The sequence below is a fragment of the Fusibacillus kribbianus genome (assembly GCF_030053595.1).
Lineage (GTDB): Bacteria > Bacillota > Clostridia > Lachnospirales > Lachnospiraceae > Lientehia > Lientehia kribbiana.
In genome coordinates this window covers 57,672-115,342 of record NZ_JASGBQ010000005.1, presented here as the reverse complement: position 1 = coordinate 115,342, position 57,671 = coordinate 57,672, and the positions used below count along the sequence as shown (strand labels likewise).

Below are 57,671 nucleotides of genomic sequence, written 5' to 3'. Positions count from 1 at the left end.
TAAAGGCTGGAGTGTGAAAAAGGGAGAGAAAGGGATCCGTCTGGAAAAGTGGATCTTTGAAGAGCGGAAGAAAGTACAGGATGAAAAAACAGGTGAGATCCATTATGAGATAAAAAAACTGGATTCTCCAAAGGTTAATTTATTTTATGTATTTAACGCAGAACAGATCTCTGGTATACCAGAATTGCAAAGAAAAACCTACGAACATACCAACGAAGAGCTTAAACAGTTGTCTTATGACTTTATGAAGTCAGCTGAGGTGGAAATCGAATATACGGATGGAGATGAAGCCTTTTATCGTCCCAGTGAAGACAAAATCTATCTGCCAAAGGAAAAATATTTTGAGACAACCGGAGAATTTCTGGCAACCGGCATCCATGAAATGGCACATTCCACCGGCCATCCATCGAGACTTAACCGCCTGTCAGATGATAGGAGCATAGAAAACTATGCCAGGGAAGAGCTGGTGGCAGAGTTTTCGGCTGTATTTGTCCAGGCAGATCTTGGAGTTACAGTACCGGAGGGCCTGCAGAATAACAGTGCTTATATCAAATCATGGATCCAGATGCTGACTGACGATCCCAACGCTTTATTCCGGGCCTGCAGGGAAGCGGACCGATCAAGCGAACGGCTGATGAAAAATTATGAAGCATACATGGACCGGATCCAGACGGCTGCTATTGAAAAGGATCTACGAAGCAATGGATATCAGCCGACCGATCAGCTTATCAAGGATATCAAGGATTATGCTGCCATGACGGGGGAAGCATGTATCGTGGAAGGAATGTTGAAGCAGCTGGAAGACCAATCTTATTCTGAAGAACAGGGAAAGTATTTGGCTGGGATCATTAACCAGCTGGCCGATCAGGAACTTACAGCATCGACACCAGAGGCTGATATAGAACGAGTTCAGGATCCGGTGCCAGAGGTTGACTGAAACAGTAGGGAGAGACAATCATGGTGACGTATTACATATGCAGCGAGGTATATCTGCAGACAATACAGTCTGTATTAAAAGAAGAAAATGCGGTCGTATCAGGGGTTGAGATCGGAGATGATATTTACCTACTCAAATTTGTCAAGACCAGTGCTATAACCAAATTAAACAATGTGGACAGCATTGTGATTGACCTGTCAGCCTGCAGGGATCCGGATGACGATATCATATCTGCCCTTGAAGCACTCAGGACTTTGAATGATAAGATACGGATCATCATTCTGGCAGCCAACCGGTATCCTGGAGATGAGCTTTTAACCAGATGCTTCCATCTGGGGATCTGGAATATCGTACAAAGTGATGATTTTGCAGTTATCAGAAATGAGTTGGCTGTTTGCATCACGACAGGAAAGAGCTTTAAGGCTGCATCCGTATTTAAGGATGCCAAAAAGGACAAACCGGTTCTCCGACAGGAGATCCGCCGGGTTGTGAATAAGGTCATGGTCGGGATGGCCGGATCCCAGGAGCGGATTGGAACAACTCATCACTGTATTACCCTTGCCAACACATTGCGTAAACGGGGGTTTTTGGTGGCGGTAGTGGAGTGCAATAACTCCGCAGCGTTTGAGGCAGTACGATCAAGCTTCGATGAACCTCTGATTGATGGACGGTATTTCAATCTGAATGGAGTGGACTATTACCCGGCTCCGGATCCGCAGCCGGACAGTGGACATGCCGCCCATCTGGCGGAGATTATTGCAAAAAGCTACAATTTTGTAATTGCAGATTTTGGCAAATATAATTCCTGCGATCTGGTGACCTATCACAAATCAGAAATAAAGCTCCTCATATGCGGATCAAGGCCCTGGGAGCTTGCAAAAGTAAATGATACGTTTCACATTCAGGGGACTTTGGATTCTTTGCATTTCTGCTTTAACTTTGTGTCACCGGAAAACGAAAAAGGGATCCGGGAGGGAATGGCCGGAATAGATCGGGTTCATTTCCTGCCTTATACACAGGATCCATTCTATGAAGGTTCTTTCCCAGATGTTGATGAGATTTTTAAAAATTATCTGCCGAAGGTGATTGAGCCAGAGAAGAAAAAGAAAGGCCTGTTTAAATGGAACAAAGGATGATGAAAAAAATGAGGAAAAAGCATAAGGCACCGGTTTTGTATATGAAATATCTGCAGGAACAGAAGGAAAAAGACGAAATCGAGCGGATATCAGAAGAGCTGGGAGCAGATGAAGAAAAAATAGTGGTAACAAAGATCCCGGCGGGTGCAAGGTTTTTGGAACTTTTCGGTGCAGCCTTACGGATCGGCGTCAAAGTTTTATTTATCGCAATCGTATTTGTGTTGGCCAGTATCGGACTGACTGTGCTTTGTAACAGTTATTTAAGAGATACATTTTTTCGGGCACTTACAGCGGCCTTTTAATGAAGATCCCCGGGTGACCCTGAGGTAGAGGAAATCTATGTTTGCGAATGATATGGATGAAGTAAAAAATGGAATGGAATTGAAAAACATAAAGAATCAGTATGCTGGAAGGAATTCTGCCATGTTATCTTAAACAAATAAAAAGGAGGAGATCGTGTATGAAACAGCAAGAGGAAACGGGAGCTGCAGGATCAGATTTAATAAAGGAGTATCGTGCAGAAACCAAAGACAGACTACCGGATTTTCCGGATCGGATAAGAACTGACGGGAAAATATATCAATATATTGATACCGAATATGAGGAAATATATGAGGACAAATCGGAAGAAGTCACCCTCACGGAAGAAACGGTATTGGAATCGGATGATATTTCTCAGGTTCCCCGAACGATAACCCGGGATGGCATAGAATACAAATTGGATGAGGCCAGTGTGACAGTGACGGTGAGCAGAAGCGAAACCATCACGGGAACGGATATCCTGGAAGAATATGTGACTTATACTCTGCCGGACAATGATATTGAACGACTGACGAAACAGATCACAAAAGATGGGAAGACCTTGGATCTTATATCTGTAGAATACAGTGTAACGAAAGCTACGGAGTCTGGGGTTCCTACAGAGTATGCAGCCAGATGCAGATATGCGACGAATATAGAGTATGAAGAAGAAAATCCTGTGGAATGGACAGCAACGGCCACATATGCCGGAACAAAGACAGAGAAAGTATTAAAAGAGGTTGTTGCAAGATGCACCTATGAATTGGTGGGAACTGAGGCATCAATCGTACAAGAACCGTCAGTTCTACCGGCGGTAATTGTAGGCGGTGCAACCGGGGCAGTATTGATTGGTGCTTTTTTCGTCTTTTTCTTCTTCCGACGCCGGAAGAATACGGTTGAACTATATGTGCGTGGAAACAAAAAGCCGATTCACATGGGCCATATCTATGCAAAGAAAAAGAATGGGGTCTGGGAATTTAAAATACCGACAGATTTCACAACGATACCGATAGTCAGTAAAGAATCCATTTTGTTAAAACCATCCAAAGGGATTCTGAAAAGCAAAATCCGTCAGGCAAGGATTGTCAGTCCCTATGGTGTATTTTTTACAGAAATCGAAGCAGAAATGGGAGTAAAAAATAAGAGTTGAAATGTAGGAAAGGAGGACGGATAATGGGATTATATAACTCTGGATAAAGAGTGAAAGCATGGAAGGAAAGAAGCGCATATGCAATTCTCATCCGTGCACCACTTGAAGCCTATAACAGAAAGGTCCCCGGGGGACCCTCGAATATACAGAAAGAAAGGGAGAACGATATGAGAAAGAATATTGCATGTGCAATGGGTATCTTATTAACAGCCATGAGTATATTAAGCGGCTGTGGAAATAAAAGTGGAAATATAAAGGAATCTGTTTCTGCGGCTGCAGAAGCAGAGACAACCCTGGAAGGGAAGACAGAACCGGAATCCATGATGGAAACCGGAGAAGATAGAATATCGACTGAAGACATTGAGTCTGTGAGAAGAAGCATGGCAGAGTCTGCGGTTGCAGAAGCCCTTAAGAACCGGGAGACAGAAGTCGCTTCTGTCTCCGGAGAGGACGCCGTTGCGGAAGAGGAAAGCGGAGAAAAGAAACCGGAAACAGAAGCCGGCACAGGTCCGCAGAGCGGAAGCAAAACAACGGCTGCAGCAAAGACAACAGCTGCAAAGAACGAAGGAGCCGGTGCGAAACCAGAAGGAACCAAAGCTACGACAGCAGCTCCGACACAGGCCCCGACGGCAGCTCCGACCACGGCAGCACCCACTCAGGCCCCTACAACAGTGGCCCCGACTCAAGCGCCTACGACAGCGGCCCCGACAGAGCCACCCAAATTGACCTATGGGAATAGCGGGATGGCTTTTGATACCCTAGCTGAAGCGGATGCATGGGCTGACAACTATGTTATTGAAAAAGCCTATGAAGGAGATTTTTCAATAAATGGATACAGGGCATGGACCATGGAAAATGGTCAATGGACGGTCGATTTCTATTAGATTGCGTTTTCCTTCCGGATAGGAGGAGAAAATGAAACAAAAAAGATTTACGGGATTCATTTTGGCCTGTCTAATCGCAGTAATGAGCATAATGACAGGAATGGTATCACAGGCATATGGGGAGACAGCCAATGTCACTTATACAGGACAGACCGGCTGGAAGATCCACCACACAGATGGACACATTCAGACAAATCCAGTGGGCGGGATCTATATGGATTCTCTTTCTGGAGGATATCTGTTTTGTGTAGAACCCCATGCAAATGCGGTATCTGGAGCCCATAATTCCAGAACGTCTCTATCATCTTATTTCGGTGATACAGATTTTGCAAACAAATTATCCTTGATTGCATATTTTAGCATGAATTCTGGCTGGGGTAATGATGGATGGGCTGTTGGCCAATCTATGATCTGGACTGAAATTGTAAGTCGGAATGGGGAAACTGGTGAAATGTATATGATAACACCAAACATTCCTGACCGGGCAACAATGCAGAATTATTACAATTCGGTTTATTCCAAAGTAAATACATATCTTACAAAACCGAGCTTTAATGGAACAACCAAAACAGTTAAGGCTGGTGAAAGTATCACTGTAACAGATACTAATGGTGTCTTAAAAGACATGACGGTGGCTGCAACCGGCGGCCCAATCCAGGTTTCACAAAACGGAAATCAGCTTATTATTACAGCTACGGGAACATCAGCTGGAACAGCATTTGTCCGATTAAAAAAACCGCTTCCGGCTGGGATTGAGGGAACAAATTTTGTTTTTACAGATGATACACTGCAAGATTTAATGACTTGTGGTTACTACGATCCAGTGTATGCAGCCCTTAATATTTCTGTCACTCCGGCAACAACTTCCGTTCAGTTTTCCAAGCAGGATCTTACGACCGGCGCGGAGCTGCCGGGAGCAACACTGAAAGTTACAGATTCTTCCGGGAAAATAATAGACGAATGGGTATCCGGGAGCACGCCGCATAGCATCAACGGTCTGATTGTGGATGAAAAATATACCCTTACAGAAACTATACCGGCACCTGGATATGTGACTGCACAGAGCATCACATTTACGGCTGCGAAAAATGCACAGCCGGTTGTAATGAAGGATGATATCACCCGAATCGAAATTTCCAAAAAGGATCTTGCAACTGGTGAGGAGCTGCCTGGAGCTACCCTGACGGTGACCGACGAAAACGGAAACAAGGTTGACGAATGGGTATCTGGAACTACTCCGCATCGGATTGAAAAACTTACTGTCGGCAAGACTTATACTTTGACGGAAACAATTCCTGCAGCCGGATATTCTAGTGCTTCTTCGATCAAGTTTACTGTGGCTAATACAGGAACGGTTCAGAAGATCGAAATGAAAGATGATATCACCCGGATCGAGATTTCCAAAACCGATCTTACGACTGGTGAGGAGTTGCCCGGAGCTACCCTGACGGTGACTGATGAAGATGGAAACAAGGTTGACGAATGGGTATCGGAAGAGACGCCGCATAGCATTACCAATCTGGTTGTTGGAAAAAAATACACTCTGACAGAAACAATTCCTGCAGATGGATATTCCACTGCAGAATCCATTGAGTTCACAATAGCCGACACCAGTGAGATTCAGAAGATCGAAATGAAAGATGATATCACCCGGATCGAGATTTCCAAAACCGATCTTACGACCGGTGAGAGGCTGCCCGGAGCTACCCTGACGGTGACTGATGAAGATGGAAACAAGGTTGACGAATGGGTATCGGAAGAGACACCGCATAGCATTACCAATCTGGTTGTTGGAAAAAAATACACTCTGACAGAAACAATTCCTGCAGATGGATATTCCACTGCAGAATCCATTGAGTTCACAATAGCCGACACCAGTGAGATTCAGAAGATCGAAATGAAAGATGATATCACCCGGATCGAGATTTCCAAAACCGATCTTACGACTGGTGAGGAGCTGCCCGGAGCTACCCTGACGGTGACTGATGAAGATGGAAACAAGGTTGACGAATGGGTATCGGAAGAAACGCCGCATAGTATTACCAATCTGGTTGTTGGAAAAAAATACACTCTGACAGAAACAATTCCTGCAGATGGATATTCCACTGCAGAATCCATTGAGTTCACAATAGACGACACCAGTGAGATCCAAAAGATCGAAATGAAAGATGATACTACAAAGGTCGAAGTATCGAAACTGGATGTGTCTGATAAAAAGCAGATTCCAGGAGCAACCCTGCAGATCATCGACAAGGACGGCGTTGTAGTACGGGAATGGATCAGCGAAAATGACCCGAAAATGATCGAAAAATTGATCGCTGGAGAAACTTATGTATTACACGAAAAAGAGGCTCCAGAGGGCTATTTGACGGCTTCTGACGTGGAATTTACAGTGGCTGATACAGGCGAGGTGCAAACGGTAGCTATCGAGGATGAATTGGCTGTGATTAAGTTGGAGGTTGGGAAAGAAACGATCCGTCGGACGCAGGCCGGAGATACTTATAAATATACCATTACCGATATTACCAATGCCTCTAATACGGAACTCGAGAACTTTACCTGTACAGATTTCTTGCCCAGCCAGGTGATTATGAAGGAATTGCATACGGGTACATTCAGCCATGATCTGACTTATACGGTTGCTTATAGGACAAATGCCTCTGAAGAATGGCATGTTCTGGCTGCCGATCTGGATTCCGGAAAGGATCAGGTATTGTCCTTTACAAATCTTTCCCTGGCATCCGGAGAACAGGTGACCGCATTCCGGTACGAATTTGGTACAGTTCCTGAAGGTTTTAAAATCGGAGAGGTTAAACCGGTATATTTTGTAACGGTTAAGGAGGGAACCAAAGCTAGTGAAGAGCTGGTTAATAATATCAAGCTTACCGGAGACTGGAGAGGGACCACGACTGAGGACAACGATAAAACCGTGACGCTGCTGTTCTCGAACTCCATATCATCCGTATTCACTGGAGATGCAGCACCGATCATTTACCTGGTCCTTTCTATGATCGTGTCAGCTGGAGTGGTAGCGTGGATGTTGATCCGGCGCCGCCGCCAGGTATGATGCAAGGTACTGCAAATCAGGAGGAAGGAGCAGGATTATGAATAAAGTGATTTTAATGGGTAGATTAACAAGAGATCCCGATGTCCGTTATTCTCAGGGTGAAAAAGCAACGGCTGTTGCCAGATATACGCTGGCTGTTGACCGGCGTTTTTCCAGAAGCGGCGGAAACGGAAACGACCAGACGGCAGATTTCATTGGATGTGTAGCCTTCGGAAGAAGCGCCGAGTTCGCTGAAAAGTATTTACGGCAGGGAATGAAAATTGCGATTTCCGGAAGAATCCAAACCGGAAGCTACACCAATAGAGAAGGTCAGAAGGTCTATACTACAGATGTGGTAGTGGAAGAACAGGAATTTGTTGAAAAGAAAAATGCTGAAATGGACAAGCCTGTTTCTAATCCGGACGATGATGGGTTTATGAATGTTCCGGATAATGTGGACGACGACGGTCTTCCATTTAATTAAGGCGGCATCAAGGATTATGCCATAATGCGGGCGGATCAGGCAATCCGGGAATATTGTAAAGAGTTCTATGGATATCTTAAGGGATATCATATCAGTTATCAGGATCGTGATTATGGAACCTACATTCAGAACGGCCTGGAACGGTGGATCATAGAATATCAGTATTTGCCGGATAAACAAAAGATACAGGTCATGCTTTTCCACTCGAATTTGTTTTATTCTTCAGCCTCCAGAAAAACGAAATATCCTGACTATCATTTGCAATTCAAGCAGCAGATGAATCCGGGGGAACTGGCCGGGTATATCTATACCCATTCAAATAAGTATCAAAAATGTAATAAAGTGGAGAGAATGATTAATGAGTTATGAAACTGTTCCCGGGAAGGAAACTGATCCTTCCCGGGATCAAAAATATGAATCGCCGCTTATGACTTTTGAGGAATTTCTGGCTTATCTTAAGATTGGTAGAACGAAGGGCCGGGAATTGACACGGAATCCAAATTATAGGTTTGTTGTACGGATCGGCCGGAAGGTCATGGTTCATAAAGAACTCTTGGATGATTATCTGAAAAAAGCGGCAAAATACGGCCTGGACATTTGACGGCTTAATTGATATTTGCAGAATCGGTTTTTTTTAGTATGATAGAGACAACTGAATACAGGAATACCTCAAAAGTGCCGGAAATGTCAGGCTGAGTAATTATTTTGAAAGGATACTGACAAATGGGAAAGGATCTTAAGGGAAAAGAACTTGGGAAAGGTTTTTCACAACGGCGTGATGGGCGTTATATGGCGCGTGCCATGGTAGACGGAGAAACCATAGCCATCTATGGATTTAATCTGAAGGAGTTAAAAAAGAAGCTGCCGGTGCTGGTGAATGAAGTGAAAGTCAGGCAGCTGCTCCCAGTCAGGCGGGGAAGTATTGTCACCGTGAATGAATGGTATGAGGAGTGGTTCAATACCTATAAGGCTCCGAATCTGAAGCATGGAAAGGATGGATCCTATAAGCGGACGTTTATCAATACGTTTGGCAAGTACATAGGAATGAAATACTTGTCTGATGTGATTCAGATGGATATTCAGGCTGCGATCGCTGATCTGTTTGATCAAGGGAGATCATCAAGGTATATTCGTACCGGTCTTGGAATAACCAGACAGTGTTTTGATGCAGCCGTGGGTAATGGTATGATCACCAATAATCCGACTATGGGAGTAACCGTTATGAAAGGCAAAACTGCAGAAAGAAGGGTATTGACTCAGAAAGAACAGAAATTGTTTTTGGACTATCTGGAAAGGACACAAAACTGGTATAAAGAAATGTACCAATTTATGCTTGTGACCGGAATGCGAATCGGCGAGATCGGTGCTTTACGGTGGGAAGATATCGATTTTAATTCCAAAATCATTCATGTACAGAGAAGCCTCAGTTATATGAGAAACCATGAAACGGGAAAATCTGAGTATAAGATTATGTCACCCAAAACAGAAAACTCGAAGAGAAGAATCCCGTTTTTTGGAGAAACAGAGGCGATTCTAAAAAGCCAGAGAAAAAAGGCAGAAAAACAAAAAAAAGAAAAGGGCTATCTGTGGAGAGAAAATGATGAATTTGGAAATCTCGTTTTTGTCACTAGACTGGGATCCCCAGTAGGAAGACATATAGCGGAGAAGGAATTGAGGCACATTTCAGATGATATCCGTCAGTATCTTCTTTACGAACGAGCTCTGGATGATCCGATAACTTTTGAAAATGTTCATCCACATGCGCTGCGGCATACCTTTGCTACCAGGTGCTTTGAAAAAAATATGCCCCCTAAATTGGTTCAGGATCTGATGGGGCATGAGAATTACAGCACAACAGTCACATACACCCATGTCACAGATGATACAATAAGAAAGGCGGTGGAGCAATATAAAGATTTTTTGAATGTTTAAAATTGTAAAAAAAGCTTGCACAAGATACAAAATATAAGTATAATTTAAAGAAAGGATGATTTGAGAAGGTTTACATACTACTCAAATTGTTTGGCACAACAAAAAAACATAATCTATGTATTAAAAAGGTAATTGCAAAAAGTTGCAAAGCAGATGATGTAATCTTCTGTTTTCAAATTTTATGAAATATAATTTATGAAGGCCCGAAAAGTCTTTTGGATGCTGTATTTATGGCTCCCACAAAGATTTTCGGGCCTTTTTTGGCTTATTCATGAAAAACAGGAAAATAAATATTGCAGAAGCTTATGGACACGAGATGACACTGTAGCCTGGTGAAATGAGATGAGATTTTTAGGAGGCCCGGAAAGCCTTACAGAAAAGTAAAGACGGCAAGGATGTTGCTATCAGCATCCGTTGCTGTCTTTTTTACGGACAGAATAATGTGCCCTCTGGCGAAGGTGATGAGAAGAGAACTGAAAAAACGTGGTGTGAAGCAATTGAAGGTTGTTTATTCTGAAGAGAAACCCACCAGACCGCTGGAAGATATGTCCATTAGCTGCAGAACTCACTGTATCTGCCCGCCGGGTGCGAAACATAAATGCACGGAACGCAGAGATATTCCGGGAAGCGATTCATTTGTCCCATCTGTGGCAGGTCTTATTATAGCCGGTGAGGTAGTGAAGGATCTGACTTATATGGATAGAGAATTGGAGAAACGATGAAAGCTATTACAATTGAAGAACTGGAAACGGTAGATCCGTCAACATGCTGTATAGTTGACATCAGACCGGAAGATCAGTATAAGAGAGGCACTTTCCCGGGCGCTTTCAATATTCCTATGGAACAGTTCGATGAAAGAAAAAGGGAGCTTTCGAAAGAAAAGTCTGTTTATCTCCTGTGCCATACCGGCGAACGCAGCCAGGCTTATACGGAAAAGCTGGAAGAGGAAGGATATGATGCTGTTAACGTAAGCGGCGGATATCGGGCATATCTGAAACTGTCACTTTCCAGATATATGAGGAAGGAATCGGAAGAAAAGTGCAGAGAAAAGACAATTGAGATTGAGAGAAGCATTATTAAAAAATTCCGAAAGAGTGTTTGGCGCCCTTTTACGAAAGCATTGAACGAGTACCGGCTGATACAGGAGGGTGACCGGATTGCAGTCTGTATTTCCGGGGGAAAGGATTCCATGCTCCTGGCAAAACTGATATATCGACAGAAGACAGTGAAACTGTGAGAAGAGACATGGAAGAGTCTGTAGCTGCAGAAGTCCATGAGAATCCGGATGCAGAAGCCGCTTCCGTCTCCGGAGAGAATGCCATTGCAGAGCAGGAAAGCGGAGGAAAGAGACCGGAAACAGAATCCGGAACAGGTCATCTGAGTGGAACTAAAGCAACGGTTGCAGCAGAGACAACAGTTGCAAATAGTGAAGGGGCCGGTACGAAACCGGAAGGAACCAATGCTGCGACAGCAGCTCCGGCACAGACACCGACGGCAGCTCCGACCACTGCGGCATCCACACAGGCCACGACTACAGAAGCAATAAAATATGGGAACAGCGGTATGGCCTTTGATACCTTAGAAGAAGCGGAGGAATGGGGATTCTCATATTTAGAATCACATCCCGAGTTGGATACTGTTTATTCAGGGTTTTATATGTGGCAAATGAGCAATGAAAAATATACTGTTGATTTCTATTAAATAATAATACTGGCTTTAAAACCGGATCAGATGGCTGGCTTTTTCGATTCAGATGCAATAGAGACATACGGCTGTTATCTTGGAAAGCCGTCGGTGAGAGGTTATATGCAAAGGGCGATTTCATATTGACATATATCTATGTATATAAAATTATGCAGGAAGATATATTTGAGATGCTTTGCACAAGATATTTAGGAGAAAAAAGATGACGATAAAAGAAAAAGCTGAACAAATAGTAAAGGATATAATACAGGAAACAGGGACAAATCCGGTTCGCATTTTTAAGAATATTGCACAGAAAGAATATATCAGTATTCATGGGCCGGAACATCACATACTGGATGGTGCAAGTCTGCTTGTAGCATATAAGAATGCCGGAGGAGAAATAGATATCGAAGAAGCTCTTGAAAAACTCATGGCGGAAGGTCTCCGTATGCCCGGAGCGATGTGCGGTTTATGGGGCGTTTGCGGTGCAATTACATCTTTAGGAGCTGCCTTGTCCATTATTGACGGAACCGGTCCATTATCAGCAGACGGAACGTGGGGAAATCATATGCAGTTTACGTCAAATGCAATTGGAGAACTTGGTAGAATCAATGGTCCGCGCTGCTGTAAAAGAGATGCAGTGATCGCATTAAAAAATTGCATCCAGTATGTAAATAACCATTATGGAGTGACTTTGGAATACGAGCATATGAGATGCGAATATTCAAATCGGAATGAGCAATGTATAAAAGAACGGTGTCCATATTATGGATAGTACCATTTTAGAAGTACATATCGGGTAGTAGGTAAGCAAGCCGGCAATGGCAGTTCTTCGTCGCGGAAGAGGGTAATACCTACTGCCCTTTTTCTTTTGGAAGGTCAACTGGTGAAGCTTTTCGGATTCTCACGATGTGCGTGATCCGGGGCTGCGGTGTTGTTTGATAAATGGGTATTTAAATTTGCACGTAACATCTAAAAAATCTGAAAACTGATTTTTTGCCCAAAAACAGTTGATAAAATTCTACAAACGTAGTAAAATGAGAACAAGTACAAATGTAGTAAAAGGAGAGCTATGAGTGATAAAAAGAAATCTGAAGAAAAAATGCTGAGCGGCTGCGAAGCGTTAATTATGAAAGTGGTCTGGGATGCAGAGGAAGATTTATCTGTTCCGGAATTAATGGAACAATTGCGAGTACGATTCAATAAGGATTATAAACGGACTACAATAGCGACATTTTTAACCAGATTAGCCGAAAAAGGATTTGCGGAATCGTACCGAAAAGGTTATTTATCTTATGTGCGTGCACTCAAGACAGAAGAGGAATATAAAAACAGATTAATTCATGAAGAAGCTGACTTGTGGTTTGGAGGGAGTGCCCCGGAGCTGATGATGACACTGACACGTACACAAAAACTGTCAAAAGCAGATATTGAAAAAATAAGGAGTATTTTGGATGAGCTGGACGATTAACTTCATGGTAATGTTGTTACTAACTACAATTACCGGAAGTATATTGTTGGGAACCTGGTATTGGATTGGACGCTTTTTGGAGAGGATAGGATATATCAATATTCTTTATCGGATATTATATCTGATTATTTTTCTCTTTTTGTTTCCATTGGCATATTTGATTATATATTATGACAGTTATATATTATCAAAGGAAGGCAGTATTCTGTTGCTGACACCGTTCATACTGGTGGTTAGCCGGGTTTTCTGTTTCATTTGGTTTTTGGGTGTCTGTGTAATGGTGGGAAAGTATGTCTATGAACTAAAAAAACTCAATAGAAGGTATCAAACGTGTTTTCCATGCGATCTTTACAAACAAACACTTTTTAATGAAATTTGCAGGGAGCTCGGGATCAAGGAAGGAAAGATCGAACTGAGCCAGAGTTATTATGTACATATTTCTGAGTTTGGAGGAATACTTCGACCGAAAGTTGTTTTGCCGGTAGAACAGTATTCCGATGAAGAACTGCGGGTTATGTTTATTCATGAATTGATTCATTATAAGCAGAGGGATACGTGGCTTAAGGGAGCGGTGACGATCATACTGATTACCCAGTTTTTTAATCCGGTAGTATGGTGGCTTCATGGTTTGCTGCGAAGATGGAGTGAATATTCGTGTGATGATAAATCCTGTCAGATCGTAGGTGGAATAAAGAAATATTTTATTATCATTTCAAAAATTGTATTAGATATAAATAAACTCGATTCCTATTTTATATCACGTTTGGTTGAAAATAAGTGTGAACTGGCGGAACGGATGGAGCATATGAGGAAAAATCATTTGTACAAGAGAAAATCTTTGAAAGTTGCAATGGGAATTTGTATGGTTATGTTATTTGCAAGTTCAGGGATGGTATATGCAGCTTCCGCAAATTTTGTAGAGCAATATGAAACGCTTTATGATAATACGGTAGTTGATATTGAGGAGGAGAACATTGAAGTTTCCTATGTAGAATATACAGATTCTGGTGTTGAAGATGGGATTGCTGTAGTAGATATGGACTCGGAAAGTGGGACGGGAGCGGCGACTGTTTTTAATTGGACTTTAGCAGGTAAAACGATGTATAGGTCAGGAACATTTCGTGTAGGTTCTGGAAAAAGTATCGCAATTACAGTGTTTATTAAGCCGTCAGACACAACAGTAAGTGCCGGGATTGTTGAACCGGATGGAACAAGAAGATATGTTCAGGATAGCGGGTATATTTCTCATAAATTTGTATTGGATCAGACGGAAGGTTATAGGATCTTTATAGAAAATAAGAGTACTTCTGAGGCAAAAGTCGAAGGGACCTATATAGTTCAATAATACTGCAAAAGTACGGGGGCACTGGAACTTTTTTCTTGCTGTAAGCTGAGGACGGTATATGGAACAATCCGGAGACACGCAAGGGAATCCCATAACCGGAAGTGTCGCTTATGGCTTGTTATATGAATGAGGAGGGGGAAGGATGAAGAAAATAATAATCGGGTTATCAGTGGTTTGTGCAATGATCATAGTTATTTCGTCTGTTGTGCTTGTATTAGGCTCAAAAGGGAGCAATAAAGATACCATAGGGTTATCGAGGACGTATCTTGAAGTGTGTACGAGCTTTTTTGGATCACCATCAGGAACGTATCGTGCGGTTGACAAAGACGGGCATGATATAACGGAACAATTCTATGATCAGTATAAAACTGCATATGAGAAACAGGAATATCAGACCATTTCTGATGCTATATCAGACGAACTGCTGTATATTCAATGGAAAACATGGCATCAGGATGAGAAAAAAGAAAATGATATAATAATCCGGACATACAAAGATGATTTTTATGCCCTGGCAAGGACGCCTAAATTATCAGATGGAACAGAGCTCTTTGAAATTGCTTACAGTGTAACAGGAACCTGTCAGTTTGAAGGCAGCACAGGAGAAATAGTCAGTTACGAAAATCCTGGTTTAAATGTGGGCTGCTTCCTGGGAGAGAGGAATATTGACTGTTTAGTATGTGACGCAACAACCTTTGCACTCAGGAAAGATGGAAATGCAGTGGATTTTCAGGCTGTTTTTTCTTTAAATTTGTCTCCGATGTATGACGGGCCGGAAACCGGCGATGAAATTGTAGGACCATTTATGGGGACTGTATCCGGGAAAGGGGAAAAGATATAGGCTGAATCATTGTTTTGCAGCGGAAGATTATTTAACACGGGGGGAGGAGAGGATGTCATGTCCGGAAAGAAATGGGTCATCTTGATTGTAGCCATTGTTGCAGCAGTCATTGCGGTTCTCACATCACTCAAACTGGCTTCGGCACCTGAATTAAAGCAGGATAAAATCACTGAGATGAACATTCAGTTTCAGATGAACGGGATGACTAAATGGGATGTATCTGGTGAAGATATCTCGCTTATATGTGAAGCCTTAAATGGGATTGAAAAGGATTTCGCCGGTTTTCATTCGGGAAAAGGCTGGAAGGTCTGGCTGTCGTGTTCCAATGGACAAGAGATTTCTATAGTTGGAAATATTATAGTATATCATGGAATCATCAGCAGAGAGTTCAGTGTCAGTGAAAATGATATTCAGGAGTTTGTTAAATTGTTAAATTCATTAAAATAATAAGACATGTTAAAGACGAGGGGGTATGAGGATGGTTGGGATTTTTGTATTACTTATCATTATCGGTGGGGTACTGGTCTGGCCGATGATAGCCAGATTGATCGAGCAGCTGATAAATAAAGAATCAATAGTCATTCCGGTGGTATATCTGTCTATATATACTGAACTCATATTGATATACTTTGTGTGGTACGTTAACTGAAGAAACATCACAGCGGAAGTGGTTCATGTAAAAACGGGAGAATAAGGAGAAGGCGATGAATTACACCATCAGAAAAGAAGGATTATGGGAAAAAGCAGTGGCCTTTCACGGCCATGCCTGCGGTGGTCTGACCATTGGCTATCGGGCGGCACTTTACGCAATCGAATTGCTGGATCTGACTTTTTCAAAAGACGAGCAGGTTGTTTGTATATCTGAAAATGACACCTGCAGCGTGGATGCCATTCAAGTGATTTTAGGATGCAGCATTGGTAAGGGGAATCTGCTTTTCCATATGCGCGGCAAACAGGCCTTCTCGTTCTACAACCGTAAAAACGGCAAGTCACTTCGGCTGGTGCTCAAACCTAAACCGCGTGAGATGACTCGTGACGAATCCTTCCAATACTATCAGAGCTGCACGCCGGAAGAGATGTTTGATATTAAGGAAACCACAATTCGGCTTCCGGGGCAGGCCCGCCTGTTCGACTCTTATGTGTGCGAATGCTGCGGTGAAAGTACCGGTGCCAACTGGATCCGTCTTATGGGCGGTAAGAAGGTATGTCTGGACTGTTATGGGACATACGACCGTTTTCATATCGCAGAACCGGACAGATAGAAGGAGGAAGCCAATAGTTTTTTTCGGCAGCTATGCGTGGTTTTGCACGGCTGCCGATAATGTTCCTCTTAATCCCATTTCAGACTGGTTATATAACCTTGTAGTTCACCGCTGGGTATAAAGTGCGGCAAAATAGCTGCCTTATAATAATCTTTGTTTTCTGTGATAGCCGCAAATTCAAGGGTATATGGAAAGAAACTATAATAGTGTCCGTGTTCTATTATGCTGTTTCTTCCCGGGTTTTTGGCTTTTTCATAATAAAGATGAATTGCGGTTCCTGTATTGTCTCTTTCCTCATCCAGATAGTCTAATTGCAGACATACCAGTTCTCCGTTATCAAGTTTTCTGGTATTGTCCCAGTCTTTTTTAATCAGATTGTAGAGCTCCTCATAGTTCTTGTCCCCGGGCAGGAATTCATAATGATGGTTCGTTATTGTTATATCAAGTTCTATTTTGTCCGGTTTTGAAAGGCGTTGTAAGTCATCCTTTTGAATAAACTGTATGCCGATAATGACTGCCAAGGCCAGACATGATAAAAAGGCAATGAGATAACGTTTTTTCATCTGTTTCCTCCTTTTTATTTCATGGACAGTGTCGATAGTGTCATAGCAGATCATCAGGAAGGGACGGGATCGTTCCTGCCGTGAAGAAGCTGTCGATCTTATCCTGAACGTGAGCATTTTTAAGCCAGATCAGATTGAATTCCCGGACGATAGCTTCGCCCTGGATGCTGAAGGTATCAAGCTCCGGAGCGCTTTCGGCCAGAACCTTGTAAACGAAGGATACGCCCAGGCCGGCTTTGACCAGTTCCAGGATCAGTTTGAAGCTGGAAATACAGATGTGACGCCGAAACTGGTTCAGAGATTCATTGTATCCCCGGAGCTTCTGTTCCAGAATGGCCCGGGTGCCGGAGCCCTCTTCCCGGTGGATGATGGTCTCATTGAGAAGCTCTTCCACCGTAATATTCCGTCCGGCGAAGGGATGACCCTTCCGGCAGATCCCTACAAAAGGTTCTTTTCGGATGCATCTGCTTTCAAAGGCTCTTTTGTCAAAGAACCCTTCGACAACAGCAAAATCAAGCTGGTTTTCCTCCAGAAGCCACAATAGGTGCTCGGTGTTATCTACGATCAGGGTCAGGGCATGGTCCGGATCTGCCAGATAGTGATGGATCTGATCCAGGATCACATAGTCTCCGATGGTCTTGGTGGCTCCCACCTTGAGCTCTCTGACAGAGCTCTTTCGCAGTTCCTGACGAATGGAGCTTTCGTTGTAGCGCATGGCCCTGGCATATTGTTCCAGAACGGAGGCGGCTTCTGTCTTGACCAGACGTCGGTTTTCATAGAGAAACAGATGACACTGATACTCTTTTTCCAGAAATTGAATGTGCTGGGTCACGGCAGGCTGGGTAATATGCAGAAGCTCCGCGGCTTTTCGGTAATTCATGGTATCGCATACAGTCAGAAAAGTATTCATCCGGTAGTCCAGCATAGGCACCTCGTATCATAAAATTAATTTATCGAATCATAAAAAACGATAAATTGATTTTATCATAAAACTGTGATAACATCAACTTAAGAAAAAGGAAAATTCATGAAAAAGGAGAAGGAAATCATGAAAGTTGTTGTTATTGGCGGTGTGGCTGCCGGTACAAAGGCAGCTGCAAAACTGAAGCGGCAGGATCGTTCTGCTCAGGTGACTGTATATACCAAAGGAAAGGACATTTCCTATGCCGGCTGTGGCCTTCCTTATTATGTGGGTGGAGAAATCAGGTCCAGAGAAGCTCTGATCGTCAATACGCCTGCTAAGTTTTCTGCTCTTACCGGAGTAGAGGTACAGACCGGTATGGAGGCAGTTGCTCTCGATGCGGCAGGAAAAACCGTTACGTTTCGTGATCTGGAAAACGGCGGCGAGAGAAAAGAGGGGTACGACAGTCTGATCATTGCCACCGGAGCAGAACCCTTTGTGCCCAATGTGGCAGGAACAGGGCTCAACGGAGTGTTCACCATACGGACGCCGGATGACGCCATCGGTCTGAAAAGCTATGTGGAGGATAACCACTGCCGCAGTGCGGTCGTTGTGGGCGGCGGCTTCATCGGACTGGAGATCGCAGAAAATCTCATGGCTCAGGGACTTAAGGTAACTGTGGCAGATATGGCAGATCAGGTGATGCCTAATCTGTTTGATGCAGAAATGGCCGATTATATCAAGCGCAGGCTTCAGGAGAAGGGGCTTCGAATCGTTACCGGGGCGGCCCTGGAGGAGATCACCGGCGAGGGTCATGCTGCCGGGATCCGTACCAGCGTGGGTACCATTCAGGGGGATGTGGTGGTGCTGGCTATCGGTGTTCGTCCGGCAACCGGTTTCCTTTCTGATTCCGGCCTGGAAATGAACAGGGGAACCATTGTGGTGGATGGTCATCAGAAGACAAACCTTCCTGATATCTATGCGGTGGGAGACTGTGCTCAGGTACATAACAGGATCACCGGCAAGGGACAGTGGTCTGCCATGGGCTCCACTGCCAATATCACCGGACGGTGCCTTGCCGAAAATCTGACCGGTGAGGAAGCACTGTACGGCGGATGTCTGGGCACCGGCGTGGTCCGCCTGGCGGAGGACATGAATGCAGGACGTACCGGACTGACCGAGTCACAGGCTAAGGAGGCGGGCTTTGATCCTGTCACCATTACCTGTGTCACCGACGATAAGGCTCATTATTATCCCGGAGCTTCCAGCTTTGTGACAAAGCTGATCGCCGACAGAGAAAGCCATCGTTTGCTGGGTATCCAGGTAATCGGTGCCGGAGCGGTGGATAAAATGGTGGATATTGCCGTGACAGGCATTTCTATGAAGGCTAAGGCAGAAGATTTTAACACGATGGACTTTGCCTATGCGCCTCCCTTCTCCACAGCGATCCATCCTTTTGTGCAGGCCTGCTATATTCTGGAGAACAAGCTCTCCGGCAAGCTGGAATCCTTTACTCCGGCAGAGTATGCGGCCGGTGCGGCAAAGGGCTACAAGGTCATTGACGTACAGCCCGAGCCGAAGATCCCCGGAGCAGCCTGGGTCGATCTGACAACTGTAAACGGGCCTGTGGATGGTCTGGATCCTGACGAAAAGCTTCTTCTGGTGTGCACCAAGGGCAAGAGAGCTTATTTCCTGCAGAACCGGCTGAAGGCTTTTGGTTATACGAATACGAGGGTGTTGGAAGGCGGAGCCTTCTTCAATAAGGTGAAGGTTTCTTTGGAGGGCAGAAAGCTGAGCCCGGCGGAGATCAAGCGGGTCAAGGGTCTGGGCTGCCTCCAGGATAAGCGTTATCCGGATGTGTTCAATGTCCGTGTCATTACCCGCAACGGAAAGATCACTTCTGAGGAGCATCGGGTCATTGCTGAGGCTGCCGAGAAGTTCGGAAGCGGAGCCGTTACCATGACCACAAGACTGACCCTTGAGATTCAGGGAGTTCATTACGATAACATTCCCGATGTGATCGAATTCCTTCAGGCCCATGGACTTCAGACCGGAGGTACAGGATCTCTTGTTCGCCCTGTCGTTTCCTGCAAGGGTACTACCTGCCAGTACGGTCTGCTGGATTCCTACGGACTGTCGGAAAAGCTTCATGAGCGCTTCTATATCGGCTATCACGGTGTGACTCTTCCTCACAAGTTTAAGATTGCTGTGGGAGGATGTCCCAATAACTGTGTGAAGCCGGATCTCAATGACCTGGGTATCGTGGGTCAGAGAGTACCGATGATCGATTACACCAAGTGCCGCGGCTGCAAAAAATGTCAGGTGGAGTCAGGCTGTCCTGTCCATGTGGCCAAGGTTGTGGACGGAAAGATCCAGATCGATCCCAATGCCTGCAACAACTGCGGACGGTGCAAGGGAAAATGTCCTTTCGGCGCTGTGGAGGATTATCAGGAGGGCTACAAGATCTACATCGGCGGACGCTGGGGCAAACGAATCGCCAACGGCCGTCCTCTGAACAGAATTTTCACCTCCGAAGAAGAAGTACTGGAGCTGGTGGAGAAGGCGATCCTTCTGTTCCGGGATGAGGGAATTTCCGGCGAGCGGTTTGCTGACACCATCCAGAGACTGGGATTTGAATATGTGGAGGACAAGCTTCTGAATACGCAGATCGATAAATCTGCGATCCTGGACAAGGATGTGGAAGGCGGAGCCACCTGTTGATCATGAGTCTTTTTCCATGATGGATTGAAAATATAAATATTTATGATATACTTTATGAGGGGAGTGTTGCACAATGACCTGGAATCAGAATGATTTCTGGTCAGGGGCAACACTCTTTGACCTTGCGAGACTGACTTCGTACGGTGGTACGAGAGGGGGGAATTGCCCCTTATTGAATTGTACGGCTGCAGCTGGGAAAAGTGGAACTGCAGCCGTAGATCTGCGCTGGACTGTCGTTATGGAAAAAGCTATGGAAAAAAAGAGAAAATTTGCGGAAAACATCATAAAGCTGGCAGGTATTGTGCTGGGCGCGACGCTGTTGGGAAAAATGTTCGTGGCTCTGGGGTTCCCGGAGACCAACATCGTGGTCGTGTATCTTCTGGCTGTGCTTTTGGTGGCCAGGTTCACTCAGGGGTATCAGTACGGTATTTTATCTGCCGTGGCCTCTTTGCTGTGTTATAATTATTATTTTACAGCACCATATCATACCTTTGCAGTCAATGATTCCAGTTACCTGATTACCTTTGTCATTATGCTGGTGACTTCGCTGGTGACAAGTGCCATGACCACAAAGGAAAAGCTTCTGACGAAGGAGGCAAAGGAACGGGGAGAGGAAAGCCAGATCTTATATATGCTTTCCAGCCGTCTTTCCGATGCGGCTGATATAGAGGCAGTGCTGAGGATCGCTGCGGAGAGCATCAGCCTCCTGTTTCAGAAAAATGCAGGCTGCATTTATGTGGGACGGCAGGGAGCGCCGGTTTATATCCAGCAGGTAGGCGGAGAGCAGATCCACAGAAGTGTGCAAAAACCGGCAGAGCTGCGCGGGAAATTTTCCAATCTGCGGACTGAGTATCTGGAAGATGAGGACGCCTGGTACTATCCGGTCAATGGCCGGGAGCATCTGCTGGCAGTGGTGGAGATCGACAAGGCGGTCCGGACGGAGGAGCTTGAGGAAAAGAAAAAATTTCTCCACTCTATTCTGGAAAATATCGCTATGGCTCTGGACCGGATCGAGATCACCATTGAGAGAGTGCGGGACAGGGAAAATATGGAGCGGGAAAGGGAGAGGGCCAATCTTCTGAGGGCCATTTCCCACGATCTTCGGACTCCACTTTCCGGTATTATGGGAACGTCGGAAATGCTGATGGATATGACGGAGAAGGAGGATAAAAGGCAGGCCCTTCTTCAGGGAATTTATCAGGATGCGGACTGGCTGAAGGCCATGGTGGAGAATATTCTGAGTCTGACAAGGCTTCAGGATGGAAAGATCCTGATCCATAAGGAACCGGAGGCGGTGGAGGAGATCATCGGCTGTGCGGTGGCCCATGTGGAGAGGAGTTTTCCGGATCGGGTGATCCAGGTAGAGACGCCGGAGGAATTCCGACTGGTGCCCATGGACGCGAAGCTCATCGAGCAGGTGATCACCAATCTTCTGGACAATGCGGTCAAGCATACGGCCCCCGGTGAGGCGATCCTGGTGTCGGCCCGTTATACAGAGGACAGCGTGGTCATTACGGTCCGGGATGAGGGGGAAGGCATTGCCGAGGAGGATGTTCCAAACCTGTTCCATTTGTTTTATACCTCCAAAACGCGTTCCGCTGATGTGAAACGGGGAATCGGGCTGGGACTTGCCATCTGTGAGACTGTTGTAAAAGCCCATGGAGGAACCATTGTAGGCCGCAACAGGACAGACAGAAAAGGTGCAGAATTCCTGTTTGCTCTGCCTCTGGAGGAAGGAGAAAAAGCAGATGTTCAAAGAAAAAATACTGGTCATTGAGGATGATGTACAGATTCAGAACTTTATGATCTATACGCTGGAAAATGCAGGCTTTGCGGTGGCGGGTACGGTCAACGGAAAGGACGGCATTGACTATATGATAAGGAAAAATGCTGATCTGATCCTTCTGGATCTGGGACTGCCGGATATGGATGGAATGGATGTCCTTCACAGGATACGGGAATGGTCAGAGGTACCGGTCATCATTGTTTCCGCGAGGGACCAGGATAAAGAAAAAGCGGCGGCTCTGGACGACGGGGCTGACGATTATCTGACGAAGCCCTTTTCGGCCACAGAGCTGATGGCCAGGATCCGTGTTGCTCTCAGGCATTATTACCGGATGAGCGGGGCAAGAGAGGAAGAAAAGCCGGATGATACGGTTTATATCAACGGAAGTCTGAAGCTGGATAACGGAGCGCATGTTGTCTATAAGGACGGAAACGAAATTCATATGACGCCCACAGAGTATCAGCTGCTTCTTTTATTTATGCAGAATCCCGGAAAAGTGTTGACTTACCACACCATCCTCCGGAAAATCTGGGGAGAGGGCTATGGAGAGGATACCCAGGTGCTCCGTTCTGTCATGGCCTCCACAAGAAGAAAGATCGAGAAAAATCCGGCAAAACCGGAATACATTGAGACGGAGATCGGCATCGGATACCGGATGCGGGAGCATTGAAGCAATTACAGAGAATCCGTAAGATACAGTTCAGGAACATCTGAGCTGTATTTTTTATGCCATTTTTACAGGAAAGAACGAAAGTCACAGGATTTTGATGCTTTTGGGAAATTCTCACAGGATTCTCACAGGCTTACAGAGAATTTCCACACTGTTTTCACAGAAAAAACGCTATACTGCAGTTGCAAAAGAAAAGAGGAGGCAGGAATTATGGAAGGCAGGCTGGAAAACAGATGCAGAACGCTGATGGATAAACGGGAATATAAAGAATGTGAAAGTATACTTAGAGAGGCAATGGCAAAAAATCCGCATTCCGCAATTCCTCATAATCTGATGGGGATCCTGATGGAGCGGGAGAAAAATCACGTCCTTGCCATGAAACATTTTCGCGCGGCATACGAGCTGGATCCGGCTTATGTGCCGGCAAGGGTCAATATGGATCGGTATGGAACTCTGGAGCCGACAGGCCGTTATGCCTATACGGAAGAAGATTGTCCGGTACAGGAGGATCCCCGGTTTACGCTTGTTTATGACGAGCATCATGTGGGACGTCTTTTGAGAAGATAGGAGGAGAGCAAGGATGGAAAAGGAAAAGAAATATACAGTGATCGCAGGCTGCGGCCGTCTGGGGGCCAGCATTGCCGGAAAGCTTTCCGATGAGAAAAAGGATGTTATGATTCTGGATTGTGATAAAACGGCTTTCCGGAAGCTGCCTTATTCCTACGGGGGTTTGACAATGACCGCTGGTGCAACTGATATTGAGAAGCTGACGGCGGCAAATTTGAAGGAGGCCTCCGTGTTTCTTGCAGTTACCGATTATGACTGCGTCAATATCTGTGCGGCGCAGATCGCAAAAAAGGTCTTTCAGATCCCGAAGGTCGTGGCAAGGATCTACGACGAAGAGAAGACGGAGCTTGTAAAAAGCATGGGAATCGATACGATCTGTCCGTCGGAGCTTTCGGAAAAAGAAATTTCCAATTACATTGAAATCGGAGGGATGAAGCATGTTGGGTAAACGGAAAGAACAGGGAAGTATTCTGATTGTCGGAGGCTTCAACAAAGCAAGATCCCTGGCCAATTCCCTGTTGAAAAAAGGATACCGGGTGACTGTGATCAACAAAGAGTACGACGCCTGCGAAAAGCTGGCGGAGATCCATAAGCTGAATGTGATCTACGGGGATGGAAGCAAACGGTTCATTCTGGAGGATGCGGGGGCGGATACCTGTCAGGTGGCCATCGCGCTGACGGAAAGCGATGAGACCAATCTGGTTATCTGTGAAATGTGCAAACAGTTTTTCCATGTAAAAAAGACGGTGGCACTCTTAAACGATCCCTCCAAGACGAACTTTTTTTACCAGATGGGGATCGACCGGGTGGTCTGCGCACTGAATATGATCACCGGCATCATGGAAGAGCAGGCTCTCATGGATGAGATGACGACCAGAGTTCCCTTTGACGAGGACAGGATCCACATTATGGAGATCCCGATCTTAAAGAATTCGGCAATGGCAGGCAAAAAACTGTGGGAACTGAATCTTCCCAAGGAGATTATCATCGGCTGCATTCTTAGGGGAGACCGGAGTCTGATACCGAGAGGTGATACCAGGATTAGGGAGGGCGATGTCCTTCTGATCATCACTTCGGACAAAAGCAAATTGGAAGAGATAAAGGAGCTGACAGAATATGCTGCATCATGATGAGATACCGGTAACCGGAAGGATGATGATTCTGGAGGGAATGATACTTCTTGTCCCTCTTCTGATACTGCTCTTTTATCCCGGCGAGGCCGGCCTGTTCTGGCAGTTCCTTCTCCCGGCAGTGATTTCCATTTTGCTGGGTCTTTTGGTCTGCTGCAGAAAAAAAAGAAAACTAACCAGCAGCCGGATCGTGGTATTTGCGTGGATGTATGGATTTGTCCTTGCAGCGGTCCCCTTCTGGCTGTATGGAAATGTAAATCCCATTCAGGCGCTGTTTGAGTCGGTCAGCGGCTTTACCACGACGGGCCTTTCTGTTCTGGATGTGGAACGGACTCCTCATATTTTTCTTTTTTACCGCGGCTTTCTGCAGTATGTGGGTGGTCTGGGCTTTGTGCTGATGATGCTTATTTTTATCCAGGGCAAGGATTCCGTAGGACTTTTCCAGGCAGAGGGCCATCCCGATAAGCTGATGCCCAACATCGGGAAAACGGCTAAGGTCATTGCCATGATGTACGGTTTCTTTCTGGTGGTGGGAACGATCCTTTATACGGTGTTCGGAATGCCTGTTTTTGACAGCCTCGTCCACACCATGTGCGCCCTTTCCACCGGCGGATTTTCCAACCGGCTGGACAGCATCGGAGCATACCACTCCCTTCCGATCGAATGGATCACGATCCTTCTGATGCTGATCGGTACTACAAACTTTTCGCTGCTGTTACTCCTGTTTAAGGGACGGTTCCGGGATTTCTTCAAATCCAGCGAGATACGGTTCCTGGCAGGGCTTACGGTAGTGACGGTGCCGCTCATGAGTCTCTTCCTGATCCATCAGGGAACAGCGGTGGGGGAAGGAATCGAGCTTTCCCTGTTTAATGCATTTTCTGCCCTGTCGACGACAGGCTATTCCACCTGCAGCTATCAGAACTGGCCGCAGACGGCGCTGGCAGTTATGATCCTTCTCATGGTCATCGGCGGAGGGGTCGGTTCGACGGCAGGAGGCGTCAAGCTGGGAAGGGTCTGCATGCTGCTTAAAAATCTGGCACGGAACATCAAAAAGAAAATGATCCCGGACAGGACCGTAACTCTGGCTTATTACCGGAGGGGAACGGAAAAGGCGCCGCTGGAGCCTGCGCAGGTGGAGGAGGCATCCACCTATGCGGAAAGCTATCTTCTGATCTATGTGGCGGGAACCATTGCGCTGACCTTTTTCTCCGGGTGCAGCCTGCTGGAGGGAGCCTTTGAATTTGCCTCCTCCCTGGGGACAGTGGGACTTTCCATCGGCATTACCAATGCTTCGACCTCTTCTATCTGTCTCCTCATTGAGATCATGGGGATGATACTCGGAAGACTGGAAATTTTTGTACTGCTGCAGGCCTTCTGCAAAAAGAAGGTTTAAAGATTCTTAACAGGACCTGAAAGCCTCTTTATACATTTTAAACATGAAAATGCTAGTATTTTTCATGCGAGAAATGTATAAGGAGGCAGCTTTTTTTGAAGAGAGAAAAAGTAATCAGTGAAATAAAAAAATGCATGGAAGATGAACAGTATTCAGAGGGAGAAAGACTGGCCGGACAGGCTCTTATGCAGATGCCGAAATCCCCAGCGCTTCATAATCTGATGGGGCTTGAGAAAAAGGACAGAGAGAATAAATGTATTCAGACCCATGTGGGAATCGGGTATTGTATGGTAAAGCAGGAATAAACGCACTTCCTGCAGACTGCCGGGATGGAACGAACCGCCCCGACGCTGCATACATTAGAATTAAAACCCATTGAAATTCGGAAATATGGAAAACTATATTGTCAGATCCCTGGAAACTCATTTGTTTTTTGGCCGGATCATGAAGGAGCATTCATTGTTTCTTCTGGCATCCTTTCCGGAGAAGGAAACGAATTACAGAAAGCAGGCCGACTGGTACAGAATGCAGTTTGAGCGTGCACTGGATGTAACGGTACGCCTGTCCGACGGAATGGTGAGAAGAGAAATTCTCAGGTCCGGCGAGGCTGTTACGGAATATACGGAGAAGGCAGAACGGCAGACACAGAAGCTCACCGGCATTCCCATTGACAGCCGAATCACCAGAGCAGAGGAGAGGCTGCGGCCCGGAGGTGCGGATAAGAGGGATTCCTGTCCGGAGAACAGAAGACTTCTTATGCAGGTCCGGAATCTCAACAGAAGGGTTCTTGTCCTTCTGGAAGGACTGATCTCACTGAAGGAAAGGATCCTTGCAGATGTGGAAAGCTGCCGTCTTTACACTTCCAATTATCCGTTACTGATCGAGCATATCCTGCGGGAGGCCAGATGGTACCGGCAAAGGCTCGGAGAAATCGAACAGGGATGCGCAGAGGAGGAAAACCAGAACATGGAGGCATTCTGGAATCAGATCATGATGGAGCATGCGGAATTCATCCGCGGCCTCCTGGATCCGACAGAATGTGAGCTGATCAACACAGCCAATGATTTTGCCAGAGAGTACGGAATTCTTCTGGAGACCGCCGTCAGACAGGATTCAAGGGTAAGAGAGGAACTGACCGGAAAAAACCGGGAGACCACAGAGAAATACAGAGATTTCAAGGCTGCCGGCACAAATGGGATCACCGGCTGCAGCGTGCGCTCCGTGATCCTTCCTTTGCTGGCGGACCATGTGCTGCGGGAGGCGAACCACTATCTTCGGCTTCTGGAAGAAAAAGAGAAAAGGAAACAAAGCTGTAAATGACAGGGAAACTGTCGGAACAGAGTCATTGCAAAATGGGTGATTACTTCATCTATGGAGCAATGGCTCCTTTTTGCTGTGCAAAAATAAAAATTTTAAATTCTTCTCCTTCAAATGAATGATTTGTGCTGTTCTGATAAAGAATAATACAGGATTTGCAGGCGGCTGCCGGCGGCAATTGACAGAACGCGGAGGAAAAGCGCATGGGATTATTCAGTTTTCGGAAAAAGAACGTCATAGAGGTTGGGGCTCCCGTCTCCGGGGAGTATGTTTCCTTAAAGGAAGTGACGGATCCCACCTTTCGGGAAGAAATTCTGGGAAAGGGCATCGCGGTACTTCCGGCGGAGGGAAGGATATACGCTCCCTGCGACGGAACGGTGACCACTGTGTTTCCCACCGGGCATGCGGTGGCAGTCACCTCTGATGAGGGGGCTGAGATCCTGATCCATGTGGGACTGGACACGGTGAAGCTGGAGGGAAACGGCTTCTCTGTGAGGACAGAGGCGGGAAGTCGGGTGAAAAGGGGGGAGCTTCTTCTGGAAGCGGATATTTCTTTTATAAAGAATGCAGGATATGAGAGCATCACTCCGGTGATCGTCTGCAACACCTCTGAGTTTTCTTCCGTGGAGGCAAAAACCGGCAGGAAACGGCCAGGAGAGACCTGCCTGGAGCTTACGAAATGAAATCAGTGACAGGAAGAAAGGCAGAGAAACAGGATGATCAGAGTTTCGGGAAAATGTGTGGGAAAAGGAATTGCCATCGGCAGGCTGTATCTTTACGAGAAAGAAAATGCCGTTTTAAATAAAAGGCTTGTGGAGGACGAGAAATCGGAGCTGGACCGGTTTGAGGAGGCCAGGAAAGAGGCGGCAAGGGAGCTTTCAGAGCTTTATGAGAAGGCCAGGAAGGAGATCGGCGGCGAGGAGGCCCTGATTTTTGAGATCCACAGCATGATGCTTCAGGACGAAAGCTTTCTGGACAGTATCCGGGACGCCATCTTTCAGGGCCATGTGAATGCGGAATATGCCGTCCATCAGGCGGGAGAAAGCTTTGCAGAGGCCTTTGCCTCCATGGAGGATGAGTACATGAAAGCAAGAAGCGCCGATGTGCTGGACATTGCCTCCAGGCTTGTACGGATCCTGACGGGCTTTGGCGGCGGCAGCCTGGATTCGGCGGAGCCGGTGATTCTGCTGGCAGAGGATCTCTCGCCCAGTGAGACGGTGCAGATGGACAAAAATAAGCTGTTAGCCATTGTGACCAGGAAGGGCTCTGCCAACTCTCATACGGCGATCCTGGCCCGGTCCATGAATATTCCGGCTCTGGTGCAGACGGAGGTGGAGCTTAAGCCGGAATATCATGGGAAGCGTGCCGTGGTGGATGCCGGTGAAGGAACGCTTCTGATCGAACCGGCGGAGGAGCTTCTGGAAGCGGCTGTCAAAAAAAAGATGGAAGCGGACAGATACCGGAGCGGTCTTGAGGAGCTGAAGGGAAAAGAAAACATCACTTCAGACGGACGGTCTGTCGATATCTTTGCCAATATCGGAAGTGCTTCCGATGCAAGGCTGGCCCTCAGGGAGGACGCCGGAGGTATCGGTCTGTTCCGCAGCGAATTTTTGTATCTGGGAAGGGGAGAGCCTCCCTCTGAGGAGGAGCAGTATGAAATTTATAAAGAGGTGTTTTCCTGTATGGCGGGAAAGAAGGTGGTGATCCGGACACTGGACATCGGAGCCGACAAGCAGGTGGATTATCTGGGCCTTAAGACGGAGGAGAATCCGGCTATGGGCTTTCGGGCCATCCGCCTCTGTCTTTCCGATCCGGAGCTTTTAAGGACCCAGCTTCGGGCCATTTACCGGGCAGCTGTGTACGGAAACGCGGCAGTCATGTTTCCCATGATCATTTCAGAAGTGGAAATCAGACAGGTAAAAAAGCTGGCAGGGGAAGTCAGGGAGAGCCTTTTGCGGGAAGGAAGGGCTGTCGGAGAGGTGGAGATCGGTATCATGATTGAGACGCCGGCAGCTGCTCTCATCAGCGATATTCTGGCCGGAGAGGTGGACTTTTTCAGTATCGGAACAAATGATCTGACTCAGTACACCCTGGCCATTGACAGGCAGAATGAGGCGTTGGAGCCTTTTTATGATCCTCACCATGAGGCGGTTTTGCGTTTGATCCGCATGACGGTGGAAAACGCCCATCGTGCCGGTATCTGGGCCGGTATCTGCGGCGAACTGGCTGCGGACACCAGCCTGACAGAAGCATTTTTGGATATGGAGGTCGATGAGCTTTCCGTTTCTGTTTCCAGCGTGCTGGAGGTACGGAGGGCCGTACGGGCCATTGGACAGAAAGGAGAAGCGGGATGAAGCGATTTTCGTATACGATTACCGATGAGCTGGGGATCCATGCAAGACCGGCTGGGCTTCTGGCGAAAAGGGCATCGGAATTTAAAAGCACTGTGAGTCTGGAAGCTAATGGAAAACAGGGGAATGCAAAACAGATCCTGTCCGTGATGCTCCTGGCTGTAAAACAGGGACAGACGGTGGAATTTTCAGTGGAGGGAGAGGATGAAGAGCAGGCGGCAGCCGGCCTTCTTTCCTTCATGGAAGAAAATCTGTAAGAAAGACTGAGGGAACGACTATGATGAAATATTTTCAGCGGTTGGGAAAATCTCTGATGCTTCCGGTTGCGGTTCTGCCCGTTTCCGGGATTCTCATGGGCATCGGCTATATTCTTGCTCCGGCTGCCATGGCCGGTGAGGTGGCAGGCTTTACGACAGGAGGCCTTGCCTATACGATCGGTGTATTTCTGATCAAAGCAGGCGGCGCGCTCATCGACAATATGGCTATCCTGTTTGCCATCGGTGTTGCCGCTGGTATGTCGGTGGATCATGACGGAACGGCTGCCCTTTCCGGCCTGGTATCCTATCTGATGATCACCAGTCTTCTGAGTACCGGTACCGTGGCGGCTCTGACCGGTGCGGAGGCCGATGCCGCCTTCGCAAAGATCGGAAACCAGTTTGTGGGGATCCTGGCCGGTCTCATCGGCTCCGGCTCCTATAACCGCTTCAGGGAGACAAAGCTTCCCGATGCCCTGTCCTTTTTCAGCGGAAAGCGGGCGGTTGCCATTGTCACAGCCTTCTTTTCCATTGTGGCATCCGGAGTCCTGTTTTTCGTATGGCCCCTGGTTTACGGCGGTCTGGTGGCCCTTGGAAAGGCATTCGTGGGAATGGGAGCCTTTGGCGCCGGCATCTATGTGTTCTTCAACCGTCTGTTGATTCCCTTCGGCCTCCATCATGCTCTGAATTCCGTGTTCTGGTTTGACGTGGCGGGAATCGCGGATCTGACCAATTTCTGGGGGAATACCGGTGTTTACGGTCAGACGGGCATGTATATGAGCGGCTATTTTCCGTTTATGATGTTCGGTCTTCCGGCTGCCTGCCTTGCCATGTATCATACGGCAAAGCCGGAACAGAAGAAGACCGCCTACGGTCTTCTTCTGTCGGCAGCCTTCTGTTCCTTTTTTACAGGAGTGACGGAGCCCATCGAGTTTGCCTTTATGTTTCTGGCGCCGGGGCTTTATCTGGTGCATGCGGCCCTTGCCGGTATTACCATGGGAGTGACGGCGGCTCTGCCTGTCCGCGCCGGTTTTTCTTTTTCCGGAGGCGCCATTGATCTGGTGTTGAGCTCTTTTACGCCGCTGGCCCGGAATCCATGGATGGTGATTCCCATCGGCGTGGTGGTGGGAATCATCTATTATGTGGTATTCCGGTTTGCTATTGTGAAGTTTGATTTGAAGACGCCGGGCCGTGAGGATGACGATACGGAAGCGGAAAAAAGTGTCCAGCTGTCCGACGGCGATTTTGCAGCTGTGGCTGTACGGATCCTGGAAGGGATCGGCGGAAAGGAAAATGTGAAGCAGCTGGATTACTGTGTGACGAGACTGCGGTTTGAGATCGGGGACTATACCCAGGTGGACGAGAAAAAGATCCGGTCCGCCGGTGTAGCCGGGGTGATCCGCCCGGGAAAGTATTCGGTCCAGGTGGTGGTCGGAACCAAAGTACAGTTTGTGGCGGAGGAGATCAAAAAGCTGCTGTAAAAAAAACAGACGGGAGAAAGGAGGCAGACCTGTGAGAATCATAAGAGCAAAGGATTATCAGGATATGAGCCGGAAGGCGGCCAATATCATTTCGGCCCAGGTCATCGGAAAGCCGGACAGCGTTTTGGGGCTGGCCACCGGCGAAACACCGGTGGGAGCCTATCGGAAGCTCATTGAATGGTATGAAAAGGGAGATCTGGATTTTTCCCGGGTGACAACGGTCAACCTGGATGAGTATAAAGGCTTGGACAAATGGAACAAACAGAGCTATCATTATTTTATGAATGAGAATTTTTTTAAGCATGTCAACCTTTTGCCGGAGCGTTGTCATCTGCCCGACGGGACAGAGGAAAATGCAGAGAAGGCCTGCCGGGCTTATGAGGCTCTTCTTCGGGCTCTGGGTCCCATCGATCTGCAGCTTCTGGGGTTGGGACACAACGGCCATATCGGTTTTAATGAGCCTTCCGACCGGTTTGAACTGGACACCCACTGCGTTTCCTTAAGCGAATCCACCATTTCCGCGAACCGACGCTTTTTTGCTCCGGATGAGGAGGTGCCGGCACAGGCCTATACCATGGGGATCCGTTCGATCATGCAGGCAAAAAAGGTACTGGTGGCTGTGAGCGGGAAAGAAAAGGCCGCTATGGTAAGGACCGCCTTTTTCGGTCCGGTGACTCCAAAGGTACCGGCCTCTGTCCTTCAGATCCATTCCGATGCGGTGGTGGTGGCCGACGAGGAGGCTCTTTGGAAGGTGCGGGACATGCTTTGATTCAGAGGAAGATGGTTCAGGCGGACAGAGAAGGAGGCGTTTTCGTGACAAGGGTGATCAAGAGCAGACGGGTCTGGCTGGCGGGACAGTTTATGCCGGCCCGGATCGTGATTTCAGAAGGGAAAATTGAGCAGGTGTTGTCTTATCATACAGGAGCGGCCGATGAAGATTACGGTGACAGACGGATCCTTCCGGGGTTTATCGACATTCATACTCACGGCGCCTACGGCTTTGACACAAATGACGGAGAGCCGGAGGGGTTAAAGGCATGGGCCAGGCGTCTCCCGGAGGAGGGAGTGACGTCCTTTCTTCCCACCACGGTGACGAGTCTTTTGCCTGTGTTAAAAAAAGCCCTTGCCAATGTAGCGTCGGTGGCGGAAACGGGATATGAAGGGGCTGAGATCCTGGGAGTTCACCTGGAGGGGCCCTACCTGAATATGGAATACAAGGGCGCCCAGCCGCCGGAGGCCGTAGCAAAAGCCTCGGTGGAGGAGTTTCAGGCCTATCAGACTGCTGCGGGAGGCATGATCCGTTATATTACCCTGGCACCGGAGCACGATGAGGACTATGCTCTCACGAAGTACTGCAGAAGGACGGGAGTTGTGGTTTCCATGGGCCATTCCTCCGCCTCTTTTGAACAGGCGGTTATGGCCGTGGCCAATGGCGTCACCTCCATGACCCATGTCTATAATGGCATGACAGGATATCATCACAGGAAACCGGGGCTTGTGGGGGCGGCCTTCCGTCTCCGGGAGCTTTACGGGGAACTCATCGCCGATGGGTTTCACAGCCATTTGGCTGCCATCAATGCCTTTTTCCACGAAAAGGAGAGAGGACGGGGAATTCTGATCACAGATTCCATGAGAGCCAAGGGACTGCCTCCGGGGGACGGCTACAGTCTGGGCGGTCATCCGGTGACGGTGGATGAACAGGGGGTGGCCAGACTTACGGGAACCGATACCATTGCGGGAAGTACGCTGCGGATGAATGAGGGCCTTCGGATCCTGGTGGAGGAGGCGCTTGTCCCCTTTGATACTGCAGTCAATGCCTGTACAGTCAATCCGGCGGAATGTCTGGGAATCGACAACAGAAAGGGAAAGCTGTGTGCCGGGTATGATGCGGATATCGTTGTTTTAAATGAAGATTATTCGGTGGAGGCAGCTTTCTGCCGCGGGCGGAAGCAGAGCAGAAAATAATTCCCGAAAAACAAAGGGGGGAGGGCATCTTGTCAGATGTCCTCCCGAAGGGAAACTGTAAAATGTAGATGGTGTAATTTATTTGTGGGAAAAACTATCGTAATATTCTTCCAGCAGCTCTTCAAATCTCTCTAACATCTTCTTCATAATGCATCCTCCTTTTCCGGTTAAGAACGATTGCTTTGACTTGTTTTAGAGGTCCGGCCTGACTTCTTTTTGTTGTCTTTATTGTAATCGGTTGACAGTAAAATGTAAAATACATATAATGAGGGTGCGATAATACTTTTTGAGTATAGGAGATGACTATTGTGGCAAAGACCATGACGGAGGGCAAGCCGTTCAAGCTGCTGTTGCAGTTTGCCACTCCATTGCTAATCGGAAACATACTTCAGCAGACCTACAATATCATTGATGCAGCCATTGTGGGCAGGATCCTGGGAGCCAATGCGCTGGCCAGTGTGGGAGCCACCTCCAGCGTCCAGTTTATGGTGCTGGGCTTCTGTATGGGGACCTGTACCGGCTTTGGCGTTCCCGTAGCCAAATGCTTTGGTGCAAGGTGCCTGGACCGGATGAGAGATTATATTTTCAACGGCCTGGTGCTGACAGCTGCGGTGGCAGCGATACTGACGACGCTCTGCGGCCTGCTTTGTCCCTGGATCTTACATATTCTTTCGGTGCCGGAGGAGCTTTACCGGAATGCGCATCAGTATCTTCTGGTGATCTTTCTGGGACTGCCCTTTACCTTTTTATATAATCTGCTGGCCAGCATTCTCCGGTCAGTGGGAGACAGCAGAACGCCGTTCTTCTTTCTGCTCATCTCTACGGTGCTGAATATCGTTCTGGATCTGTTCTGCATCGTTGTCCTGAAATGGGGCTGTGCGGGAGCTGCCATTGCAACCGTTGTGGCCCAGGCAGTCAGCGGGATCCTGTGTCTGATCTTTATTAAAAAGAAGGTGGAGATCCTCCATCCGGCCAGAGAAAACTGCCGGATGAGCGGGATGGTATCCCGGGATCTCCTTCTCATGGGACTTCCCATGGGCTTCCAGTTTTCCATCACGGCCATCGGAAGCATGGTGATGCAGTCGGCCAACAACAGTCTGGGAAGCATTTACGTTTCGGGCTTCACGGCAGCCTTAAAGATCAAGCAGTTTACCATGTGTCCCTTTGATGCCTTTGCCACGTCCATTTCCGTTTACTGCGGGCAGAACCTGGGCGCCGGAAAGCTTAAGCGTATCAAACAGGGAATTAAGGAAGCGTCACTGATCGCCATCGGCTACGGGCTTGCGGCAGGAGCAGTTCTCATTCTCGGAGGGAGGACCCTCTCCATGCTGTTTGTGAGCGGTGATGAGACGGCAGTCCTCGATGCGGCGGCAAAATATCTCCGGTGCATGGGATATTTCTTCTGGACTCTGGGCCTTTTAAACGTGGTCCGGCTGAGCATTCAGGGACTGGGCTATGCCGGACGAGCAGTTTTTGCCGGAGTATTTGAAATGATCGCGAGAAGCGTGGTCAGCCTGGGCTTTGTGGGGGTTTTTGGCTTTACAGCCATCTGTTTTGCAGACCAGACAGCCTGGGTATCGGCCTGTTTGTATCTGATTCCCACCTGTATCCTTTGTCTTAAGAAAACGGCGAAAAAGCTGAAGGTTTCGAACGCATGAAAGGAGGGGGCTCATGGAGCTTCGACATATCCGGTATTTTCTTACTGTGGCAGACGAACTGAATTTTACCAAGGCGGCAGAGAAGCTTGCCATGGCCCAGCCGCCTTTAAGCCGGCAGATCCAGGATCTGGAGGCGGAGCTGGGGGCAAAGCTTTTTGTCAGAAAGCCCCGTGCGCTTCAGCTCACCGAGGAGGGTGAGGTGTTCCGCCAGTATGCCGTCCGGGTCATGGAGCTGGTAGACAAATCCACCGAGGATGTTCGGGAACTGAAAAAAGGGCTTCAGGGAACCTTATACCTGGCGTCGGTGGACGGCTCGGCGCCCCATCTGCTTTCTGGCTGGATCGCAGGCTTCCACAAAAGTCATCCCCATATTCAGTATAATTTATGGAACGGAAATTCCGATGACGTGACCAACCGGATCATGAAGGGACTCTGTGATCTGGCGGTCATCATGGAGCCGTACAATGCGGAGGGGCTTCACGGCCTGAAGGTTTTTGAGGAGCCCTGGGTTGCGATCATGCCGGCAGATCATCCGCTGGTGAAGGAGCCGGGAGATTCCGTATCCCTGAAAAAGCTGGTGGATTATGACCTGATCATTCCCTCCCGACAGTCCAGGCTTCAGGAGATCGAGGGCTGGTTTGCCGGGATCGGAAGGGTGCCGAATGTCCGCTGCCGGATGGCCCATGTGCTCAACGCCTACGAGCTGACGTCCCAGGGCCTTGGGATCGCCATTTATCCGGCGGCCTCCAGAAGTGCAGATCTGTACTCGGGAGTGGTACGGGGACTCCGGGCAAAACGGATCGTGGAACCGGAGGTGACGGCCTCCTATGTGCTGATCTGGAGCAAAAGCAGGCCACTTTCCCATGCGGCCAGAGAATTTTTAACCTATATCCGCCGCTCGGTTGACGGCAGATAAACAGAGTGTTATAATCCTACTAAAATAGTATGTAAATCAAACAGCAAGGAGACGAGATTATGGAATACGGGATTGAAACACGGTGTTGTCACGGAGTTACGGAGATCGTAAAGGAGCATTCGTTTGGGGCTGTCAGTGTTCCCATTTATCAGACGGCGACCTTTGCACACAGAGGGATCGGAGAATCCACAGGGCATGATTATACGCGTGTCAGCAATCCCACCAGAGATGAGCTGGAGCAGACCATTTCTTCTCTGGAGGGTGCCCTTGATACGGTGGCCTGTGCCACCGGCATGGCTGCCATTTCACTTGTGCTGGAGCTGTTTGACACCGGGGATCATCTGATCTGCTCGGAGGATCTTTACGGCGGATCGGTCCGTGTCTTTTCTGCAGTCGGTGAGAGAAGAGGGCTGAAATTTACTTATGTGAATACTGCCGATGCAGCGCTGGTGGAAAAGAACATAGGACCTGACACGAAGGCCCTTTATATTGAGACGCCCAGCAATCCCACCATGCAGATCACGGACATCCGTGCCATGAAGGCGTTGGCGGACAAGTACCATCTGCTTCTTATTGTAGACAATACCTTTTTAAGTCCTTATTTCCAGCGGCCCATGGAGCTTGGAGCCCATATTGTCCTTCACAGCGGTACAAAATTTCTCGCCGGACACAATGATACCCTGGCAGGCTTTGTCTGTACGGCGACGGAGGAACTTAAGGAACGGATCCGTTACCTCTATAAGACTGTGGGAAACTGTCTTTCCCCCTTTGACAGCTATTTGACCCTGCGCGGAATCAAGACTCTGGCAGTCCGGATGGAGCGGCAGCAGGAAAACGCCATGCAGATCGCCGAATGGCTGAAGAAACAGGATAAGATCAAACAGGTGTATTATATCGGACTGCCGGATCATCCCGGCTATGAGGTCAACAAGAGCCAGACAGACGGCTTCGGCAGCATGATCTCTTTTACCACCGATACGGAGGAGACGGCGAGAAGGATCCTGGAACGGGTCAATCTGATCGTTTTTGCAGAGAGTCTGGGCGGGGTGGAATCCCTGATCACTTATCCCATGCTTCAGACCCACAGTGATGTTCCGGTGGAGGTGAGGGAGCGTCTCGGCATTACCGAATGCTTCCTGCGGCTGTCGGTGGGCATTGAGAAGGCGGAGGATCTGATCGCAGATCTCAGACAGGCTCTGGAATAGGAGGAGAAGTATGACATTTGATTTTGATAAGGTGATAGACAGGAGGGGTACCAACTGTCTCAAATATGATTTCGCGGTGGAGCGGGGCAGAAAAGAGGACATTCTTCCCCTCTGGGTCGCGGACATGGATTTTCAGACGGCTCCCGGCATTCAGGAACGGCTGAGGGCTGCGGTGGATCATGGAATTTTCGGCTACAGCGACGGGAAGGCTGATTATTTCGCGGCAGTCTCCTCCTGGTACAGAGAAAAGTTTGGCTGGGAGACAAAGGAAGAGTGGCTGATCAAAACTCCCGGTGTGGTCTTTGCTCTGGCAACGGCTGTCCGGGCCTTTACGGAAAAAGGGGACCGTGTTCTGATCCAGCAGCCGGTCTATTATCCCTTCAGCGAGGTGATCCGGGATAACGGGCGTGTACTGATCAACAGTCCCTTAAAGCAGGTGAACGGCCGCTATGAGATGGATTTTGAGGATATGGAGCGGAAGATCACGGAGAATCAGGTGAAGCTGTTCCTTCTGTGCAGTCCCCACAATCCGGTGGGACGTGTGTGGACTGAGGAGGAGCTGAAAAAGGCCGGAGAGCTCTGCGTGAAGCACGGCGTTCTTGTGGTCAGTGATGAGATCCACAGCGATTTTACCTATCCGGGTGTTGCCCATCATGTGTTCGCAGGCCTGTCTCCGGAATTTGCCCGCATCAGTGTCACCTGTACGGCGCCCAGCAAGACCTTCAACATCGCCGGCCTTCAGGTCTCCAATATTTTCATCCCTGATCCGGAGTTAAGAGCGCGGTTTCAGAAGGCGGTGGATGCAGTTGGCTACAGCCAGGTGAATCTGCTGGGGCTTTTGGCCTGCCAGGCGGCCTATGAGACCGGGGAGGAATGGCTTTCGGCGGTGAAGGAATACATATACGGAAATCTCTGTTTCCTTCGGGAATACTTAAAGGAAAACCTTCCTGAGATCCGTCTGGTGGAACCGGAGGGCACCTATCTGGTGTGGCTGGATTTTGGGGCGCTGGGGCTCACCGAGGAGCAGAGACAGGAGCTGATCGAAGAAAAGGCCGGTCTGTGGCTGGATTCCGGTGCCATGTTCGGACCGGACGGAGAGGGCTTTGAGCGGGTCAATATCGCCTGTCCCAGGGAAACGCTTCAGAAAGCGCTGGATCAGCTTGCTGCAGCTGTTCGGAACTGTTAAAACGATTCTTTCGGTAATGTAAGAAAAAATTCATAGTTTTTTTATAGAAAAAATAAAAAGGCCGAGGTATAATCGTGTGTTATACGGAGGTCTTTTTATGATGAATCAGGACAGATACAATGAGAGTGAAAAACGGCGTCCCAGGCGGATTCTGGAGGAGACGATGCGCATACCGAATGTGCAGGCCGCCGGGCGGACTTCTGTCCGGCAGGCAGTGGATTATAAGACGGGCCTTACGAGAAGCCAGGTGGAGGAGCGGATGGCGCAGGGACTTTCCAATGTCGCAGTGGATTCCTCAGCCCGTTCCACAAAGGATATTATAAAGGGGAATCTCTTTACTTACTTTAATCTGATTTTTGCCGTATTGGCGGTGCTTCTCTGTATGGTGGGATCCTTTCGGAACCTGACCTTTCTTCCTGTTATCATTGTCAATACGCTGATCGGTATTATACAGGAGATCCGGGCAAAGAGGGTCCTGGAGAAGATGAATATGCTGGGAGCGATAAAGGTCACGGCAGTTCGGGACGGCAAGGTCTGGAGCGTCAATTCCGAGCAGCTGGTACGGGATGATGTGGTGATTTTCAAAGGAGGCAATCAGATCTGTGCCGATGCCACGGTGGTGGCGGGCGAGGTGCAGGTCAATGAGTCTCTTCTTACCGGAGAAGCCGATGAGATCACAAAAAAACCGGGAGATAAGCTGGTTTCCGGCAGCTTCATCGTATCGGGCCAATGCCGGGCCGTGCTGACAGCTGTGGGCCGTTCCTCCTACATTTCCAAGCTGACCCTTCAGGCCAAGGAGATGAAGACGGGTGAGCAGTCGGAGATGATGCGCTCCTTAAACAAGCTTCTCAAGGTGGTGGGCATTGCCCTTATTCCCATTGCGGTGGCCCTTTTTGTTCAGAGCTACCTGTTCAACGGAGAAACCATCACCAACAGCATCACCTCCATGGTGGCGGCGATCATCGGAATGATTCCCGAGGGGCTTTATCTTCTCACCAGTGTGGCACTGGCTGTCAGCTCCATGCGTCTGGCAGGCAAGGGAGTTCTTCTCCATGACATGAAAAGCATTGAGACTCTGGCCAGGGTCGATGTGCTCTGCGTGGATAAGACAGGAACCATAACGGAAAATAAGATGAGTGTCAGGGAGGTGATTCCGGCTCCCGGTTACGACCCGGAGACTATGGCGCCTCTGAAAAAGCTGCTGGGTGATTTTGCCGGCGCCATGAGCAACGACAATATTACCATGGCGGCCATAAAAAGTACCTTTAAGGAGAAGACAGGGGCTGTTCCCATTCGGATCACTCCCTTCTCCTCCGCAGTGAAATACAGCGGAGTGACTTTTGCAGACGGAGCCTATGTGCTGGGGGCTCCGGAGTTTGTTCTCAGAGAGGATTTTGAGGCGCTGCGGCCTCAGATCCAGACCCATACGGCCAAAGGCTACCGGGTGCTGGTGTTTGGCTCCTATGACGGGGAGCTGGACGGAAAGGCTCTGACAGGAAAGGTGACTCCTCTGGGCTATGTGCTTCTGGCTAACCCCATCCGTAAAGAGGCACCGGAGACCTTTGCCTACTTTGCGGAGCAGGGGGTGGAGATCAAGGTGATTTCCGGCGACAACCCGCTGACGGTATCGGAAGCTGCAAAGGAGGCGGGAGTGGCAGGTGCGGAGAAGTACGTGGATGCCTCCACTCTGAAGACACCGGAGCAGGTCAGCCGGGCCATGCGGGAATATACGGTCTTCGGCCGCGTAACACCTGATCAGAAGCGTCAGTTTGTGGGAGCCTTAAAGCTTCAGGGAAGGACTGTTGCCATGACAGGGGACGGCGTCAACGATGTGCTGGCACTGAAGGACGCCGACTGCAGCGTAGCCATGGCATCGGGAAGCGAGGCGGCGGCCCAGGCCTCCCAGGTGGTCCTTCTGGATTCTGATTTCTCCTGCATGCCGGAAGTGGTTCTGGAGGGAAGACGGGTGGTCAACAACATTGAACGATCGGCCAGTCTGTTCCTGGTGAAAAATATTTTCTCCTTCCTCCTGTCCCTGTTCTCCATGGCTTTTATGATCACCTATCCGCTGGAGCCGGCGCAGATCTCTTTGATCAGTATGTTTGCCATCGGCGTGCCGGCGTTTTTCCTGGCTCTTCAGCCCAACAAGGAGCGGATCCAGGGGCATTTCATGTCCAATGTGATCAAAAAGGCTCTGCCGGGTGGTCTTGCCGATGTGATCGCAGTGGGAGCTCTTGTGGTGTTCGGACAGACCTTCCATGTGGATCCCAACGAAATTTCCACGGCAGCTACTATGCTCCTGGCCATTGTGGGCTTTATGATCCTCTTTAAAATATGCAAACCCATAAATAAATTCCGTGGGGCAGTCTGGTGCGGCTGCGTTATCGGCCTCATTCTGGCCGGTGTGCTTCTCCCGCAGCTCTTTGCCATTACAAAGATCTCTCTGGAGTGCGCCATGCTGTTCGGCGTGTTCGCCGTTGCCACGGAACCTCTTCTCAGATATCTGACCATGGGACTGGAAAAGGTCCAGGAGCTTTGGAGAAGGATGAAATTCCGATTTGGCAAATAAACAGTAGATGTATTTTTATGCGCCTTTGCTCTTGACGGAGAGCGAAGGTGCATTTATTATTAAAGAGCCTTCGTGTCTTTTTCACGGATACAGGACAACATGAATACAGAACTATAGATAAGAGAAAAGAGGATTTGATATGCCGGTTTTAAGTGAAAGAGTACAGAGCTTTACCGATTCCGTGATCCGCAGGATGACGAGGATCAGCGACGAATACGGAGCCATCAACCTGTCCCAGGGATTCCCTGATTTTGATCCGCCGAAGGAGATCATGGACGCTCTTGCCAGGGCAGCCTATGCAGGCCCTCACCAGTATTCGGTGACCTTCGGAGCAGAGAATTTCAGAGAGGCGCTGGCAAAGAAGCAGGGAAGAGCCATCGGGAGAGAGATCGATCCTGCAAAAGAGATCGTTGTTACCTGCGGCGGGACCGAGGCCATGATGTGCGCCATGATGACCATTGTGAACCCCGGTGACAAGGTCATGGTGTTTTCTCCTTTTTATGAAAATTACGGGGCGGATGCGATTTTGTCCGGGGCGGAGCCTATTTACATTCCTCTTGTGCCTCCGGAATATAAGTTTGATATTTCTCTTGTGGAGGAAGGCTTTAAGCGGGGGGCAAAGGCCATCATTGTCTGCAATCCTTCCAATCCCTGCGGCAAGGTGTTTTCCAGGGAGGAGCTCATGGCCATCGGACGTCTCGCTCTCCAGTACGATGCCTTCGTTGTGACCGACGAGGTTTATGAGCATATGGTCTATGCTCCTTATCATCATACCTGCATGGCATCTCTGCCGGGGATGTTTGACCACACCATCACCTGCAATTCCCTGTCCAAGACATATTCCATCACCGGCTGGAGACTGGGATATCTGATCGGGCCGGAGGAGGTCATCGAGGGAGCCAAAAAGGTTCACGATTTCCTGACTGTGGGAGCGGCAGCACCTCTGCAGGAGGCGGCTGTGGCAGGACTTCTCTTCCCTCAGTCCTACTACGATACCCTTCTGGAAACCTATACAAAGAAGAGAGATTATTTCCTTGCAGGCCTTGACAGGATCGGCCTCAAGCATAATGTGCCCCAGGGAACATATTTTGTGCTCATCGACATTCAGGAATTTCTGGATCTGCCTCAGTTTGCCGGCTATACGGATCTGGAATTCTGTGAGTGGATGATCAAAAACATCGGTGTGGCGGCAGTGCCCGGTTCCAGCTTCTTCAAGGAGGAGGTAAATCACCTGATCCGTCTTCACTTTGCAAGAGAAGAGGCAACTATCGATGAGGCCATTTCCCGCCTTGGGAAGCTTCAGGAGCTGCTGAAAAAATGAAAACAGCAGATTATTCCGCCTTCGGATGGACGCAGATCCCGTTGACCTCCACATGCTCGTCCATGGGGATCACCAGGCACTGACGTCCGTCGATGATGCGGGTTTCCAGAAGAGCCGCCTTGTCGGGACTCACCTGGATGATCACATCGGGAGTGCGGACCTCGAATTTTCTTGTGCTTGTCACATTGGCGGCCAGGAGAGCTGTGTGCTTTCCGGCCGCTTCTTCGTATCGGTCATCAAAACCGGACAGCCGTTCTTCATCGGCGCCGCTCTCATAGAGGAGCCGCTTCATATCGGGAGCGGAGAGGGTCAGAGGCTCTGCTGCGTCTTTTGTCTCCTCCAGACGTTCCGCCAGCCGCTCATGGATGGCTCTTACCGTGTCGAAATCGCAGTCCTCGCCCAGGGTCTCCTCCACCAGTGTATTGAAGGTCTCCTTCTGGCCGGTGACAGGAAGGGGAAGAGTGCAGCGGAGCACGTCCTCAATGAGCCGTGCCTGAAAAAGATCGGCATCCTTGGAATAGAAAAGAAGGCTGTGAATGTCGGTGCTTCTGTCATTGAAGGCAGGGAAGAGAAAGCCGGTGGCAGGAGCCTCCACCAGCCAGTCGCGGATGCGATTTTCAATGGCTCCCCTCTCTGCATTGTAACAAAGCCCCGGTTTTGTCAGCTTCACAGGACAGACGGTACAGAGCAGATAGTCGTAAACCTCATCGGAGGCGTCGAACATTTTCTGTCCGTCAGTGGATTTTCCCGGGATATCATAGACAGCATGGATCAGAAGGATGAGAAAGCTCCCCTCCAGGTCAATGCTGTCCAGTATTTTATCGTAGAAGGTGTCCAGAAGAATGTCGTCCGTAAGACGGGATTCACGCAGACGCATGAGAAGATCGTGAGCGCTGCCTTCATTTTCAGCAGCCAGCGGAAATTCCATATTGATGAGATTTTTTCCGAGGGTACCGGACAGATTTTTGCGGAAGAGTTCAAAGTATTTGAACATTTCTTCCTCCGGCAGAGAGAGGAAGGCCTCCTTCATTTCGGCCTTCCTCTCTTTTTCTCCGTCCACATAGCAGCCACAGATCCGCGTTATGGTACAGCGCTCCTGGGTGAACTGTTTTTTTATTTCAGAAATTTCTTTTTTATTCATGTTGCAATCCCCTTTCTGCGGTGTCGGATGCTCCGGCACCGTATTCTATTGTAAATAGAGGAGGGGACTTTTGTCAATCGGGAAGCTTCGGAACGGGGGTATGGAGGATCTCCATAAACTCGTCACCGGTGATGGTCTCATGGTCATAGAGGTACTTGGCAAGCTGGTGAAGCTTTGGCATATTGGATCGGAGAAGCTCCTCGGCTTTTTCATACTGTCTGCGGACAAGACCGATGACCTTTTCGTCGATCTGTGCCGCAGTGGTCTCGGAGCAGGCAAGGGAGGTGTCTCCGCCCAGGTATTGGTTCTGGATGGTCTCGAAGGCCACCATGCCGAATTCCTCGTTCATGCCGTAGCGGGTGATCATGGCCCTCGCCACCTTGGTAGCCTGCTCAATATCGTTGGAGGCTCCGGTGGAAATGGAATGGAACACCAGATCCTCGGCCACACGGCCGCCGGTCAGGGTGGCGATCTTGTTTTCCAGTTCCTCCTTGGACATCAGATTCTTCTGATCCTGGTCCACCTGCATGGTGTAGCCCAAAGCACCGGAGGTGCGGGGAATGATCGTGATCTTGGTGACAGGTGCCGAGTTTGTCTGGAGCGCGGCCACCAGCGCATGCCCCATCTCATGGTAAGAAACGATCAGCTTTTCCTTGTCGGAGAGGAGTCTGTTCTTCTTCTGGTATCCGGCGATGACGACCTCCACGCTTTCCTCCAGATCGGCCTGGGTCACAAATTTTCTTCCGTCGCGGACGGCACGGAGAGCAGCTTCATTGATCATGTTGGCAAGCTCTGCACCGCTGGCACCGGCGGCAGTTCTGGCAATGGCCATGAAGTCTACATTGTCACTTAACCGAATCTTCTTTGCGTGGACCTTTAAAATGGCTTCACGTCCTGCCAGATCGGGAAGCTCCACAGGCACCCGCCTGTCAAAACGGCCGGGACGAAGCAGGGCCGGATCCAGGGATTCGGGGCGGTTGGTGGCCGCCAGGATCATGACGCCCTTGGTGCCGTCAAAGCCGTCCATCTCTGTCAAGAGCTGGTTTAAGGTCTGCTCCCGTTCGTCGTTTCCGCCCATTCCGTTTCCGTCACGCTTCTTTCCGATGGTATCGATCTCGTCGATGAAAACGATACAGGGGGCCTTGTCGGCAGCCTGCTTGAAAAGATCACGGACCTTGGAGGCACCCATACCGACGAACATTTCCACAAATTCGGAGCCGGAAATGGAGAAGAAGGGAACATTGGCTTCGCCGGCCACAGCCTTTGCCAGCAGGGTCTTTCCTGTTCCGGGAGGGCCTACGAGAAGAGCGCCCTTGGGCATTCTGGCACCGATTTCCGTATATTTTTTTGGATTGTGGAGGAAATCCACGATCTCCTGGAGAAGCTCCTTGGCCTCGTCCTCGCCTGCCACATCAGAAAACTTGATGCCGGTCTTGGATTCCACGTAAACTCTTGCATTGCTCTTTCCAAAGGTCATGGCATTGCCCATGGAACCGCCCATTTTTTTCATCAGGCTTCTGGAAAGGAGCTGGCCGATGACAACGAAGATGACGATGGGGAATACCCAGCTTAAAAGAAAGCTCAGGATAGGTGACATTTCCTCGATAATGGGGGTGCCGAAATTGGTGATACCTGCATCATAAAGCCGGTCAATAAGCTTGTCGTCGTTCATGGTGCCGGTTTTGTAATAATTGGGATCGGGATTATTGTCGGCAAAGATAATTTCGTTTTCATTGATCTCCACCTGGCTGACCTGCCCTTTGTCGATCATGGACAGAAATTCGCCGTAATCCACCTCGGTTACCTTTGCACTGAACAGCTTGGGGAAGAAAAGGGCATTCAGCAGGAGAAGAACGATAAGAGCGATGAAATAGTAATACAGGATCGGTTTTTTGGGTGATTTCACTTCTTTCATTAGGTGTCCTCCTTAACAGAAAAATCCGAAAGCTGCGCGGAAAGCGCATGGAGATTCTCTGTGATGTCTTGAATGATGGAAAGCTTTTCCGGCGGAAGCGTTTTCAGATAGTCCTTCATGGCTCCCGACATGCAGGAAAAGATTTCGTTTGTCAGTTTCCGGCCCTCCTTAGTCAGAGCCACATAAACCTGCCGGCGGTTTTCACGACTATGGATCCTGGTGACAAGACCGGCATCCTCCAGATCGCTGATGAGCTTGGAAAGCTGCTGTCTGGTGCGGCGGATCCTGGTGACCAGTTCTGTCATGGGAACCTGCCCGTCAGGGCTTGTATCCAGAATGTACAGAACGTGATAGCTGTGAGAGTTCAGCTTGATACAGGAAATCGTCAGCGGGTGCTCCTGGATCCGGAAATACAGGGTGACAATAAAATGGGTAAAGGAATCTGCCAGTCGGTCGGGGACGGAGGACAGTTCCTTTTGGGCTGCTTCTTTGTAATCCATGGATTCACCTCTTTTTTGTTTTGCTATTAGTATAGCAAGATTTTGTTGAATGTCAATAAAATATTAACATTTAATAAAAACTTTATAGTTGTGTTAGAAAGTTTTTGGAAGGGAAGGATAAGAAAGAGGGCAGATCAGCCCCGGCTCTTATTGCGCACCGGGAGAAACCCTGATATAATAAAATTAATGTTGGTCTGCAAAGAAATGACAGTGCCGCCCTGCGGCGGCGGAATGGAGTTTGACATGAAAGAGGTTTTATTCAGCATTGGTCCGTTTACCGTATATGGATATGGTTTTATGATCGCGATCGGCGTGGTTGCAGCTTTTCTTGTGGGAATGTATCGGGAGAAAAAGTACGCGGTGGGGGATGATCAGATCTTTTCGCTTGGTATCTGGTGTCTGGTGGGAGGCTGGCTTGCAGCAAAGGTGCTGTTTGTCATCACTGAGCTTCCGGCCATTGTTGCAGATCCTGAGTGGTTCCTCACGACTCTGTCCAGTGGGTTTGTTGTTTACGGCGGACTTATCGGTGGAATCCTCACCGGTTATGTGTTCTGCCGGATAAAAAAGCTTTCCTTTTTGAAATATTTTGATCTGGTGATGCCGTCCATTGCACTGGCTCAGGCCTTCGGCCGCCTTGGCTGTCTGATGGCAGGCTGCTGCTACGGAAAGGAAACGGCGGGAGCCTTTCATATTATTTTCCCGGCGGACTGCGGTTATGCACCGGGCGGAGTACCTCTGATCCCCACCCAGCTGATTTCCAGTGCCGCCAATTTTCTCAATTTCTTTGCGCTCCTGTTTCTGGCAAGGAGGACAAAGAGCGACGGGCAGGTGGGCGGCCTGTATCTGATCTTTTACAGCATCGGCCGTTTCATCATTGAGTGCTTCCGGGATGATCCCAGAGGCAGCGTGGGCCCTCTGTCCACCTCACAGTTTATCGCCATATTTATGCTGATTGCAGGAATCGCAATTTTTGTATACTGCGGAAAGAAATTTCCGAAAACAGAGGAGCAGGCTAAGGAAACGTAAAGAGGAGGGATCCTCTGCGGATAAAGAATAAGAAGGAGGAGGAAATGAGATGAAAAGGTTTTTGATGATTTTATTGTCGGCAGTGCTGGTCATGGCAGCGCTTGGGGGCTGCGATAAAAAGGAGGAGGAGACCGTTATCCGCCTGGGAGGCCTGAAGGGTCCCACATCCATGGGCATGGTCAAGCTTCTGGATGATGCGGAAAAGGGAAAGACAGAAAGTAAGATCGAGTTCACCATGGCGGCAGCAGCCGATGAACTGACACCGAAGTTTTTGAAGGGGGAGATGGATATTCTGGCAGTGCCGGTCAATCTGGCCTCCGTATTGTACAACAATTCGGAAGGCGCAGTCCGGTTTGCTGCTGTCAATACGCTGGGCGTTCTTTATATCGTGGAAAAGGGCGGAACGACCGTAAACAGTGTGGCGGATCTCAAGGGAAAGACCATTTATGCCACAGGCAAGGGAACGACTCCGGAGTATGCCCTTCGGTATCTTCTTGGGGAAAACGGACTGGATCCGGACAAGGATGTGACCATTGAGTGGAAGAGTGAGCCGACAGAGGTGGCAGCTGTTCTCGGACAGGAAGCAGAAGGTGTTGCCATGCTGCCCCAGCCCTTTGTGACGGTAGCCATGGGACAGGTTGAAGGGCTTAAGGTAGCTCTTGATCTCACGGAGGAATGGGAAAAGCTGGACAACGGAACCCGTTTCATCACAGCAGGACTCGTTGTCCGCAAGGAGTTTGCAGAGAAATATCCGAAGCAGCTGGCAAAGTTCCTGGAGGAATACAAGGCATCTACCGAATACCTCAATGCGAATGTGACCGAGGGGGCTGCCCTGGTGGAGAAATACGGCATTGTCAAGGCTGCAGTGGCGGAAAAAGCCATTCCTGCCTGCAATGTGGTATACCTGGACGGCGACGAGATGAAGACGGCGGTGGACGGCTATCTCAACATTCTGTTTGAAGCAAATCCCAAGGCGGTGGGCGGCAAGCTCCCCGGCAGTGATTTCTATCTTGGCTCATGAAAAGGGAAAATCAGAAGCGGGATGAATATTTAAAAAGGGCGGCTGCCATAGCCTTTGCACTGATGCTCTGGCAGGCGGCCGCCATGGCCCTTTCCCAGCGGCTTTTGCTGGTGTCTCCCATTCAGGTGGCAGTCCGGCTGGGCAGTCTTCTTCTGGAAGGGAGCTTCTGGAGGACGGTGCTCTACAGCTTCCTCCGCATTGAGGCCGGTTTCCTTCTGGGTCTTTTTGCGGGAGCAGTGCTGGCCGCTGCTGCTGCCCGTTTTTCGCTGCTGGAGATCCTGATATGGCCTTTTATGACGGCTGTGAAATCAGTTCCGGTGGCGTCTTTTATCATTTTGAGCCTGATCTGGCTGGGCGCATCGGGGCTTTCTGTTTTTATTTCTTTCCTGATGGTTCTTCCCATTGTATATTTCAATGTGCTGGAAGGAATGAAGAGTACTGACAGAAAGCTTCTGGAGATGGCGGAAGTGTTTGCCATTCCCTGGGGAAGGCGGATGAGATATCTCTATCTGCCCCAGGTAAAGCCCTTTTTACTGTCAGCTTGTCGGACGGCTCTCGGGATTTCCTGGAAGGCGGGGATCGCCGCCGAGGTCATCGGCATACCGGACGGCTCCATCGGCGAGAGGCTCTATGAGGCAAAGATTTATCTCGACACCGCGGATCTTTTTGCATGGACCCTTGTGATCGTCCTTTTGAGTGCTCTGTTTGAAAAACTGTTTCTCTGGGGAATGAAAAAGGGCTTTGCCCGATTGGAGAGCGCATGAAACAGATTATAATCAGCCATTTATGTAAAAGCTATGGAGGAGAGCCGGTGCTTTCGGATTTTTCGGCGGAGCTTCCGGTCGGTGAGGTGACCGTTTTCATGGGACGGTCCGGCTGCGGAAAAACAACTCTGTTAAGACTTCTCATGGGCCTCGAAAAGCCGGACAGCGGAACCGTGAGCGGTGTACCGAAGGCCATGAGCGCCGTGTTTCAGGAGGACAGGCTCTTTGAAGCCTTTCATGCTGTGGCGAATCTGAAGGGGGCGTTGGGGAAAGACGCGGATGAACAAGCCATCCGGGAGCATCTTTCTCAGCTGGAGCTTACCGGTGAGGCTTTGAAAAAGCCGGTCCTGGAGCTGTCAGGCGGAATGCGAAGAAGAGTGGCTCTCGCGCGGGCCGTGCTGGCAGAAAGCGGCATTCTGTTCCTGGACGAGCCATTTGACGGTCTGGACGGGGTGACAAAGAAAAAAGCTGCAGAATATGTTAAGCGGCACAGGGAAGGACGGACGGTCCTTCTTGTGACCCATGACCGGGCGGAGGCAGAAAGCCTGGGCGGGACAATTATTTTCATGGATAAAGAAGGAGAGAATCATGGACGAGAGAATTAAGAGACTGGCACACAGCCTGGTAAATTATTCCTGCCGGGTACAGCCGGGGGAAAAGGTGTATGTCCATTACACGGGCATGGATACGGAGGCCCTGGCAAGACAGGTGGTGAAGGAGGTTTACGAGGCAGGAGGGATTCCTTTTCCGCACTTTACCGATACAAGAATGCAGAGGGAAATGCTGCTTTCCTGTACGGAGGAGCAGCTTAAGCTGATGGCTCAGGTGGACGCCATGGAAATGGCTCAGATGGACTGTTATCTGGGGATCCGGGGCGGGGACAATATCACCGAGCTTTCCGATGTCCCCTCGGAAAAAATGTCCCTGTACAGTGCTCTTTATACGACGCCGGTCCATCATGAGATCCGTGTTCCGAAGACAAAATGGGTAGTGCTCCGTTATCCGTCGCCTTCCATGGCGCAGAGTGCGGGCACCAGCCTGGAGGCTTTTGAGGATTTCTATTTTGATGTGTGCTGCCTGGATTACGAAAAAATGGGAGAGGCTATGAAGCCGCTGATACGGCTGATGGATGAGACGAAACAGGTCCGGATCGTCGGGCCCGGCACGGATCTTTCCTTTTCTATCGAGGGAATTCCGGCGGTTCCCTGCGCGGGAACCATGAATATTCCCGACGGAGAGGTCTACACAGCTCCGGTGCGGGATTCGGTCAACGGGGTGCTTTCCTACAATACCCCGTCTGTATTCCAGGGCTTTACCTTTGAGAATATCCGTCTGACCTTTGAAAACGGGAAGATCGTAAGGGCAGAGGCCAACGATTCGGAGAAGCTGAATCGGATCTTCGATATGGACGAGGGCGCACGTTACGTGGGAGAATTTGCCATCGGTGTCAATCCCTATGTGACAAAGCCCATGAAGGATACTCTGTTTGACGAAAAGATCAAGGGCTCCTTCCATTTCACACCGGGCAACTGCTACGATGAGGCACCCAACGGAAACCGGTCCTCTATTCACTGGGATCTTGTCTGCATACAGACTCCGGAATACGGCGGCGGCGAGATCTATTTCGACGGCCGGCTGATCCGGAAGGATGGGCGCTTCGTGGTTCCCGAACTATTCGGTCTGAATCCGGAAAACCTTATGTGAAATTTTTAGCAAAATGCCGGATATGAGCGGTTTAAAAGGGAATAATTATAGATTATGAACAAAAGAAGCTTCGACACTTAAAAAAGGAAAAAAATAACTTGATATTTTTTAACAGATTATGTAAAATAGCTAATGAGCTAAAAGCAAAAGCACTACTAAAAAATATTTTAATATTTTAGGAGGAATTCAAAATGGCAGTAAAAGTAGCGATCAATGGTTTCGGTCGTATCGGCCGTCTGGCATTCAGACAGATGTTCAACGCTCCCGGATATGATGTTGTAGCAATCAACGATTTAACCAGCCCCAAGATGCTGGCTCATCTGCTGAAGTACGACTCTTCTCAGGGTAAGTATGCTCTGGCTGACACTGTTAGCTATTCTGACAATTCCATCACTGTTGATGGCAAGGAAATCACCATTTACGCAGAGAAGGATGCAAAGGATCTGCCCTGGGGTGAGCTTGGCGTAGACGTAGTTCTTGAGTGCACAGGCTTCTACACCTCCAAGGAGAAGGCTTCCGCTCATATCGCAGCCGGAGCTAAGAAGGTAGTTATCTCCGCACCTGCCGGAAATGACCTTCCTACCATCGTTTACAATGTAAACCATACAACTCTGACCAAGGAAGATACTGTTATTTCCGCAGCTTCCTGTACAACAAACTGCCTGGCTCCCATGGCTAAGGCTCTGAACGACCTGGCTCCCGTTGAGTCCGGTATTATGTGCACCATCCACGCTTACACTGGTGATCAGATGATCCTCGATGGTCCTCAGAGAAAGGGTGACCTGAGAAGAAGCCGTGCAGGTGCTGTAAACATCGTTCCCAACTCCACCGGTGCTGCAAAAGCTATTGGCCTGGTAATCCCCGAACTGAACGGCAAGCTCATCGGCGCTGCTCAGCGTGTACCTACTCCTACCGGTTCCACCACTCTGCTGTTCGCAGTAGTTGACAAGGTTGTTACCAAGGAAGAGATTAACGCCGCTATGAAGGCTGCTCAGACTGAGTCCTTCGGCTACAACGAGGATGAGATCGTATCCAGCGATATCGTTGGTATGACCTACGGTTCTCTGTTCGACGCTACTCAGACCATGGTATCTCCTCTTGCTGACGGCAAGACTCAGGTAGAGGTTGTTTCCTGGTATGACAATGAGAACTCTTATGTAAGCCAGATGGTTAGAACCATCAAATACTTTGCTGAGTTAGCATAATCGGGACAAGCAAGTAAAAAAGAACCTACGGCGGGTCCGGTTCTATAATAGGACCGGGCCCGTTTTTTCATCCATGGAGGTATAAAATGGCATTAAATAAGAAAACAGTAGACGATATCAACGCAAAGGGCAAGAGAGTCCTTGTCCGCTGCGATTTCAATGTTCCCTTAAAGAATGGCCAGATCACCGACGAGACCCGTATCGTGGCAGCGCTTCCTACGATTAAGAAGCTGATCGCTGACGGCGGAAAGGTGATCCTCTGCTCTCATCTGGGCAAGGTAAAGAACGGCCCCAACGAGGGTGAGTCTCTTGCTCCTGTGGCTGTCAGACTTTCCGAGAAGCTGGGACAGCCTGTAAACTTTGTGGCTGATTACAACGTGACCGGCGAAGCTGCAACAAAGGCAGTGGAGGCCATGAAGGACGGCGATGTTGTCCTTCTTCAGAATACCCGTTTCCGCGGAGCGGAAGAGACCAAGAACGGCGAAGCTTTCAGCAAGGAACTGGCCGATCTGGCAGATATCTATGTATGTGACGCCTTTGGTTCTTCTCACAGAGCGCATGCTTCTGTTGCAGGCGTAACTAAATTCATCACAGCCAAGGGCGGTGAGAATGTGGTTGGTTACCTGATGCAGAAGGAGATCGACTTCCTCGGCAATGCCGTTGAAAACCCCGTAAGACCTTTTGTTGCGATCCTGGGCGGTGCAAAGGTTGCCGATAAGCTGAACGTTATCGCAAACCTTCTCGAGAAATGCGACACCCTGATCATCGGCGGCGGTATGGCTTATACCTTCCTGAAAGCAAAGGGATATGAAGTTGGTACCTCCCTTGTGGACGACGAGAAGATCGATTACTGCAAGGAAATGATGGCAAAGGCTGACAAGCTTGGAAAGAAGCTTCTTCTGCCGGTTGATACCACCATCGCAGCAGCTTTCCCGAATCCGATCGATGCTGAGATCGAGGTTTCCGCTGTGGATTCCGACAAGATCCCTGCTGATAAGATGGGGCTCGATATCGGCCCCAAGACTGCTGAGCTCTACGCAGATGCCGTGAAGTCCGCAAAGACCGTTGTATGGAATGGCCCCATGGGCGTATTTGAGAATCCCATCCTTGCAAAGGGTACCATCGCAGTTGCCAAGTCTCTGGCTGAGACAGATGCAACGACCATCATCGGTGGCGGTGATTCTGCAGCGGCTGTCAACCAGCTGGGCTTCGGCGATAAGATGTCCCACATCTCCACCGGCGGCGGCGCTTCTCTGGAATTCCTGGAGGGCAAGGAACTGCCCGGCGTAATGGCTGCAGACGATAAATAATCATTTTTAAGAAAAGAGGATAATCAAAATGGCAAGAAAGAAAATCATTGCCGGCAACTGGAAGATGAACATGACTCCCAGTGAGGCCGTAGAACTGATCAATACTCTGAAACCCCTTGTTGAGACAGATGAGGCTGACGTGGTATTCTGCGTACCTGCCATCGATATCATTCCCGCTCTTGAGGCAGCAAAGGGAAGCAACATCCAGATCGGTGCCGAGAATATGTACTTTGAGGAGAAGGGCGCTTATACCGGCGAGATCTCTCCTGCAATGCTGACCGATGTGGGTGTGAAGTACGTAATTATCGGACATTCCGAGAGAAGAGAGTACTTTGCAGAGACCAACGAGACCGTAAACAAGAAGGTTCTCAAGGCATTCGAGCACGGCATTACTCCCATCGTATGCTGCGGTGAGACTCTGACTCAGAGAGAGCAGGGCGTGACCATGGATTTCATCCGTCAGCAGGTTAAGATCGCATTCCTCGGCGTAACTGCTGAGCAGGCTAAGACTGCTGTGATCGCATACGAGCCCATCTGGGCCATCGGAACCGGCAAGACTGCCACAACCGAGCAGGCACAGGAGGTTTGCGGCGGTATCCGTAAGTGCATCGCTGAGATCTATGATGAGGCAACTGCTGAGGCGATCCGCATTCAGTACGGCGGAAGCGTAAATGCCAAGACTGCTCCCGAGCTGTTCGTACAGCCCGACATTGACGGCGGTCTGGTAGGCGGCGCTGCTCTGAAGCCTGATTTCGGCAAGATCGTAAACTGGAAATAAACTATCCTGCACAGCCTGGCTGTGAAGAAAAAGCCTGTTTCCTGCGGATATAATCGTCCAGGGGAACGGGCTTTTTGGGTAACTGGCTGCTGAAGCAGAACAGGTTAAAAACGAACCGAAAAAACGCTGAAAAAAACTGTGGCTTTCTATGGATTTTTTGGGAAAAATGTTTTACAATGGATTTGAAGTATGAATCTAAAAAAAAGGAGTGGAAAAAATGAAACGTTCATTAATCAATTCCAACATTGAATGGGCAATGGATCTTTGCAAGGAGATGAATTTCAACCTCCCCAGCTTCGCTTTCTGGACACCGGAAGAGTGGGAAGCAAAAAAGGGACCGGAAACGGATCGTATGGTAGAGGTTGGCCTTGGCTGGGATGTTACCGACTACTGCAGTGGTGATTTCGATAAGGTTGGCGCTGTACTCTTTACTCTGAGAAACGGAAGCATGACAGATCCCGGACGTCCTTATTGCGAGAAGATGATCGCTATGAAGGACGGCCAGATTCTCCCCTGCCATTTCCATTATGACAAGACCGAGGACATCATCAATCGCTGCGGCGGAACTCTCTGCGTGCAGGTTTGGAACTCCACCAGCGAAGAGGATGGCTACAAGGTTGACAAGGAATCCGATGTACATCTGTACTGCGACGGACAGCCCATCACGGTTCCTGCCGGCGGCGTTGTAAAGGTATCCAACGGAAACAGCATCACCCTGACTCCCTATGTATACCATCTGTTCTACGCAGAGGGCGGTCCCCTTATCGTAGGCGAGGTTTCCAAGGTAAACGATGATGCCAAGGACAACCATTTCACAGAAGAGCTTCATATGACCATCGAAGAGGACGAGCCTGTTCGTCATATCCTCTGCGGCGGCTACGTGATGGAGTAATCCCGGTTTATACATTATTTGTATGACAGTCGTATGAAATGAAGAGAGCCTCTTTCTGCCTGCTTTGTGCCGGCATGAAGAGGCTCTTAATTTTTTGGTTGACAATCGGACCACTGGCGGGTAAAATAAGTTCATGTGACTGGGAGACGTATCGAAGTGGTCATAACGAGCTCGACTCGAAATCGAGTTGCCCTCCGGGGCACGTGGGTTCAAATCCCACCGTCTCCGCTCAGCAAAGGCGCCGTTTAAACGGCGCCTTTTGTTTTGCTTTTTAGATGCTGATGATGTCTGCCCGCAGAAGCCGGAGCGCTGTGTCCATATCGTTGTTTCGGATGGCCTCCAGGATGGGGCCGTGAAAGGCCGGTACATCGTGGAACAGACGAGAATGCCACTCGGACCAGCGGGTCTGTGCATAAGCTCTCGTTTGGAGAGACATGGCAGAACGGAGATGCTGGTAGGCATATTGATTTCCATATATTTCAAAAAAAGCAAGATGAAACGTGATGTTGCTGTTCCAGTGAGTAATGGCATCGCTTTCCTCTTTTGATGATAAAATCGATGTATGGAGGGTTTCCAGCTTATCCAGTGCCTCCGGAGTGAATTTTCTCCAGTTTTCTGTCATAAAGCCGCATTCCAGAACGCAGCGGTAGGACTTCGTATTTGCTACATCCTCGTCAGTCAGCGGCGTGATCTTGTAGCCGTAATAGGGGATACTGTAAAGGATCTTTTCATTGCATAACTCGATCAGTGCCTCGCGGATAGGGGCCCGGCTCACATTGAACCGCTCCATCAGTCCTTTTTCGTTGATCACCTGTTCAGGGGGATAGTTACCGAGGATGATGTCATTTAAAATAGAGGTGTAAATCTGATTCTTTAAACTGGTATTATTAGTATTCATGAATGTTCTCCTGCATAAAAAGCCGAATCTACGTTTTAGTATAATCCAAAGGGATGAATTTGTCAACTCATATACAACATGCACAAAAATATTAATCGGAAAATATCCAAATTTGACAAAGAGACAATGAGAGAGGGGAAAAACGGAAAAAGCTATTGACAAAGCTAACAGAGACTGATATGATTAGTTCATAAACATATTTGCGGTTATTCTGCGCGCAAATACAGAACGACAGGCAAGTGTTAATAAGGAGGAAAAGAGTCATGGCAATTAAAAATGTGTCTCTTGTTTACGATGAGAAGGTAAACATCAACAGAAAAGCAATTGAGCATCGGGCTACCTGGATGGGACTTACATATGACGAGGGTGTGAAGGCTGGTGTTGATGCAGAAGGCATCGCAAGAAGAGCAATCAAGAGAACCGGAAATTTCCATGGAACCGGTTTCAAAGCAAGCTGTGCAGATCCCAGTGATCTGAGAGACTTTGAAGGTGCATTCCTGGATGACCTTGGAAAGTCCACTTTCCAGATGGATATCACTGAGTGCACCAAGGATGATCTGAAGATTGAGTTCCATTACTGCCCTCTGCTTTCCGCATGGAAGAAGCAGGGATTTGATGATGAAACCTGCGCAAAGCTTTGCGACATGGCAATGGATGGCGACAGGGGAATCGCAGAGGCTATGGGCCTTAAGCTTGATCTGACAGATACGATCGCAAGCGGATGTCCTGTATGCAAGCTTCATTTCCATAAATAGAATTGGAGCAGTATACTTGAACAAATAAAAGGGAGGTAAGAAAGAAATGAAGAAAAAAGTTTTAGCACTGACACTGTCTCTCGTTCTGGCTGTTTCTGCATTGGCGGGCTGCGGCAGCAAGAAGGAAGAGACCAAGGCTCCTGAGACCAAGTCTGGCGAGACCAAGGCACAGGAGAACAAGGAAGAGACCAAGGCTGCATCCAACGGTGAGTCCAAGGGCGTTATCAAGCTGGGCGCTCTGGCTCCTCTGACCGGAAACTATGCTGAGTACGGCAAAGGTTTCAAGATCGGTTTCGAGAAAGCAATCGAAGAGATCAATGATGCAGGCGGTGTAAATGGCTACACCTTAGAGCTGGCTGACATCAAGGATACCCAGGGCGATGCAGTAGTTTCCTCTACCATGGCAACTGAGTATGCTGAGGACGATGAGATCATGGCTATCCTCGGCGACTTCACTTCCGGCGCATGCAAGGCTAACGCTGAGATCTGCGACCGTTACGGAGTTGTACAGTTAAGCCCTACTGCTTCCGCATCTGACTATGCTTCCATGAGCAAATACTGCTTCGGTATCATGGGACGTCAGGACGTTGAGGCTCCTTTCCTTGCAAAGTATGTTCTTAAGAGCTATCTGGGTGCACAGAAGGTTGCTGTTATCCGTGTGGACAGTGACTGGGGTCTTTCCTGCTTCGAGAATTTCAGCAAGCAGGCTGAAAAGGAAGGCCTTAACGTTGTAGTTGAGAAGTATGCTGCAGGCGAGAAGGATTTCAGCTCCCTGATCACCAAGATGCAGTCTGAGAATCCCGATGCTCTCGTAGTTATGGATCAGGGCGATGCTGTTGCTCAGATCTTCAACCAGGCAGATGCTGCAGGCTGGGAGATCAAGCACGTAGCTTTAGGGCCTGGAACCTCTGAGCAGGTTGCAGGACAGCTTACCGATCAGAACAACCTGATCGTAACCTCTCCTTTCTTCTTCGATCCTAACGATGCTGAGCTGACTGCCTGGGCAGAGTGGTTCGAGGGTGAGGCTGGCTTCGCTCCTACCATTCATCCGGCCTGTGCATATGACTGCGTATACCTGATCGCTGAAGCTATTAAGAACATCGACGGCGAAGTTACCCGTGATTCTATCCAGGAAGCTCTTGCTAATCTGCCTGAGTACACCGGAATCACCGGAAGCATCAAGTTCAATCCCGATGGCGATATCAACCGTCAGTACATGATCTGCGGTGTCGCAGATGGCAAGTGGGAAGTACTGGAAGGCTTTGAGTACGGCGCTGCAGGCTTTTAAATTGAACCATTGACAAATTAAAAGACGTGAAAGCGGGGCGGCGTGG

At 48.9% G+C, this 57,671-nt stretch carries 56 protein-coding genes, 1 tRNA gene and 1 pseudogene (1 of these 58 only partly in view); 52 read left to right on the top strand and 6 right to left on the bottom strand.

Features of this window, described 5'->3' with window-relative positions:
- The 19 genes and pseudogenes from QJ036_RS05360 to QJ036_RS05270 form a co-directional block, all read left to right on the top strand.
- Positions 1-937: the 3' portion of an ArdC family protein gene (locus QJ036_RS05360; protein WP_283230412.1), read on the top strand. Its footprint begins 239 nt before the window's first position; 937 of the gene's 1,176 nt are visible here — the last part of the coding sequence; its start codon lies beyond the left edge, outside the window; its stop codon occupies positions 935-937.
- Positions 938-957: 20 nt separating this feature from the next.
- Positions 958-2,073, top strand: coding sequence for a hypothetical protein (locus QJ036_RS05355; RefSeq protein ID WP_283230411.1), 1,116 nt, complete (start codon positions 958-960; stop codon positions 2,071-2,073).
- A gap of 8 nt (positions 2,074-2,081) precedes the next feature.
- Positions 2,082-2,375 carry a hypothetical protein gene (locus tag QJ036_RS05350; protein WP_283230410.1) on the top strand — a complete coding sequence of 98 codons (294 nt, stop codon included), beginning with the start codon at positions 2,082-2,084 and terminating at the stop codon, positions 2,373-2,375.
- A gap of 158 nt (positions 2,376-2,533) precedes the next feature.
- Positions 2,534-3,523, top strand: a complete 990-nt coding sequence (locus tag QJ036_RS05345; RefSeq protein WP_283230409.1) for a hypothetical protein — start codon at positions 2,534-2,536, stop codon at positions 3,521-3,523.
- Positions 3,524-3,690: 167 nt separating this feature from the next.
- Complete coding sequence (locus tag QJ036_RS05340) at positions 3,691-4,407, top strand: hypothetical protein (protein WP_283230408.1); 717 nt, start codon at positions 3,691-3,693, stop codon at positions 4,405-4,407.
- Between the two features lie 214 nt (positions 4,408-4,621).
- A complete protein-coding gene (locus QJ036_RS05335) occupies positions 4,622-7,474 on the top strand; it encodes a SpaA isopeptide-forming pilin-related protein (protein ID WP_283230407.1) in 2,853 nt (950 codons plus the stop codon).
- A gap of 37 nt (positions 7,475-7,511) precedes the next feature.
- A complete protein-coding gene (locus tag QJ036_RS05330) occupies positions 7,512-7,937 on the top strand; it encodes a single-stranded DNA-binding protein (RefSeq protein WP_283230406.1) in 426 nt (141 codons plus the stop codon).
- A gap of 24 nt (positions 7,938-7,961) precedes the next feature.
- Positions 7,962-8,306, top strand: coding sequence for a hypothetical protein (locus QJ036_RS05325; RefSeq protein WP_283230405.1), 345 nt, complete (start codon positions 7,962-7,964; stop codon positions 8,304-8,306).
- Entirely contained in the window at positions 8,296-8,538 is a 243-nt protein-coding gene (locus tag QJ036_RS05320; protein WP_283230404.1) for a MerR family transcriptional regulator, read from the top strand. The genes QJ036_RS05325 and QJ036_RS05320 overlap by 11 nt, the downstream gene beginning before the upstream one ends.
- A 122-nt stretch (positions 8,539-8,660) precedes the next feature.
- Positions 8,661-9,869, top strand: coding sequence for a site-specific integrase (locus QJ036_RS05315; protein ID WP_283230403.1), 1,209 nt, complete (start codon positions 8,661-8,663; stop codon positions 9,867-9,869).
- Positions 9,870-10,309: 440 nt separating this feature from the next.
- Positions 10,310-10,591 (top strand): annotated as a pseudogene (locus QJ036_RS05310) (tRNA threonylcarbamoyladenosine dehydratase); the annotation flags it as partial.
- Complete coding sequence (locus QJ036_RS05305) at positions 10,588-11,106, top strand: rhodanese-like domain-containing protein (protein ID WP_283230402.1); 519 nt, start codon at positions 10,588-10,590, stop codon at positions 11,104-11,106. The pseudogene QJ036_RS05310 and the gene QJ036_RS05305, both read left to right, overlap by 4 nt.
- On the top strand, positions 11,103-11,570 hold the full coding sequence (locus QJ036_RS05300) for a hypothetical protein (protein ID WP_283230401.1): 468 nt from the start codon (positions 11,103-11,105) through the stop codon (positions 11,568-11,570). Before QJ036_RS05305 ends, QJ036_RS05300 begins: the two co-directional genes overlap by 4 nt.
- A gap of 205 nt (positions 11,571-11,775) precedes the next feature.
- Positions 11,776-12,330 (top strand): DUF5714 domain-containing protein, encoded by a 555-nt coding sequence (locus tag QJ036_RS05295; protein WP_283230400.1) that lies wholly within the window; start codon positions 11,776-11,778, stop codon positions 12,328-12,330.
- A 297-nt stretch (positions 12,331-12,627) separates the two neighbouring features.
- Positions 12,628-13,026, top strand: coding sequence for a BlaI/MecI/CopY family transcriptional regulator (locus QJ036_RS05290; protein WP_283230399.1), 399 nt, complete (start codon positions 12,628-12,630; stop codon positions 13,024-13,026).
- A complete protein-coding gene (locus QJ036_RS05285) occupies positions 13,010-14,371 on the top strand; it encodes a M56 family metallopeptidase (protein WP_283230398.1) in 1,362 nt (453 codons plus the stop codon). The genes QJ036_RS05290 and QJ036_RS05285 overlap by 17 nt, the downstream gene beginning before the upstream one ends.
- Positions 14,372-14,513: 142 nt before the next feature.
- A complete protein-coding gene (locus QJ036_RS05280; RefSeq protein WP_283230397.1) occupies positions 14,514-15,212 on the top strand; it encodes a hypothetical protein in 699 nt (232 codons plus the stop codon).
- A gap of 57 nt (positions 15,213-15,269) precedes the next feature.
- The gene (locus QJ036_RS05275; RefSeq protein ID WP_283230396.1) at positions 15,270-15,659 is read left to right on the top strand and encodes a hypothetical protein; all 390 of its coding nucleotides are present in this window, start codon (positions 15,270-15,272) and stop codon (positions 15,657-15,659) included.
- A gap of 257 nt (positions 15,660-15,916) precedes the next feature.
- On the top strand, positions 15,917-16,474 hold the full coding sequence (locus QJ036_RS05270) for an FmdE family protein (RefSeq protein ID WP_283230395.1): 558 nt from the start codon (positions 15,917-15,919) through the stop codon (positions 16,472-16,474).
- Positions 16,475-16,542: 68 nt separating this feature from the next.
- On the opposite strand, the gene QJ036_RS05265 is transcribed toward QJ036_RS05270, so the two are convergent.
- Both QJ036_RS05265 and QJ036_RS05260 read right to left on the bottom strand, forming a co-directional pair.
- On the bottom strand, positions 16,543-17,037 hold the full coding sequence (locus QJ036_RS05265; protein ID WP_283230394.1) for a hypothetical protein: 495 nt from the start codon (positions 17,035-17,037) through the stop codon (positions 16,543-16,545).
- A 40-nt stretch (positions 17,038-17,077) separates the two neighbouring features.
- Entirely contained in the window at positions 17,078-17,962 is an 885-nt protein-coding gene (locus tag QJ036_RS05260) for a LysR family transcriptional regulator (RefSeq protein ID WP_283230393.1), read from the bottom strand.
- A gap of 123 nt (positions 17,963-18,085) precedes the next feature.
- Here QJ036_RS05260 and QJ036_RS05255 point away from each other — a divergent pair, with 123 nt between their 5' ends.
- From QJ036_RS05255 to QJ036_RS05155, 21 genes are all read left to right on the top strand, one after another.
- The gene (locus tag QJ036_RS05255) at positions 18,086-20,659 is read left to right on the top strand and encodes an FAD-dependent oxidoreductase (RefSeq protein WP_283230392.1); all 2,574 of its coding nucleotides are present in this window, start codon (positions 18,086-18,088) and stop codon (positions 20,657-20,659) included.
- Positions 20,660-20,909: 250 nt separating this feature from the next.
- Positions 20,910-22,436, top strand: coding sequence for a sensor histidine kinase (locus QJ036_RS05250; protein WP_283230391.1), 1,527 nt, complete (start codon positions 20,910-20,912; stop codon positions 22,434-22,436).
- Positions 22,408-23,115 (top strand): response regulator, encoded by a 708-nt coding sequence (locus QJ036_RS05245; RefSeq protein ID WP_283230390.1) that lies wholly within the window; start codon positions 22,408-22,410, stop codon positions 23,113-23,115. The genes QJ036_RS05250 and QJ036_RS05245 overlap by 29 nt, the downstream gene beginning before the upstream one ends.
- A gap of 210 nt (positions 23,116-23,325) precedes the next feature.
- Entirely contained in the window at positions 23,326-23,682 is a 357-nt protein-coding gene (locus QJ036_RS05240; protein WP_283230389.1) for a hypothetical protein, read from the top strand.
- Positions 23,683-23,695: 13 nt separating this feature from the next.
- Entirely contained in the window at positions 23,696-24,130 is a 435-nt protein-coding gene (locus QJ036_RS05235; protein ID WP_283230388.1) for a potassium channel family protein, read from the top strand.
- Positions 24,120-24,812 (top strand): potassium channel family protein, encoded by a 693-nt coding sequence (locus tag QJ036_RS05230; RefSeq protein WP_283230387.1) that lies wholly within the window; start codon positions 24,120-24,122, stop codon positions 24,810-24,812. The genes QJ036_RS05235 and QJ036_RS05230 overlap by 11 nt, the downstream gene beginning before the upstream one ends.
- On the top strand, positions 24,799-26,205 hold the full coding sequence (locus tag QJ036_RS05225; protein WP_283230386.1) for a TrkH family potassium uptake protein: 1,407 nt from the start codon (positions 24,799-24,801) through the stop codon (positions 26,203-26,205). Before QJ036_RS05230 ends, QJ036_RS05225 begins: the two co-directional genes overlap by 14 nt.
- A 95-nt stretch (positions 26,206-26,300) precedes the next feature.
- Complete coding sequence (locus QJ036_RS05220) at positions 26,301-26,510, top strand: hypothetical protein (RefSeq protein ID WP_283230385.1); 210 nt, start codon at positions 26,301-26,303, stop codon at positions 26,508-26,510.
- An 85-nt stretch (positions 26,511-26,595) separates the two neighbouring features.
- Complete coding sequence (locus QJ036_RS05215; protein WP_283230384.1) at positions 26,596-27,525, top strand: DUF2935 domain-containing protein; 930 nt, start codon at positions 26,596-26,598, stop codon at positions 27,523-27,525.
- Between the two features lie 200 nt (positions 27,526-27,725).
- The gene (locus QJ036_RS05210) at positions 27,726-28,205 is read left to right on the top strand and encodes a PTS sugar transporter subunit IIA (RefSeq protein ID WP_283230383.1); all 480 of its coding nucleotides are present in this window, start codon (positions 27,726-27,728) and stop codon (positions 28,203-28,205) included.
- A 33-nt stretch (positions 28,206-28,238) separates the two neighbouring features.
- Positions 28,239-29,876, top strand: coding sequence for a phosphoenolpyruvate--protein phosphotransferase (ptsP, locus tag QJ036_RS05205; RefSeq protein ID WP_283230382.1), 1,638 nt, complete (start codon positions 28,239-28,241; stop codon positions 29,874-29,876).
- On the top strand, positions 29,873-30,130 hold the full coding sequence (locus tag QJ036_RS05200; RefSeq protein WP_283230381.1) for an HPr family phosphocarrier protein: 258 nt from the start codon (positions 29,873-29,875) through the stop codon (positions 30,128-30,130). The genes ptsP and QJ036_RS05200 overlap by 4 nt, the downstream gene beginning before the upstream one ends.
- 20 nt (positions 30,131-30,150) lie before the next feature.
- On the top strand, positions 30,151-31,608 hold the full coding sequence (gene nagE, locus QJ036_RS05195) for an N-acetylglucosamine-specific PTS transporter subunit IIBC (protein ID WP_283230380.1): 1,458 nt from the start codon (positions 30,151-30,153) through the stop codon (positions 31,606-31,608).
- 31 nt (positions 31,609-31,639) lie between these two features.
- Positions 31,640-32,377, top strand: a complete 738-nt coding sequence (gene nagB / locus QJ036_RS05190) for a glucosamine-6-phosphate deaminase (RefSeq protein WP_283230379.1) — start codon at positions 31,640-31,642, stop codon at positions 32,375-32,377.
- An 11-nt stretch (positions 32,378-32,388) separates the two neighbouring features.
- Positions 32,389-33,573: an N-acetylglucosamine-6-phosphate deacetylase gene (gene nagA / locus QJ036_RS05185; RefSeq protein ID WP_283230433.1), complete on the top strand. Its 1,185-nt coding sequence runs from the start codon at positions 32,389-32,391 to the stop codon at positions 33,571-33,573.
- Positions 33,574-33,881: 308 nt separating this feature from the next.
- Positions 33,882-35,231 carry an MATE family efflux transporter gene (locus QJ036_RS05180; protein WP_283230378.1) on the top strand — a complete coding sequence of 450 codons (1,350 nt, stop codon included), beginning with the start codon at positions 33,882-33,884 and terminating at the stop codon, positions 35,229-35,231.
- 13 nt (positions 35,232-35,244) lie between these two features.
- Positions 35,245-36,147, top strand: a complete 903-nt coding sequence (locus QJ036_RS05175) for a LysR family transcriptional regulator (RefSeq protein WP_283230377.1) — start codon at positions 35,245-35,247, stop codon at positions 36,145-36,147.
- A 59-nt stretch (positions 36,148-36,206) separates the two neighbouring features.
- A complete protein-coding gene (locus tag QJ036_RS05170; RefSeq protein ID WP_283230376.1) occupies positions 36,207-37,352 on the top strand; it encodes a trans-sulfuration enzyme family protein in 1,146 nt (381 codons plus the stop codon).
- 10 nt (positions 37,353-37,362) lie between these two features.
- On the top strand, positions 37,363-38,538 hold the full coding sequence (locus QJ036_RS05165; RefSeq protein ID WP_283230375.1) for a MalY/PatB family protein: 1,176 nt from the start codon (positions 37,363-37,365) through the stop codon (positions 38,536-38,538).
- A 163-nt stretch (positions 38,539-38,701) separates the two neighbouring features.
- Positions 38,702-41,107, top strand: coding sequence for a cation-translocating P-type ATPase (locus QJ036_RS05160; protein ID WP_283230432.1), 2,406 nt, complete (start codon positions 38,702-38,704; stop codon positions 41,105-41,107).
- A gap of 139 nt (positions 41,108-41,246) precedes the next feature.
- Positions 41,247-42,428, top strand: coding sequence for a pyridoxal phosphate-dependent aminotransferase (locus QJ036_RS05155; RefSeq protein ID WP_283230374.1), 1,182 nt, complete (start codon positions 41,247-41,249; stop codon positions 42,426-42,428).
- 10 nt (positions 42,429-42,438) lie between these two features.
- On the opposite strand, the gene QJ036_RS05150 is transcribed toward QJ036_RS05155, so the two are convergent.
- From QJ036_RS05150 to QJ036_RS05140, 3 genes are all read right to left on the bottom strand, one after another.
- On the bottom strand, positions 42,439-43,569 hold the full coding sequence (locus tag QJ036_RS05150; RefSeq protein ID WP_283230373.1) for a DUF4317 domain-containing protein: 1,131 nt from the start codon (positions 43,567-43,569) through the stop codon (positions 42,439-42,441).
- 73 nt (positions 43,570-43,642) lie between these two features.
- A complete protein-coding gene (ftsH, locus tag QJ036_RS05145) occupies positions 43,643-45,484 on the bottom strand; it encodes an ATP-dependent zinc metalloprotease FtsH (RefSeq protein WP_283230372.1) in 1,842 nt (613 codons plus the stop codon).
- Positions 45,484-45,984 carry a MarR family winged helix-turn-helix transcriptional regulator gene (locus QJ036_RS05140; protein ID WP_283230371.1) on the bottom strand — a complete coding sequence of 167 codons (501 nt, stop codon included), beginning with the start codon at positions 45,982-45,984 and terminating at the stop codon, positions 45,484-45,486. Before QJ036_RS05140 ends, ftsH begins: the two co-directional genes overlap by 1 nt.
- A 243-nt stretch (positions 45,985-46,227) precedes the next feature.
- Here QJ036_RS05140 and QJ036_RS05135 point away from each other — a divergent pair, with 243 nt between their 5' ends.
- The 10 genes from QJ036_RS05135 to QJ036_RS05090 all read left to right on the top strand — a co-directional run bounded on the left by QJ036_RS05135 (position 46,228) and on the right by QJ036_RS05090 (position 54,912).
- Complete coding sequence (locus QJ036_RS05135; RefSeq protein WP_283230370.1) at positions 46,228-47,010, top strand: prolipoprotein diacylglyceryl transferase; 783 nt, start codon at positions 46,228-46,230, stop codon at positions 47,008-47,010.
- A gap of 49 nt (positions 47,011-47,059) precedes the next feature.
- Entirely contained in the window at positions 47,060-48,031 is a 972-nt protein-coding gene (locus tag QJ036_RS05130; protein ID WP_283230369.1) for an ABC transporter substrate-binding protein, read from the top strand.
- A complete protein-coding gene (locus QJ036_RS05125) occupies positions 48,028-48,795 on the top strand; it encodes an ABC transporter permease (protein ID WP_283230368.1) in 768 nt (255 codons plus the stop codon). The genes QJ036_RS05130 and QJ036_RS05125 overlap by 4 nt, the downstream gene beginning before the upstream one ends.
- Positions 48,792-49,400 carry an ATP-binding cassette domain-containing protein gene (locus QJ036_RS05120; protein ID WP_283230367.1) on the top strand — a complete coding sequence of 203 codons (609 nt, stop codon included), beginning with the start codon at positions 48,792-48,794 and terminating at the stop codon, positions 49,398-49,400. The genes QJ036_RS05125 and QJ036_RS05120 overlap by 4 nt, the downstream gene beginning before the upstream one ends.
- Positions 49,384-50,499: an aminopeptidase gene (locus tag QJ036_RS05115; RefSeq protein ID WP_283230366.1), complete on the top strand. Its 1,116-nt coding sequence runs from the start codon at positions 49,384-49,386 to the stop codon at positions 50,497-50,499. Before QJ036_RS05120 ends, QJ036_RS05115 begins: the two co-directional genes overlap by 17 nt.
- 191 nt (positions 50,500-50,690) lie before the next feature.
- Entirely contained in the window at positions 50,691-51,704 is a 1,014-nt protein-coding gene (gap, locus tag QJ036_RS05110; RefSeq protein ID WP_283230365.1) for a type I glyceraldehyde-3-phosphate dehydrogenase, read from the top strand.
- An 86-nt stretch (positions 51,705-51,790) separates the two neighbouring features.
- Positions 51,791-53,014 carry a phosphoglycerate kinase gene (locus tag QJ036_RS05105; protein ID WP_283230364.1) on the top strand — a complete coding sequence of 408 codons (1,224 nt, stop codon included), beginning with the start codon at positions 51,791-51,793 and terminating at the stop codon, positions 53,012-53,014.
- 28 nt (positions 53,015-53,042) lie between these two features.
- Positions 53,043-53,792 (top strand): triose-phosphate isomerase, encoded by a 750-nt coding sequence (gene tpiA, locus QJ036_RS05100; RefSeq protein ID WP_283230363.1) that lies wholly within the window; start codon positions 53,043-53,045, stop codon positions 53,790-53,792.
- Positions 53,793-54,009: 217 nt separating this feature from the next.
- Positions 54,010-54,684, top strand: a complete 675-nt coding sequence (locus QJ036_RS05095; RefSeq protein ID WP_283230362.1) for a D-lyxose/D-mannose family sugar isomerase — start codon at positions 54,010-54,012, stop codon at positions 54,682-54,684.
- Positions 54,685-54,826: 142 nt separating this feature from the next.
- Positions 54,827-54,912 (top strand) — tRNA-Ser (locus QJ036_RS05090).
- A 43-nt stretch (positions 54,913-54,955) separates the two neighbouring features.
- Here QJ036_RS05090 and QJ036_RS05085 read toward each other — a convergent pair.
- On the bottom strand, positions 54,956-55,582 hold the full coding sequence (locus QJ036_RS05085; RefSeq protein WP_283230361.1) for a GntR family transcriptional regulator: 627 nt from the start codon (positions 55,580-55,582) through the stop codon (positions 54,956-54,958).
- A 263-nt stretch (positions 55,583-55,845) separates the two neighbouring features.
- Between QJ036_RS05085 and QJ036_RS05080 the strand changes: the two genes are divergently transcribed.
- On the top strand, positions 55,846-56,337 hold the full coding sequence (locus QJ036_RS05080) for an L-2-amino-thiazoline-4-carboxylic acid hydrolase (protein WP_283230360.1): 492 nt from the start codon (positions 55,846-55,848) through the stop codon (positions 56,335-56,337).
- Between the two features lie 46 nt (positions 56,338-56,383).
- A complete protein-coding gene (locus QJ036_RS05075; protein ID WP_283230359.1) occupies positions 56,384-57,625 on the top strand; it encodes an ABC transporter substrate-binding protein in 1,242 nt (413 codons plus the stop codon).
- Positions 57,626-57,671: the final 46 nt, after the last annotated feature.

Coding starts and splice junctions, on each gene's coding strand:
- QJ036_RS05230 (WP_283230387.1), top strand. CDS start 24,120: ATGTTGGGTAAACGGAAAGAACAGGGAAGTATTCTGATTGTCGGAGGC.
- QJ036_RS05210 (WP_283230383.1), top strand. CDS start 27,726: ATGGGATTATTCAGTTTTCGGAAAAAGAACGTCATAGAGGTTGGGGCT.
- QJ036_RS05075 (WP_283230359.1), top strand. CDS start 56,384: ATGAAGAAAAAAGTTTTAGCACTGACACTGTCTCTCGTTCTGGCTGTT.
- QJ036_RS05160 (WP_283230432.1), top strand. CDS start 38,702: ATGCGCATACCGAATGTGCAGGCCGCCGGGCGGACTTCTGTCCGGCAG.
- QJ036_RS05150 (WP_283230373.1), bottom strand. CDS start 43,569: ATGAATAAAAAAGAAATTTCTGAAATAAAAAAACAGTTCACCCAGGAG.
- QJ036_RS05155 (WP_283230374.1), top strand. CDS start 41,247: ATGCCGGTTTTAAGTGAAAGAGTACAGAGCTTTACCGATTCCGTGATC.
- QJ036_RS05315 (WP_283230403.1), top strand. CDS start 8,661: ATGGGAAAGGATCTTAAGGGAAAAGAACTTGGGAAAGGTTTTTCACAA.
- QJ036_RS05330 (WP_283230406.1), top strand. CDS start 7,512: ATGAATAAAGTGATTTTAATGGGTAGATTAACAAGAGATCCCGATGTC.
- QJ036_RS05140 (WP_283230371.1), bottom strand. CDS start 45,984: ATGGATTACAAAGAAGCAGCCCAAAAGGAACTGTCCTCCGTCCCCGAC.
- QJ036_RS05265 (WP_283230394.1), bottom strand. CDS start 17,037: ATGAAAAAACGTTATCTCATTGCCTTTTTATCATGTCTGGCCTTGGCA.
- QJ036_RS05095 (WP_283230362.1), top strand. CDS start 54,010: ATGAAACGTTCATTAATCAATTCCAACATTGAATGGGCAATGGATCTT.
- QJ036_RS05120 (WP_283230367.1), top strand. CDS start 48,792: ATGAAACAGATTATAATCAGCCATTTATGTAAAAGCTATGGAGGAGAG.
- QJ036_RS05285 (WP_283230398.1), top strand. CDS start 13,010: ATGAGCTGGACGATTAACTTCATGGTAATGTTGTTACTAACTACAATT.
- gap (WP_283230365.1), top strand. CDS start 50,691: ATGGCAGTAAAAGTAGCGATCAATGGTTTCGGTCGTATCGGCCGTCTG.
- QJ036_RS05125 (WP_283230368.1), top strand. CDS start 48,028: ATGAAAAGGGAAAATCAGAAGCGGGATGAATATTTAAAAAGGGCGGCT.
- ftsH (WP_283230372.1), bottom strand. CDS start 45,484: ATGAAAGAAGTGAAATCACCCAAAAAACCGATCCTGTATTACTATTTC.
- QJ036_RS05280 (WP_283230397.1), top strand. CDS start 14,514: ATGAAGAAAATAATAATCGGGTTATCAGTGGTTTGTGCAATGATCATA.
- QJ036_RS05305 (WP_283230402.1), top strand. CDS start 10,588: ATGAAAGCTATTACAATTGAAGAACTGGAAACGGTAGATCCGTCAACA.
- QJ036_RS05345 (WP_283230409.1), top strand. CDS start 2,534: ATGAAACAGCAAGAGGAAACGGGAGCTGCAGGATCAGATTTAATAAAG.
- QJ036_RS05270 (WP_283230395.1), top strand. CDS start 15,917: ATGAATTACACCATCAGAAAAGAAGGATTATGGGAAAAAGCAGTGGCC.
- QJ036_RS05250 (WP_283230391.1), top strand. CDS start 20,910: ATGGAAAAAAAGAGAAAATTTGCGGAAAACATCATAAAGCTGGCAGGT.
- QJ036_RS05255 (WP_283230392.1), top strand. CDS start 18,086: ATGAAAGTTGTTGTTATTGGCGGTGTGGCTGCCGGTACAAAGGCAGCT.
- QJ036_RS05260 (WP_283230393.1), bottom strand. CDS start 17,962: ATGCTGGACTACCGGATGAATACTTTTCTGACTGTATGCGATACCATG.
- QJ036_RS05240 (WP_283230389.1), top strand. CDS start 23,326: ATGGAAGGCAGGCTGGAAAACAGATGCAGAACGCTGATGGATAAACGG.
- QJ036_RS05215 (WP_283230384.1), top strand. CDS start 26,596: ATGGAAAACTATATTGTCAGATCCCTGGAAACTCATTTGTTTTTTGGC.
- QJ036_RS05275 (WP_283230396.1), top strand. CDS start 15,270: ATGTCCGGAAAGAAATGGGTCATCTTGATTGTAGCCATTGTTGCAGCA.
- QJ036_RS05175 (WP_283230377.1), top strand. CDS start 35,245: ATGGAGCTTCGACATATCCGGTATTTTCTTACTGTGGCAGACGAACTG.
- tpiA (WP_283230363.1), top strand. CDS start 53,043: ATGGCAAGAAAGAAAATCATTGCCGGCAACTGGAAGATGAACATGACT.
- nagE (WP_283230380.1), top strand. CDS start 30,151: ATGATGAAATATTTTCAGCGGTTGGGAAAATCTCTGATGCTTCCGGTT.
- QJ036_RS05245 (WP_283230390.1), top strand. CDS start 22,408: ATGTTCAAAGAAAAAATACTGGTCATTGAGGATGATGTACAGATTCAG.
- QJ036_RS05225 (WP_283230386.1), top strand. CDS start 24,799: ATGCTGCATCATGATGAGATACCGGTAACCGGAAGGATGATGATTCTG.
- QJ036_RS05080 (WP_283230360.1), top strand. CDS start 55,846: ATGGCAATTAAAAATGTGTCTCTTGTTTACGATGAGAAGGTAAACATC.
- ptsP (WP_283230382.1), top strand. CDS start 28,239: ATGATCAGAGTTTCGGGAAAATGTGTGGGAAAAGGAATTGCCATCGGC.
- QJ036_RS05105 (WP_283230364.1), top strand. CDS start 51,791: ATGGCATTAAATAAGAAAACAGTAGACGATATCAACGCAAAGGGCAAG.
- QJ036_RS05135 (WP_283230370.1), top strand. CDS start 46,228: ATGAAAGAGGTTTTATTCAGCATTGGTCCGTTTACCGTATATGGATAT.
- QJ036_RS05340 (WP_283230408.1), top strand. CDS start 3,691: ATGAGAAAGAATATTGCATGTGCAATGGGTATCTTATTAACAGCCATG.
- QJ036_RS05335 (WP_283230407.1), top strand. CDS start 4,622: ATGGATTCTCTTTCTGGAGGATATCTGTTTTGTGTAGAACCCCATGCA.
- QJ036_RS05115 (WP_283230366.1), top strand. CDS start 49,384: ATGGACGAGAGAATTAAGAGACTGGCACACAGCCTGGTAAATTATTCC.
- QJ036_RS05325 (WP_283230405.1), top strand. CDS start 7,962: ATGCGGGCGGATCAGGCAATCCGGGAATATTGTAAAGAGTTCTATGGA.
- QJ036_RS05085 (WP_283230361.1), bottom strand. CDS start 55,582: ATGAATACTAATAATACCAGTTTAAAGAATCAGATTTACACCTCTATT.
- QJ036_RS05200 (WP_283230381.1), top strand. CDS start 29,873: ATGAAGCGATTTTCGTATACGATTACCGATGAGCTGGGGATCCATGCA.
- nagA (WP_283230433.1), top strand. CDS start 32,389: ATGGTTCAGGCGGACAGAGAAGGAGGCGTTTTCGTGACAAGGGTGATC.
- QJ036_RS05235 (WP_283230388.1), top strand. CDS start 23,696: ATGGAAAAGGAAAAGAAATATACAGTGATCGCAGGCTGCGGCCGTCTG.
- QJ036_RS05350 (WP_283230410.1), top strand. CDS start 2,082: ATGAGGAAAAAGCATAAGGCACCGGTTTTGTATATGAAATATCTGCAG.
- QJ036_RS05130 (WP_283230369.1), top strand. CDS start 47,060: ATGAAAAGGTTTTTGATGATTTTATTGTCGGCAGTGCTGGTCATGGCA.
- QJ036_RS05355 (WP_283230411.1), top strand. CDS start 958: ATGGTGACGTATTACATATGCAGCGAGGTATATCTGCAGACAATACAG.
- QJ036_RS05295 (WP_283230400.1), top strand. CDS start 11,776: ATGACGATAAAAGAAAAAGCTGAACAAATAGTAAAGGATATAATACAG.
- QJ036_RS05165 (WP_283230375.1), top strand. CDS start 37,363: ATGACATTTGATTTTGATAAGGTGATAGACAGGAGGGGTACCAACTGT.
- QJ036_RS05290 (WP_283230399.1), top strand. CDS start 12,628: ATGAGTGATAAAAAGAAATCTGAAGAAAAAATGCTGAGCGGCTGCGAA.
- QJ036_RS05320 (WP_283230404.1), top strand. CDS start 8,296: ATGAGTTATGAAACTGTTCCCGGGAAGGAAACTGATCCTTCCCGGGAT.
- QJ036_RS05170 (WP_283230376.1), top strand. CDS start 36,207: ATGGAATACGGGATTGAAACACGGTGTTGTCACGGAGTTACGGAGATC.